This is a genomic window from Apilactobacillus intestinapis, assembly GCF_049166695.1.
Taxonomy (GTDB): Bacteria; Bacillota; Bacilli; order Lactobacillales; family Lactobacillaceae; genus Apilactobacillus; species Apilactobacillus kunkeei_C.
Map to the genome: position 1 here is coordinate 1 of NZ_JBMHFD010000008.1, position 57,671 is coordinate 57,671.

Sequence of the window (57,671 nt, forward strand, 5' to 3'; positions counted from 1 at the left end):
TAAAGGTTACTTGGTCATGACTCGCATCATGGACACTCTTGCCATTACCGTCCACATAATTAATAGTTTGATTTACACTCTTGCTCAAACTATCCTTATCGGTTCCGTTTGGCCACTTTGGTCCATCTGGGTTAGCTGGATTAATTGGTTGTCCGGGTTCGCCCGGTTGATCTGGTGTTACCGTATCTACTTTGTGTGAATAAGTCACTGTTATATCTTCATTATTATTATCATTGTATATTTTGGAATTTTTATAATTATTAGAATAGGAGAATCCATCTTTTCCACTATAAGAACTAGTAATATATTCAGTATCCGGATTAGAATATCCATATTTAGATAAGTCTTGAACATTATATGATTTTAAATCATTCGTTTGTTGAATCCAGCCCTGATTTGGATCACTAGTACTAATATCGGGGGTTTTTGAATTATCTAAATTTGAAGAATATCCTAATAATGTACTACCATCTGGTGAATATACTTCAGCTCTTTTATAGGTGACATTATCTATTGTTGGAGCAACAATTTCTTTTCCACTTTTATCCACATACTTAACTGTTCTTGTTAACGTTTTAGTATCTATCTTTACAACGTTGCTATCTCTACCATACACAACCTTTACATATTCATAAGTATTAGCTGGTACACCATTAATTACAACGTTTGGCTTCCCGTATTTATTATTAAACCCATCTCCAGGAGCGTATTCACTAGTAAAACTACTGTAGCTTGGATTGGTATATCCATCAACTGTTGGAGAATAAGCAGTTGGAATTTCATTTTGAGGAGAATCTTGTGCCAAATGCCATCCTTGAGATAAGTCGTCTAATGGTATATCAACATTATTACTTGAACCTGTAGATGAGTATCCAATAAGGTTTCCGTTTGTATCGTAAACTCTTGTCCTTATATATTTAACAGTATCTTTTCTAGATGGATAAATATGATATCCCGCCGGTATTGGATTCCCATCGTCAACAAAATCATTTCTGTTCACATAATCAATTTGTCTAGTCAAATTACTATAATCATTTTGACTGGTTCTCATATTCTTATACTTTACTGTAACTAATTCATAAGCATTTTTTTCAATTACATTGCCATTACTATCCTTGCCATCAAATATTGCAACATTTGACAAATTTGATGGATTAGAAAATCCTTGATCAGGACTATAAGTACTACTTACAACAGAAACATCAGGTCCAGAATATCCTTTTTCAGTTAATGTTGAATCGTTAGGGGAAGATGCGTCCGGAATAGAGCTAGGAGAATTATCTAATAGTCTCCAGCCATTATTTGAATCACTCTTAGAGATATTGATATTAGTGCTATTAGTTGTTGAATAGCCTAATACGTTGCCATCCTTATCCTGTACAATATTTCTTACCCATCCAATATGATCATAACGAGTTGGATAAATATGTGTTCCACTTGTAGCTTGATTGCTATCTTCAACATAGTCAATCTGTCTAGTGAGATTTGCATACTGTGTCTTTACACTATATTGGGATAATGGATTTGTATAAAACACTTTAACATGCTCAATCGCATTTCTTTGTCCTGTGTCGCCATCGCTAATTGTTACATCAGGATTGCCGCTATCTGTAAACCCTTGGCCGGGGATAAAAGAGCTTTTCACTTCACTAATGCTAGGATCTCCATACCCACTTATCGATGGTGAAGATATTTCAGGCAGAGTGGATGATGTATTACTCTTTGGTCTCCAACCATTTTGAGAATCATTCAAGCTTATATCAGCATTATTACTACCATCCGAAGAATATCCGATTAAATTATTAGAAGAATCAAACACTTTAGTTCTAACATAGTGTACTGAATCAATTCTTTGATCTGCAAGAGTTTTACCACTTGTACTTAGATTACTGTACGCTTCCTGATAATCTATGTATCTTGTGTAATCAGAATACTCTTGTTTAACACTAACTCCTTTTTCGTTAATCGTATTTATACTATTGCTTGGATTAGGTGATATTTTTTCATCATTTTCATTCAATTTCGCATCGCTAGTACTCTTAGATTGAACGTTCGATATTGAATCTGCACTGACTGTAGTTTGATTGTACTCAAAGTATAATCCTGTTCCTAAGAGTGTGAAAAATCCTAATGATACTACTATCCAATTCTTTTTTACTTTTTTCATTATTTTTTTATCATTAACTTTATTCAATTTTCGCTTGTTATATTTCATTAAATTCACCCCTTGAAAACTATATAGTCTAATTATCTCACCTTAAATGCTTTTTTCAATTATATGAAACTAGTATTAGTTTTTAATGATATACTTTTTGTCATCTAACTCAAAATTTGTGCAATATTTACATATTATTTTTTATCAAAGTGACGGAAAGTATAAATATTAAAAAAATATTAATTTTAAACATGTACATTATAATAGACAAAAAATACATTTCAAACAAAAAATATTGACAAAAAAAGGATGCCATTTCGGACAACCTTTTTTGTCAATATTTTATCTAAATGGATACATTTATTTGCGATGAAGTCGTTTGATATTAATCGCCATAAGTAATGGAACTAACATCAATAATGACATCAACAGTGTTTGGTAGTGATAAGCGGTAATTACATTTGCGATTCCGGCAGTTAGAGTAACTACCAGCGACAACAAAATGGAACTCCCTAATTGATGAAAAACGTTAACTGCACTGGAAGTTGCCCCGCCCAATTCCTTCGGCGTATTGGCAACACCTGATACTGTAAGTGGTCCAAAGGAAAATCCTTGACCGATTCCAATCACAATCATTGGTAGTGCTACTGAAATCGTGTAGCCGTATTTTAAATCTAGACCGAATAGCATCAATACCCCAACCAATGTCACGACAGTCCCAAGCAGCAATAAGTTTTCGTTTTTATACTTACTTGATAGCTTTGATTGAAGCATTCCAAATAAGAATTGTGGAATCGTTTCTGGCATAAAACCAAATGCGGAAAGTAGTGGCGTGAAGCCATAGTACTTTTGTAATACCTGTGGGACTAAAAAGAAGAACGAAAACATCGATCCAATGTAAAAGAATCTAGCAATATATGCGGAAACACGTTCTGGATCCTTGAAGATTGCCATCGGCATGATTGGATTATCAATCTTAACTTCGCGGAATAAGAAGATCACCAATAATACGACAAAAATGGCGATAAATAGTCCCTTGTGACCGGTACCGTTAATTGCATTAACCAGTGATAAGATGGCTAGCACGGACAAAATTGAGCCGATATAGTCCAAATGACTGTGCACTCGGGCGTTTGCATTTGGCACGAAGAAAATGGTTAATAAAATCAATAAAATGCCCAGTGGGACGTTGATTAGAAAACCTAATCGCCAGGAATAAAATGTCGTCACTAATCCCCCGATGATTAATCCGACACTGGCACCTAATCCGGCGGTCACTCCGTAAAATGAAATGGCTTTTTCTCGTTTCTTACCCTCGTAAGTATCAAGTAGTAAGGCCAATGAGGTTGGTGCTAGAATTGCGGAACCAATCCCCTGAAATGCGCGCATAATGATGATGAATAAGCCGTTTGGTGCTAATCCGACTAGTAGTGAGAATAACGTGAAGATGACCAGACCGGTTAAGAAGACTGGTTTTCTTCCATACAAATCACCTAGACGACCACCTAGTAACAACAGACTACCAAAGACCAATGCATAGATATTCGTAATCCATGCAACACTTTGACTAGTCATGTGCAAGCTGCTGGCGATTTGGACCGTACTAGTAAATACGACGGAATTATCCAATAGAATCAAAAAATAGCTAATTAAAATAATCGGCAGGATAATGCCAAATTTATACTTCATGCTTGTGTCCTCCTAAAAATATGATAAAGTAATCATATTACTTAAAGTTAACTTTAAGGCAAGACATTGAGGTGAAAAATTTTGAACATTAAAGAAGCCAGTCAAATTACTGATGTGCCAGCATCTACCATCCGTTATTACGAAAAGGAACACATCATCCCCGCCGTCGACAGAAACGAATCTGGCGTGCGTGACTTCGATGACCATGCGATTAGACGAATTAGTTTTGCGAAGAAAATGCGTGATGCCGGAATGGAAATCAGCACATTGAAACAATACATTAACCTGTTCGATAACGTTGAAGACAGTGAAGATGAACAACTAGCCCTACTAGTTGAACAAAAGCGTCTAATGGAAGAAAAACGCGACAAGATGAATGATGCCATCGACCACTTGGCTCACAAGATTGAGAACTTCGACACCCACATGTTAAGAATCGAAGACGAATTAAGAGCAATGAAGGCAAATAAAAAAGAACGACTATAACAGTCGTTCTTTTTAAACATAAGTACACTTACGCAGGGTTTTATTTACGCAATTTTAAAACATATTTATACCTTCTTTTTATATACTTAGTATAGAAAGGAGGTATAAGTATGGAACAAAAAAATAGATCAATGAGCTTATTAAAGGATTCAGTACCACCAATTATTTTAAACTTCACTGCTATTATTCTAATGTGTATTTTCAAAGCAGATGTTAAAGATATCCTACCAATATCAGCATTAATCGCCTGCTTCCTAGCCCCTGCATTAAAGGAATTTTTTTCTGATGAAAATAACATTAATTCAAAGCTATACATTGGTGGATATGTAATAGTTGGTCTTTATTTATTTATAGTTTTTACAATCAAGCCAAATGACATACTGCCACATTGTTTAGAAAAAACAACTCGAATTATACTTTCCAACATATGGTACAGCGCTTTAACTACTGGATTTTTCTATGGATTATCACTAGTAGTTTGTTCAAAACTTTATAAGAAACGAACACATAATAAAAAATAAAAAAGAGCGACTATAACAGTCGTTCTTTTTTTACGCTTGTTCTTCATTTGAAGCTACGAAATGGTAGATGATGTAGCTAACAGTCCAAACAAAGATGAACACTAGAAAGATTAGGAGTGCTTTTACATCTAATTCGATGTTGAAGTTCAAGAATCCCTTTAGCTTGATGATGTTAAAACCTAATAATGATCCCCAAGCACCTTTAGAGTGCACCAAAAGTTCTACAAAACTATCAAGTAAAATTAGAACCAGGTACAAGATGGTACCATATGAGAACCAATTAAATGTCTTTTTTAACATGGTCTTCCTCCTAAATATCGGTTACTGTTATTATACACAAAAAGCAATCCTTTGTCGGATTGCTTTTTGTTTTATCTTGGCTAATTCTATGAATGCGAGGCCTAACAGCACTGTAAGTAAAGGATGAGGTAAAGGATTAAATTCCTCATGGCGTGATGTTAATTATTAATAGTGATTACGGAAACTATAATCGATCAATTAATCTTTTCGGCTGGAGATAAACGACAATTACCTACCATAATCACCATGCATCCAGTCGACGAATTAGCCAAGTTACGGCCTTTCTTCATATTATTCGTTCAAAATACAAGTCATCTCAATTATTTTTCGTAATCAACCTTCATGCTAGCTGATTCCTTTACCTTGTGGCTTTGTAGATACTTAGCACCCTTTTGGGCGTAACTTAGATCACCAACCTTTCCAAATGTAGCCTTACCTGTCTTTACGTTGTAGTAGACTTTGGTAACACCTGAGTTAGGAATTAGTCCGTTAGTTAATAAGCTCTTGTCGGTCTTGCTTAGGTTATGGTCATATTTTGATAAATATGCCCCAATAATTTCACCTGAACTGACTACTAAAGCATTCTTACCGTGCTTTTTGTATGTTGCATCAGCAACTCGTTTGATACCCGCTGCTTCTCTAGCTAGTACCTGATTAGCACTTTCTGCACGGTCTTCAGCAGGTGTTGAGTCATTCTTTTTATCTAGTTCATAGATTGCTTGAATTCGTTTGGCAGTGGTATCTAGGCCAAACTTCTTGGACAATGCAGCATTGTCTTTTACTCCATAATAGTCATCAATTGCCTTACTGTGATCAGCTTCTTGGTATAATTCGTACTTTCCGCCACCAACTTCTCTCAACTGAGGAGTCTCTAGCACTGTTAGTTTACTATTACCTGAATAGTCCAACATGTCTTTGATTGTGTCTAAATGACGAACCAGTTTACCACACGCTGCTTCTGTGAAGTGAACTCCTCGAAGTCCTGCTCCCACCTGCTTGGCAACCAAGTCACCCTGCGGTGTCAATGGATAGTCATCCCATCCTTCCGCCAGTGTCATTACGTTCCCGGTGGTCTGCCCATGTCGAGCAAGGTAAACCGTCACAACATCATTACTCTTATTTGAACTTGGTGCTTTACTCTTGGCTGAAGCGGCCACCCCAGTACTTGAAAGTGTTAAAAATAGCAATAAGCCACTCATTAATTTGGCTTTGGAAATCATTAGCGTCATCTCCTGATGAATTATTTATGGAACATCTTTAATATATGCCTTCCATGTAAATTTGCTATAAAGATTATGTAAAAGTTATGTAAATATAAAAAAGAGAGGCGCAGGTAAAGCGCTTCTCTTTTTATTTATTAGTTTAAGTCGATATCTACGGTGTGGTTATCGAAGAAATTAGGTTGGTATTCCAACTTTAACTTAGCGTTTGGATTAGCTTGACCGATTAAGTAACCAGTAACTTTTGAACCTTCATCTAAGGTACCACTATCGATAGTATTATTATCATAAGTATCATTACCAGTAGTTTCATCTAGATCAGTACCATTACCATCAGCACTCAACTTAAAATCAAAAGGATTGTAGTCTTGCTTGTCACCAGTATCGTTTTGAATGGTAACATTAATTGCAACATACTTATTACCACTCTTAGGAGTGTCAATATCATCACCGTCATCATACTTAATATCATTTACAGTGACTTTGTATCCCTTGTAATTAATGGTTTCTCCAACCTTGTATTGTTTATTCAATACAGCTTCAGAATCTGATTTTGAAGATGAGTCTGTGTCTTGTGATGATTTTGTTTTACCTTGTGTAGTAGAAACATCACTGTCTGATGAACTTGAGCTTGAACCATGTGATGATGCAGTAGCAATAATTGCAATTGAAAGAAGTACTGAAACAGCAATAACTACCCAAATCCACCATACCTTATACCAAGGAGCAATTACATCATTTACTTGTGATGCTTTCTTGGCTGGTTTTTGTAGAAATTCAAAAACAACAGCGATTATAAGTAATACAATTGATGGGAAAGCAAAAATCATTGATAAACCAGATATCGCACTACCAATAATCCCCAATACTGGCCCTACGATTGAAATATTTAATTGCTTAGCATAATACAATGAAACAGTGTTTAAAATCACACCGATCCATGTAACTAAATAGAAAAATCCCCCGTTGGTATTTCCATTATTTGCAATTGCTTGCGCAATTACGACAAACCATGAAATAAACAACATTAAACAGTTAAAAATGTTAAACGCTGCAGTCCATATATTAATTTTAGACTTCATGTAAAAAGTTCCCCCTAAATTTTAATCCATATTTAATAATATCATAACGAAAAATCAATTCAAAGAAATCTTTTATTAAGATATTAGTGAATAATACTTCACAAAGGGTTATACTCTAATTAAAAATAGGAAGTGATAATTATGAATAATATCGCTGAATTTAAGCTGGATAGACAAAATTATGGTCTAGCGTTAGTCGAAGAATTTATGTCCACCGAAATTTACGACATCATTAACAAAGACCGCGAAGAATTAGCCAAGTGGCTACCATGGGCTAAGGACATGCAATCAATTGATGACGAAGCAAAATTTATTCGCTATGCTAAAGAACACAATATATTCGTTCTAGCAATTTTAAATGGTGCAAAACCCGTCGGTATGATTGATTTACACAATGTGGATCAAGTGAACCATACCGCTGAAATTGGCTACTGGTTATCCAGTGAATATCAAGGTAAAGGAATCATGTACAACAGTGTGCAATCACTTGTTAGTTATGCATTTAACTTCTTTGATATGGAAGAGCTAATTATTAAAGCTGAAGTTGACAATGAACCAAGCAGACGCGTTGCTGAACGCGCTGGATTCACATTCCAAAAAACAGAAGGACCATTTGCGATTTATGCAAAACAAAAGAACGGCTAGAATTAGCCGTTCTTTTTATTTTCCTTTAGCATGTAGTCCATGAATCCATATAAAGCCATCCAGATTAGCATGATGACAACGAAGTAAATCAATGTCTTCCATGTGATCAATAGACTAAAGTTGAATTCCCCGGGGTTAAAATTTTTAACGACTCTTACGCCCATTAGAGTGCGCCAAGTAGATGGTGATTGATAGTAAAAGCCTTCCAAAAATCCATCAATAATAGTTAAGATTACATATACCCCAACGCCAAGTGAAAACCATTTGCTCATCTTCATTTGCATAATGTAACCCGCCTTTATTATGTACTAACCACATAATAGCACAGCAATTCTCTTTGTTGCATCAAAAAAGGCTATAAAAAACATGTTATATCAACATTTTGACGAGTTAATACAAAATGATGACAATAGTTTGTCATTTTCATTAAGTTTATAAAGTGGTATATTCTTATTACTACAAAATTCAAAGGAGGTGCCATGATGAAGACAATCAGAAACATTATTATCCTAGTATTCCTCGCTGTGCTTATCTTCATTGCTTTGCCTGTTGGAAAAGACTTCTACATCCAAAGCTCATTAAGCAAACAAGCTACTTCAGCAATCAGCAACCAACAAGAATTAAAGAAAGTTGCTGCTAACGAATCAACATACGTGTACCTAACTCAACACAATAATGATCGTATCTACAATTCAGACTCAGATACTGGTAAAGGAGATACCTACCGTTACTCCGCCAAGTATGGTGATAAGAACATCACGCTTACTGGTACCCTATCAAATGCTGGATTTAAGGTAAAACTAGATAAAGTGGAAATCACACAATAATAAAAAGCTCTCCGGTTGGGAGAGCTTTTTTTGTTGTGCTTATCTTATATAAGTGATATCATCTCAACAAGAACATACGTTCTCATCAAAAAAAGAAGGAGATGATAGAGTAATGGAGAAAGAAGTTTTCGTAAGTCCAAAGGGAAATAACTGGCAAGTTAAAGTTGCAAAAAACTCTAGAGCATCCAGATTGTTCAAACTCAAAGCAGATGCTATGAAATTCGGGCGTAGTTTGGCAATGAAATATAAAGGAGAACTATTCGAACAAGATAAACATGGACACATCATAAATAGAAATAGTTATGGTAACGATCCAAGAAATCGAAAAGGATAGTTTTTTTAAATCTAAATACTGAACACTTCACATCTATGGTGCTACTATATAGTTGGATTCAGATATAAATTGAATTGATAGAGGCGATTAATATGACTGAATCAGAAATTATAGATGGAATTAAGCAAGTAAAGACAACACCAGGTATGATTGATTACCTAAGAACATTATTAAAGAAAGGTCGCAAGGAAGACCCTACTGATGTTCACACATTCCATGATTTTGAAAAGGCATTGTATGATTACAACAATCATCAATACCAAACTCATAACCAAGCAGATAATTCACTATAATCTTGTTAAGTCAAAGAAGGTCTTATGATGATGAAGAGATTTCGAATTCATGATTGCACTACTTTGTTACTTGATAGATTTTCAATATAATGTAGAGACATTTTAAGTAGAAAAGGCACCCATTTGTTGGGTGCCTTTTTTTACTTACTACGTTCGTATCCGTTTAACAATGTTTCCGGGAAAGCCTTATCTTCCTTTAAAGGAATCATTTCGTCACCAAATTCATCATCCCAATTAGATTGATATATTTCCACTTTATTAGGATTATATCTTTTAATATTCCTTAAATATCTAATTGTATCTTCAACCATATCAGATTTATCTTTACCAATAAGTTTGGCTTTAATTTTTCTACCATGTAGTAATTCACTATCATTCATCATTAATAGGTCAATATACATCATCAATTGGTATAAATCTTGTTCAGTTAAATCTTTTACCTTAAATTCATATATTTCAATTGAATCATCATATTCTTCATACAAATCACATAGGATTTTTGTACCTGAAGAACCTTGTAATAGATTTTTTTGAACATCATTTTCTGAAGAATAGTAATAATATTGTTCATCATTATTCTTCTTAGCTTTTTCAGCCATTTCTTGTCTATTTTCAAATAGCATTTTTACAAGTTGATTCTCTTTATATTCATTATCCATGGCTAAGGACTTATTAAATTTTCCTCTTATAAAACTTTTTAATCCTTCATACTTACTGTCACCCTCCAATATATTATTTTTATTAACTTTAGTTAAGGGTAATTTATTTATATCATCAGTAACAACATCAATTTGTATAATCATATGATTATATGAATTATGTGTTGCTACATTGAAAATAGACGTAAACAAGTTATCCACCATAAGCCTTCCATTAAATCTAATTTCCACTCCTGAAGTTTTTTCATTTCCTAGATAGTGCTTACGATAACTGTTATGGTCTCTGTCGACTTCATCAATCTTATAATAATTAAAATATATTTTAATTGTCGAATCGTCTGCGTTATCACTTAATCTAATGAAATCATTTTTATCCCACTTAGCATAAACAAATTTTCTGCCATTATAACTATGAATCTTATTTTTATCTATCTCTGATTCCAATAAGGTAGCATTAGGAACCTTTAGTGGACTATTAATTATGTTTGGCTTATTATCCCCATTATCCTTGTTTCTTTTCTTATAAAAATAAATACTTACTTTCTTTTGTTCAAGAATTGGACCATAAACATATTTAATATCTTCTATTAAATCTGAACAAACTCCATCAAAAGAATCCCCCATAGATTCATTATTGTCATTAGCTTCGCTACTATATTTATCAGCTGTATTTTTTGACATAGAAGACATTAACATTAATTTATCCACATTAACTTGTATCAAAGTGCCATGTTTAAACTCAACATCATTATCTACTATTTCTTCAGGAAGACTATTGCTTCTATAACAATTTAATTTTTCAGAATATGGATGTTTTACTATGATATATGTATCTTCTTTGCAAGCTTTAGTTATAAAAAACCAATTGTCATTTTCTTTATTCAAAGATGCTAATGCATGTTTCATTCCACATCCATGATCATTCATTGTGGTATCTTTCTTGGTTCTATCACCAACTCCATATCCGAATACATGTCCAAGATTTGAAATCTTTATACCGGTTCCACTATCCCTTATTTGAATAGTATATTTATCACCAATATCATAAATTTTTAAATCAATTCTTTTATCATCAAATTTAGAAGAAATAAGATTAGATATAGAATTATCCAAAAATTCGTTTATTGCCTCGTTAAAATTACCAACGACGTTAGCATATGCATTTTTCCATTTTTGGTCAAAGTTTTCTTCTACAACTACTGACAGATTATCTTGTAGATGTTCTTCATTTTGCAACATAATCATCCTTTTTTTAATTATTTACCTTTAATAGTAGGAAAAAGGAGTTAAAAGCTAGTGAACTTATATTAAATTTTTGGTGATTAATTAAAAAAGACCTCTAATGAGGTCTTTTTTTAATCATCATATTCATTTACGATTTCTTTAATTCCTTTACCGATACCTTCGATAATAGAAGTAACAAGTGCGTTACCCATGAAGAACATTCTCATTCTATCGCTAACTTCTTTAACTTCACCATCAACGATTTTATATTTAGTCCAATCATCTGGAAAATCTTGCATTCTCTCTGCTTCGATTGGTGTTAACACTCTATATCTATCATTAATCTTCAACCAATGAGTTGATCTGTTAACACTTCCTTCAGAGGTAAGCATGGTTCTACCTGGTAGTGATAAATCTTCATAAGGAGACATTCCACCTTCGCTGTAGGTATAAGTATGTCCATCAGCGGAAGTTCTTTCAATATGTTTTGGACCACGAAGATAAGCAAACTTATCAATTTTAGCTTGGTCATCTACATAATATTTTTCATCAATATCATCTTCTGGTTGAACAATATCTCTTAGTGGAGTTGGTTTTTTATCAGAATTTGGAACAGAGTCGATAGTAAAGTACTTGCCGTGTCTCATAATTCCAGTATTGAATACTTTGCCAGTGAAATTATCTGATGCAGCTACAATATCATCTGGTAGTTCATAATAAGCTCTTCTACCTTTATATAACTCTTCTTTAATTGGGAACTGCTTTGCAAATAGACCTTCTTTAAAGATATATTCGTCATAAGCATCATCTGGGATTAATTCTTCGTCAAAATCATATTTTTCGTCCAAATGTTTTGCATATGGTAGGTCATTACGGAATACGAAGAAATAAACACGACGACGGCGTTGAGCTCTTCCATAATCAGCCGCATTAATAACACGCCATTCTACAGAATATCCTAGGCTATTTAATGCAGTAAGCATAATTGAAAAATCTCTTCCTCTTTGCTTAGCAGGAGCTTTCAATAATCTATCAACATTTTCAAAAATCATATATTTAGGATGGATATCTTTAGCAGCTCTAATAATTTGCCAGAATAAAACACCCTTTTTACCTTGAATTCCCATTTCATTTTTCTTAGATCTCGCTACTGAGTAATCTTGGCATGGAAATCCACCAACTATCATATCTGCATCCATCGAACTGAACTTTTCATCAGAAATTTCAGCAACATCAATTCCAATATTCTCGGAATCTGGGAAGCGGTAGTTGTATACATCAAAAGCATCTTGGCTTTTTCTTGATGGTTCATATTGATTGGACCACTTTGTCTTAAACAATGATTTATCTGCATTATCTAATCCGATACGGAATCCACCGACTCCGGCAAATAATTCTAAGACTTTAAGTTCTTTTGCCATGCTAATCACTCCTTTTTTTGAATTATTAATATATATTATATAATATATGTAGAAAAGGATCAACACATATTATTCAAGAGGGGCCAAATATGGATTTTAAAACTAAGGAAGAAGTACATAATAGAGCTGTTCAGATTGAAAACATTAAACAAAAAGATCTTATAAAAATGCTTAATCTGCACATAAAAGGTAACAAAAATGCCATGGGTGACGTGTTCGAAGCTTGGTTTGGAAAGCCAAAGGACTCAGCAAGTCAACCTGATTTAGGTGTGTCCGAACTAAAAGCAACTCCTTTTAAACGTTTAAAAAATGGTGATATTAGTGCTAAGGAAAGATTAGTCCTCAACATTATTAATTACGAAGATTTAGATAAAGAAAATTTTGAAAATAGCCATCTTCTTGAAAAAAACAAAGTACTGGAACTTGGATACTATGAATACAACAAAGACATCCCCAAAGAAGATTGGTTTTTCGCAAAATGTGTTATGTACGAAATGCTCAACAATAAGAATGATTTAGAGATTATCAAAAAAGACTGGGAAATCATTCAATCATATGTAAAACAAGGTAAAGCTGAAGAAATAAATGAAGGAATCACCAACTATTTAGCCGCTTGTACAAAGGGTGTAAACAAGCATTCAATGAGAACACAACCAAATTCAAATGTTATGGCTAAGCAAAGAGCTTTTTCATTAAAAGGCAGCTTTATGACTACCCTTCTAAGAGATTATATTTTTGGCGATAAACATTCAGATGCAATTGTTAAAGATTCTACTGAACTGTCTACTCAATCTTTAGAAGATATTATCCATTCAAAATTTAAACCTTTTATCGGAAAATCAGTAAAAGAAATAGTTAACGACTTGAATATTCCGATTAAAGAGACTAAAACTATTGGTAAATACAATGTTGAAATTGTAAATAGAATTTTAGGTATTAAGAGTAGAAATGGAATTGAAGCTGATGAGTTTAAAAAAGCTTCTATTGTGCCTAAAACGGTTCAATTCAATCAAAGAAATACAAACAAAGAAAGTATGTCTTTACCACCTTTCAAATTCAAAGATTTAGTAGAAGAAAATTGGAATGACAAAGATGGTTCTCCAGAAGCATCCTTGAACGTTTATTTTTCAGAAACAAAATTCTTGTTTGTAGTTTTCAAAACAGATGATGATGGAATTAACTATCTAAAAGGAATTAAATTCTTTAGAGTTCCAGAAGACCAAAGAGAAGGTGTCATAAGGGAAGCTTGGCAACAAACTGTTGACACTATACTTTCTGGTGTAAAGCTAACTTTTGAAAACAATAGAGTCTCAAATAACCTTATCTCTTCAAAAGATAGAAAAATAATCCATGTCAGACCACATGCTGCAAGAAGTAGCTATATTGATAGTAAAGATTCTAATGAATTACCAGTCCCTGCAAATTGGACCAATAAGCCATCTGAATACTCTGATAACTTTATGACAACTCAGTCTTTCTGGCTAAATAGTAAGTATATAAAGTCAGCAGTAGAGGATTTATTATAAAAAGCAGTGAATTTTATTTCACTGCTTTTTTTATAACATAATAAATTTTGTCCTTACCCTTTATAAATCCTTTATTGCCAATGTAGTTATTATATTCGAAGCAACTTACATTGAATATTCTATATACAGATTTAAAAAATGAACATTTAAAAATTACATCTTCATTGTTATTTACATCAAACGTTTCATAATCCGTATCCGGTTGGTTCAAATTATGATAATCAGTCAATTCATTTAACATTGCATCATAAGCTACATAAGACATTTTCCAATCATAATTTGGATATGTAATAACGTAATCAGGATTATCATAACTTCTTAAATCTTCTTTGTAAGATTCGCATGCAATTTCAGTAATATCTTTCATTAAAAAACTCCTATAATTAGCATTTAACTAATTATAGATCGATTTATAAAATAAAAAAGCCTTTCTTACACGAGATGGGAAAGCTCGATAAAGAAAGACCTTATAAAAAATTAAATTGTTTTAAAGCGTTTCAAAAGGATTAATCATCCCGAACGCAACTACATAATAGTTTCAAAAAATACAATCATCAACAATTTTGTTTAGATTACCACTAATCTTCGAAAAACTATCCTTATCAATCGTATCAATTGTAGATTCGATAAATAGTAAAACTATTGAAAGCATAAAGGTAACAATTGCCGTTACTCTTCTTACTTTCGTATCTGAGCAGTTAAAAAAGCTATCCCAGATTAAGAAAGAAGAAGTCATTAAAGCCAACAGTACTGATTGCACCCTTATGAATGCACAAATCATTTGTTTATTAGATGTAGGTTCCATCTAATCTACTACGTTTCATATGTATTCCCCGCATACACGGGGTGTTGTTTACCACTTAAACAAGTTGAAAGTTGTCTTATGGTAGACCTTGTTATATAAAGCGTTATGTGGATTATTAATCCATCCCATACCCTTCTTACCGTAGTATGGGTTAATCGCACGTTTCATTGAACGTACCGCACGTCCTCTTGTTCGTGCTGATAATGACTTTTTCCAGCTTGGTTTTCTCATACCAAATTTCATGTCTATCATCTTCTTTTTTATAGGCTAATGTAATTATACAACTTATATAAGTTATTGAAAGGATATGAAAAAAGCACACATTATTGTGTGCTTTTTCTATTCAATAATTGCTTGTTTGATTTCGCTAGCATAATCCTTTAGACGCTTGGGGGCATCTTGTTGATCCTCTTCGACGATTCTGACAAACGAGCTTCCGATGATGACACCGTCGGAGATTTGATTCATTTCACTGGCTTGTTTGGCTGAATGAATTCCAAACCCAATGGCGACTGGTACATCGGTGTATTCCTTTATCTTTTGGACAATCCCAGATAGGTAATTGGAGAACTCATCCCTTTCACCCGTCACTCCCAATGATGATACTAGATAGATAAATCCTTTGGCGTGTTGCACTAATTTCTCAATTCGATCATCTGAATTCAAGGTCACTAGTGGGACTAATGCTAAATCGTACTTATCAATGAATGGTAGTAGCTCATCTTGTTCCTCGTAAGGTAGGTCTGGAATGATTAATCCGCTCACCCCATGTTTTAAACATTGATGACAAAATTCATCGTAGCCGTATTGCAAGACGACGTTTAGATAGGTCAAAAAGACAAGGGTGATATCGGTCTTTTGATGAATTTCATCGACCATCGCAAAGACCTTGTCCATTGGTAATTCACCGTCTGCCAAGGCACGTAAATCGGCACGTTGGATGACCGGTCCATCGGCGACTGGATCAGAGAATGGAATCCCAATTTCGACGACATCGGCACCACCTTCGGATAACGCCACCACGTTTTTAATCGTTGTATCAATATCAGGGTCGTTGGCAACAACGTATCCAACTAACTTATTACCACCTTGCATGGTTTCAACTAATTTATTCATTTACGTCAACTCCTCTGTATTTACCAATTGCGGCGACATCCTTATCACCACGGCCGGAAAGTGTACATATAATTGTTTGGTCCTTGCTCATTGTCGGTGCCAGCTTTCTTACATATGCGACCGCATGACAGCTTTCAATTGCGGCGACGATTCCTTCGGTTCTGGCGATGTATTCAAACGCATCGACTGCTTCATCATCGGTAATGCCGACATATTGAGCACGACCTGATTTGGCTAGTGCTGCATGTTCTGGACCTACTCCTGGATAATCTAAACCGGCTGAGATTGAGTATACCGGTTTGATTTGACCCGTTTTCGTTTGTAGGAAGATTGATTTCATCCCATGAAAGACCCCTTCACTACCACATTCAAGAGTGGCGGCGGTTAAATCGGTCTCAACACCCTTACCGGCTGCTTCGACACCAATTAGTTTTACTGATGGATCTTCGATGTAGTTGGCAAAACTACCGATGGCATTGCTTCCACCACCAACACAGGCGACAATCGCATCTGGTAGTTTATTGTTAATCTTTTTGAATTGTTCCTTGGATTCCTTACTAATGACACTTTGGAAGTCACGAACCATTAATGGATATGGATGGGGTCCGGTGGCTGAACCCATCACGTAGAATGTGTCGTCGGTACGAGCAGAGAATTCTTGTAGAGCGGCATTAATCGCATCCTTTAATACCATTGAACCAGAGGTCACTGAGTTCACCTTAGCCCCCAGTAGTTCCATTCGATAGACGTTTAACTTTTGGCGGTCGGTATCTTCTTTTCCCATGAAGATTTCACATTCCATGCCAAACAATGCCGCAATGGTGGCGGTGGCCACACCGTGTTGGCCGGCACCAGTCTCCGCAATCAATCTGGTCTTACCCATTCGTTTTGCCAATAACGCTTGGCCAATCACGTTATTAATCTTGTGGGCACCAGTGTGATTTAAGTCCTCACGTTTGAAATAGATTTGCGCGCCACCCAAGTCTTCCGTCATTCGTTTAGCGTATGACAAAAGAGATGGACGGTTAGCGTAGTTGTTCAATAGGTCCTGTAGTTCTGCTTGAAATTCTGGATCTTGTTTGGCCTTTTCGTATTCATCGGCCATTCGATTTAGTTCATTCATCAATGTTTCTGGAACGTATTGACCACCGTACTCGTCGAATCTTCCTGCTTTGTTAGTCATAATAATTCCTCCTTAATTGTTATGGGCAACTGCCACAATCGCTTTTACTGGTTCAATATTCTTCTTACCGTCGACCTCGACGCCACGACTCACGTCAATCGCAAACGGATTGGTCTCATCGATTATCTTTTGTGCGTTGTTTGGATTAATACCACCGGCAACAAACAGATTAGAATCTACGTCATTTAATTGATTTTTGGTTACCGTTGATGTTCGCGCATCGACCATCAAATAGTCTGCCTCACTATTTCTATGTAGCTTGTCTTCGTTGATTACGTCGATTACTGGAATGTTTAAATCTGTTTGAATTCGTTTGATATCTTCCGCATTCTCGCTGCCATGTAACTGGGCGACTTGAATAATTTTGGCATCAACTAGTCGTTTAATGAATGCAAACTCCGCATTCACGAATACACCAACAGATGGAATATCATCATCAACTGCTTGCCTAATTTGGCTGGCGGTATCGATATCAACTAGGTGACTACCACTGGCAAAGACTAGGCCGAAGTAGTCTGGTTTGGTCTGATTGATAATCTCAGCCTCTTTTAAATTGGTAATTCCGCAAATTTTGATTTTTACCATTATGCATCACCTTGTACTTTTTTAATGAATTCAATCGGATTAGCTGACTTCATCAATGTCTCGCCAATCAAAACGCCGTTAACGCCAATCTCCTTTAATTTTTCAGTATCTTCAATGCTTTTTACACCACTTTCGGCGATAAAAATGACATCCTCTGGCACCTTTTTACGTAGGTTAATACTGTTAGCAAACGACACCGAGAAGTCCTTTAGATTACGATTATTCACACCAATCATTTGAGCACCAATCGAAAGCGCGGTCGCTACTTCGTCTTCATCGTGGGCTTCGACTAATACAGCTAAACCTAATTTGTGAGCTAAATCGAAGTATTCTTTCAATTGGTCTTTGGATAGGATGGCCACAATCAACAAGATGATTTTGGCGCCAGCAGCTTTAGCCTGGTAGATCATGTATGGATTAATGATAAAGTCTTTGCGAAGTGTCACCGCATCGACGGTTTGATTGATTTCCTTAAGATAATAAATATGCCCCTTGAAGTATTTGGGTTCGGTTAAGACCGAAATGGCGGTAACATCTGCATCATGATATTGTTTGGCAATCCCGATGTAGTCGAGATTATCGACGATTTCTCCCTTGGATGGCGATGCCTTTTTGATTTCACCAATCACATGCATCCCCGGTCTTCTAAATTTTTCATACACGTCGTTTGGATTGGTTTGTGGTAAATCAATTACCGCGTGCTTTAGGTCGGCTAAGGAAACGATTGATTGTTCATATTCAGTTCTTTGTTGAGTCGCTGCGACTAAATCATCTAGTATCATCGGCTTACCTCCTAATACGCTAATAGTGCATCCAATAGTCTTTTGGTTTTCCCAGAATCGATGGCTTCTTGTGCCATTTGGATACCCTCTTGAATTGAAACATCTGGTTTGTAGGTGTTAATTGCCAGACCGGCGTTTAACAAAACAACATCTCGTTTGGCTCCTGGTTTACCATCAATAATTTCACGAGTGATTTCGGCATTATCTTCAGGAGTCCCTCCAACAATCTCTTCCTTGGCGTATCGTTTTAGACCAAATTGTTCTGGGGTAATCTCGTCTTCACTAATCACACCATCGATGATGTTTACAATCTTGGTTGGTGCTGAGATAGATGCTTCATCCAATCCGTCGGTGCCAAAGATTACCTTGCCGTTAGTGACACCTAATTGAATTAATGTCTTTGCCAGAGGTAATAGTAATGCTTCGTCATAGACACCTAAGACTTGTTTCTTCGCATGAGCTGGGTTAGCCAATGGTCCTAAGACATTGAAGATAGTGCGAATTCCTAGTGTCTTTCTTACCGGTGCCACGAAGCGCATTGCTTGGTGATACTTTTGAGCAAATAGGAAGCAGAAGTTTTTATCGGCTAGCATCTTTTCGCTTTCAGCTTGGGTTAGGTTGATGTTAAAACCAAGTGCTTGAAGCATGTCAGCTGCCCCACTCTTGGAAGAAGCAGCGCGGTTGCCGTGTTTTACGACTGGAATGCCCAGGCTAGCTAGGACTATCCCAGTGGTGGTTGAGATGTTAAATGAGTTGGAATGATCACCACCGGTTCCAACGATGTCGATGGCATCGATTTGGCTGTCGAATTCGGCTGCGTGGTCACGCATGGAAGCTGCTGCTCCAACAATCTCTTCGATGTTTTCACCCTTGATGCTTAGACTGGTTAGAAAGGATGAAATCTCGATGTCCCCGGTCCTACCATCCATTACTTCGTTCATCACATCGTTCATTTCGTTGTATGTTAAATCTTGTTGGTCAGTTAATTTTTTAATTGCGGTCTTAATCATGTTATCCATTCCTTTCTAGTTAGCTAATTTAAAGAAATTCAAAAATATTTGTTGTGCTGCTGATTGGTCGGTCATGATTGACTCTGGATGGAATTCGACACCGTAGACATGGTTTTGTTCGTCGGCCACGGCTTGGACGGTGCCATCACTACCTCTTCCAATCACGTTTAAATTGTCAGGAATACTTTCTTCGTCAATGACTAGTGAGTGATAGCGGCCAATTGTGAAGTGGCTCGGACAATTAGCGAAGATATCGTTGTCTGAAATTTGTTCCATCATGTCTGTCTTGCCATGCATAATTTCTGGCGCGTTGGTCACCTGAGCACCGTAGACTTCACCGATAGCTTGGTGACCTAGACAAACACCTAATACTGGGACCTTACCAACGGATTCCTTTAGGACCTCGTTCATGTTTCCGGCGTCTTCCGGACGACCCGGTCCTGGTGAAAGTACCAATGCTGTTAGGTCAGGTCGGTCTAAATCGTCGACTGTGACCTCGTCGTTTTTTAAAACTAGGATTTCTTGATCGACTAACTTGCCAATTTCTTGGACCAGGTTAAATGTAAAACTGTCGTAGTTATCAATTAATAAAATCATGTTGGGCCTCCACTTCTTTAATCGCGTCCATAATTACTCTGCTTTTATTTTCAAACTCATGAAATTCTTGGTGCGCGTCACTGCTAGTCACAATTCCGGCTCCAGCGTGAACGACTAAATTGTCATCTTGTTTGTATGCCAATCTAATGCCGATACATAAATCTAAGTCACCGGCAAAATCAATATAGCCAATCCCACCACCGTAGATTCCACGTTTGCGTTGTTCCAATTCTCGAATTATTTGCATTGCGGATAATTTCGGTGCGCCGGATAATGTTCCGGCAGGTAATGTCTTTGCGATGATATCGATTGGTGTGATGTCTTTTTTCGCAATTCCCTCTACCTTGGAGCCCAAATGCATCACGTTTGAGAACTTCAATAGCTCCATGTACTTAGTGACCTTAACCGTGCCAATCTCACTGATATTTCCAACATCGTTTCTGCCTAAATCAACTAGCATGTTGTGTTCGGATTGTTCCTTGGGACTGTGTCTAAGTTCGTCGGCGAAGAAGTCATCCTCTTCTTTGGTCTTGCCCCGTCTTCTGGTTCCAGCTAGCGGATAGCTGAATAACTTATCGTCGGTCTTTTGAATTAAAGTTTCAGGTGATGCCCCAACCGATTCGAAATGGTCATGGGCAAAATAGAAATGATACGGTGAGTAGATGTTTTCTTCTAGGTACTTTCCGACGTTGATTAATGATCCCTTCGCCTTTGTTTGATAGGGATTCGATAAAATCATTTGGAAGATGTCGCCGTCATAGATGTGTCTTTTGACTGCATCGACCTTTTCGCTGAATTCAGCTTGTTGGAATTGGTTATGAAACGATTCGGTGATGTCGACGTACTCGGTGGTTTCAACCTCTTCAGCTAAGATTTGCTTCAATCGAGTGGCGAAATGTTTTAACTCTTCTTTGGTTGTTTCAAAATTTTGATTGAAATCGTCACTTAGAATTAATTTGGTTAAAGTAACTTCATGCTTTTGATAGTTGATGGTGATATCTGGTTCGAACAATTCAACATCCTGTAATCCCAATTCATCGTGGGTCTTTGGTAAATGGTTATTGGCGTACTTAGAAAAGTCATAACCGAAATAGCCAATCAATCCTGTATGAAATCCATCCGCGGTTTTAACTGTGCGATGGTGTTGATAGTAATCGTTTAGAAAATCGATTGGATTCTGAGTAGTTTGATAAACATCATCTTTTTCCTTCACCACAATCTGATTATCCAAGACGGTAATAATCTTTTTGGGTTCCACAATCACCGTTGTGGATTTACCATCATCGTGGCTAAATACCATCGATTGTTGATGATTGGGGTCGATGCTTTCGACAATCTTGTATGGGTTAAAGCTATCGATGCTAAACTGATAGCTCACCGGTAAGTATTCATATCGACTAGTTAAATTCCGTAACTCTTCTTTGGTCAACAATGTGATCACCTCGCAAATTGATTGCATTAAAAAAATCCGCCCATAACAACGCAATTAATGCTTTGTTAAGGACGGATTTTCCCCGCGGTGCCACCTTAATTAGATTAGACTACTCCAAATAAATGTATAGATGTTTATATCAAAATAGACTAATCCCTCCTCAGCGAGGTGCGTGTTCACACCCCCGGCAACTGACGTATGCCCGACGTTTCTCCGTACTCAATTTCTTTTTCGGAAGAACCCTCCGTGGTCCATTTAACTGCCTGCGTTCGGTCGTATTCCCATCATCGACGACTCTCTGTGCGTGCACAACAATCTTGATCTCCACATCATTGGTTTTTTTATGGACGAATTATTTAATTGAGTTCAGTTTACTCCCTGAATTTTAAAAGTCAACAATAAAATTAGAAAACAATTAGATTTAACGATTGCAAATATTTGATAAACCCCTTTATATCAAGGCGTTTATATTAACGAAAAATATTTAATTAAATAAAAATTAGAGAAATGTTTGTATTTACCCAACACGTATGTTTAAATTAATACAAATAAACGGGGAGGAATCATCATGAATAAGCAAATCCAAAGTAAAAATTATTATCGCGACTATTATTACGTAGACACATCTAAGTAGTAATTGTCTTATTTGATTTTTACTGACTAGGTGTGAATTCACCTAGTCGGGGTAATTTGTTAATGATGATTTTTGACGAAATCAAAATTAAAACCAGCTAGGTGATTTGTATTCATCGAGCTGGTTTTTTATTTTGAATTTAGGAGATGGCACTATGACCACAATTTTTATTAACGGATTAGGATTAATCGGCAGCAGTATTGCGCGAATCGTCAGAAAGTCTGCCCCAGATGCACGAATTTTAGGTAACGATATCAATAAGAAAAACACCGATTTTTTGTTAGAACATAAAATTATCAACGAAGCTACTAACTTTGATGATGGCAGCAAACAAGCTGATGTCGTCATACTGGCTAGCCCCGTTAACAGCATCATCGAAGACATCAAGAAGTTGAGTGATTTACAATTAAAATCGTCGGTAATTGTCACCGATGTCGGCAGCAGCAAGGTTAATATCTTAGAAGCGGCCAACCAACTAGTCGATAATGGTATTACCTTCATTGGTGGTCATCCCATGGCTGGATCACATCTCACCGGAAGTAAAAATGGTTCGATTGAAATGCTTGCCAATCATACATACTTCTTGGTTAACCATAACGGCAACAACCAACAAGTAAATACAATTAAGGAATTGTTGAAATCTGGACACCTTCGTTTTAAAGAAGTCTCAGCTGATAAACACGATCAAATCGTTTCAACTATTAGCCACCTACCTCATTTTATTACCTATGCTTTAACTTTGACGGTCAACGACTCTCTAATAGACGTCTACGCCACCGATATCAGCATGGGAAACGGACTATTAGATTCCACTAGAATCGCCAAGAGCAATCCCGATGTCTGGGCGGATATTTTGACCAGCAATTCCGATAATCTTTTAGACCAAATCGATGCGTTTGAAAAACAATTAGCAGTATTAAAGAAAACAATTATCGACAATAAGCCAAATGAACTACGCCAATCCATCGTCGATGCCAACGATGCTAGAAATGGCTGGGAAAATAATGCCAAATAAAAAAAGCACACAGAAATGTGTGCTTTTATTTTTTCGATGGTGGATCTTGTGGGGCAAACCATGTTGGATGTTTTTTATGAATTTTTTCGGAAATAAAGCTATAGATTAGGTATAAACCGAATAATAATACCCCGCAAGTTGCTGAAATAATTGCTAATTTAAGAAAATCGTTCCAATTATTAACAATAAAAATATTGGATATTAAGTCATAAATCGTGCCTAAAACGGCGCTACCAAGTATAATAATGAAAATCAAAATTATCCATGATTTAACAGAATTATTCTTGGTTTTCTTTTGTTTCATGTTGGTGCCCCCCCTTTTTAAAATTGTCTAAAATCAGTTTTATTTTTTTAGAAAAAATTATCCAGCGCAATAAAATTATAGAATTATAATTGATTAATAACTGAACATCTATCGAATAGTAAAAAAACAGTAATCAAGGAGTGAATACGATGAAAAAAACATCATTTATATTTATCTTGATATTCCTTTCACCGTTAATGGAGCTTGTCCGATATCCAATCTTTTATTCAACAGATGAACCTTTTTTCTATGCCGTTATTGAGATATTAGTTGCATTTATTATCCTAATGGCGATTATTATTTATCTATACCATAAAATAATCATCAATAAAGTGACTGATGTTTTCCGCAATAATCATTTTAATTTCAGGTTGGTAGTAATTGGAATCGAACTACTTCTCCTAGAGGTTTCATTCGTTCTTTTGACTGCCAAACCTCACGAAAGTTTTCAGACCAATCTATCAAATTTAATTAGATATACTGATCCAAAATTACAATTACTGTGTATTATTGCTAGTCTAACACTATCACCAATCATTGTGGAACTATTTTTCAGAGGTTTAATTCAGTCGTTTTTAAAGGATAATTTTAGCGAAAAATACGCTATTCTATTTTCATCAGTTATTTATGGGATATCCCATTCTTTATTTAGTATCATTTCACTAATGTAATACATATTAGCCGGAATCTTATTAGGTAAATCCAGAGAGGAATCAAACGGAATAATAGCACCAATCATATTTCACTGTTCATGGGACATTTTAATAATGTTAATGCTATGGATATATTAAAAAGCATACGCCAAAGTATGCTTTTTTATTTGATATTGATCCAAATGATTGCGGCTAATAACAATACATCGACGATTGTCATTACCACGTTGAACCATTTAGTTCGATTATGGAAATCAACAATCAGCATGTTTCTTAATCCGACTGGGATAGAAAGCATTGCCAATCCAGCAATAAAGATTACTAAACTGTGGACGCTAAATAATAAAATTAAAACGTATAGCAAAAAAATCGTCCAAACAGTATTACTGTATTTTTTCATTATCATCACTCCGGTAAAACGTAAAACTTATGTATAGTAATTTATGATAAAAAATTAATTTTAAGTTAAAAACTACTTATTAAGTTTATATATCTATTAATGATTTAAGTCAATAAAAATAAAAAAAGAACTGCCAAAACTTGGCAGCTCTTTTTAATGATCATAATTCGAACCATTATACTTATAATTATAGTATTTTCCTTCATTTTCTTTTTGTATAAATATATCAAATCGATGTAGCTTAACAGACTCTTCATACTTAAACTGGATTGTCTTCATTTCATGAATTCCTGCAAACAATCCGAAAATAATTACTAAAAGCCATCCAATTACATGGTTAATAGCTTTTGATGGTTTCTTGTTACCATACTTTCTTTGTCCTTCTTCTTGTGATTGCTGACATAGCAACACAAAGATTACTATCCATCCAAAAATTGGAACTAGCAATAACAATAAGAACCATCCAGATATATTAGCATCGTGTAGTCTTCTGCACGTACTAAATATTAGACTAATTGAAACGAAATACTTACAGAAATAAAAAATAAACCCGAAGCATTTTAAAAGTCTTACTCCAGATGCAGAATCATGTAAAGAACCGTAACTCAATGTCCAAATCAAATTGAATACCACAACAAAAATCATCATCCATGCGAAACCCAACCAGTATTCTTTTCTAGAAGAACATCCAGCAATAGTATATAAATGTTTAAAGTAGCCTTTTAGAACATCCGTTGAACTGGTCTTATTTTTATCAATAATTATTTGATTATCACCTTGGTTAGATCCACAGAAACTGCAAAAAATATCACTATATGCCATTTGGTTTCCACAGTTTGAACAATATTTTACACTCATTTAAAATCCCTTTCCAGCTTTGTTACAAACGATAAAGCATAAAATGCATCTCGTTGATATATATTACGATGTATATCAACGCTGCTAACATTGAATAAATTACATACAGCACAATTATCCAAATCTTTTTGGACTTATCCATACTAACGTTTCTATACTTATTGCCGTTTACAACGGATTTTTGACAAAAAATGACAAGTAACGCTATTAGACCAAAAAGAGGAATGAAGCCAAGAAAAATAAAACGTCCAGATAGGTTAGTATCATGTAATCTTCTAACGGCTACAGATAAAGATGCAATCGCTATTACACTGGATACAAGTCCTAATATAACTGAAATTGAAAACAGAACAGCTGGATGAATTTCAGAAAATACAATCGCTGATCTGTAGTTAATACCAACGTATGCATTTATATAAAGGACCCCAAACAATGCTATCCGATTGAATAAGTAGAACCACCAATATTCAGCTCTGGTGGCAACACCACTTAAGTTAAATGCATTTTTCAAGCACTTGGTTACGGCATCCGTAAAGCGAATCCTTTTAGTGCTATCTTTCTCTAAATTATTTGTAGAGTTATTTTCTATGTACGATTGTCTTGTTCCACAATTTGCACAAAAAGAATCCTTTACGGATAGTTCAGCACCGCAGTTTGAACAATATTTTATTTTCATTCATTAATCAATCCTTTATATGTATTATATTTCAAAGATACTATGAGTAAGATGTCTTTTCTATAAAGGTTAAAGCATTCTTATCATGAATAAAAAATACAAATCAACATTTAACTAAACATTACTTTGCTTTTAATAAAAAAAGAACTGCCAAAACTTGGCAGCTCTTTTTGATAGATATTATAGGTCGTAACCAATCATGATATTCTTGAAGGCATTTAAGCAGCCTTTATCAATGCGTTGGTTTAAGAATCTTTCGTTAGTAATATTAGCGTTATCGAAGTATGAAGAAGACATGTTAACTTCTGGGCATAGTTCGATGAACTTCTTAATCATGTTATCGTCAAATGAATGTGGTTGAACATCAATGCTTAAACCAAATTCTTGGTGGTAGAAGCACATTACCATTTGTTTTAGTAATACCGTCATAGCACGATTTGGAACGGTTGTGATGTCAGCTTCAACCTTTAGGACATCATAGTAACGATCAAACAATTGGTATTGGGCGTTGTAACCTTGAACCACGTTGATTCTGGCAACTTTGATGTTTTCCATTGAGTAACCTGAATCTAACATGTCTTGTTCACGTTTTGATAATTCATCGCTCTTAATGTATTTGATTGGGTCAGTTCTTAGGATCATTTCCATGTTAGGAATGTCATCCTTAGAAGATGTGACTGGCTTGTAAACCATACTATTGAATTGGAATGATGTTTCTTTTGACATTGAGGCGTCAATGTTTTGAGCATTGTTATAACGCGCTTGTTCTACCTCTCCGTGGTTCTTAATTACTACGTATATAATTACCGCTAAAGCAATGATGATACCGATAGTAATCGCTAATATTGGATTAGCTACCACACATAAAAGTAAAAATATTAGAACTAACGCTCCTGAACAACCTAATCTCATCTACTAACACTCCAATCATCCTTAAAAAATCATTACAATTCCATTATAATATTTTTTCACTTTATATTACAGAAAAAAATACACAAAAAAAGAGCCATAACGGCTCTTTTTTGAATTAGTTAATAGAAATTGAGTGCTTTGATTCCTTTTCAGCTGATTTAGGTACCATGATATCCAAGATACCACCGTCATACTTAGCACCAATCTTATCAGTGTCCGCATCAGGTAAGTAGAATGAACGACTGACATCGCTAGATGTTCTTTCGCTTCTAATCAACTTACCGTCTTCATCTTTTTGTTCCTTATTCAAATCGTGAATAGCATGGATTGTTAAGGTATCGTTTTCGTAATTAATGTTGATATCTTCCTTCTTAAATCCAGGTAGTTCAGCTTTCACTTCGAATTCATCATCATTTTCGATAACATCTGTCTTCATCTTTGAAGAGTTAGCCATGTTTCTGCCTAATCCATCAAAGAAGTTGCTCATTGGATCCATAAAGTCGTTGAATACATTGTTTCTTAGTTCGTTTGCCATAAGATATCCCTCCTATTATTTGAGTTAATTAGTTAATGCTGATTTTGTGTGCTTCTTCATCCTTAACTTCTTGCTTTGGTAATGTAATCTTTAAAATACCGCCATCGTAGTCGGCAGCTACATTATCAATATCGATATCAGGTAGGTAGAATGCACGAGCGATGTTGCTTGAAGTGCGTTCCTTTCTTAATACCTTACCTTCCTTGTTGGTGTCTTCCTTGCTCAAGTCATGTGTAGCATGAATACTTAGAGTATCGTTGTTGTAATCTAGATGAATTTCATCCTTCTTGAAACCAGGTAATTCAGAGCTTACTACGTAATTATCTTCGTTTTCAATAACGTCAGTCTTCATTTGATTACCAGCAACTGAATTGAAGAAATTCTTACCAAAGTCACCGAAGAAATCGTTCATTGGATCAAATACATTGAAGTCTCTGTTTCTTAATTCGTTAGCCATAATCAAAGCCCCTTTTCATTATTTTATTTTCAATATTTAGTTGGTAGTTATTTATTTCCTATCAACAATTCTTATATTAGTCAGTATTGGTCAAATAGTCAAGAGAAAACTAGCACTTAATTGCATCGAGTGCTAAAAATACGTTATAAACGTTGATATATCAATGTTTATTTTTAATAAAAAATTTAAAAAAGATACAAAAAAAGACGATTCAATCGAAGAATCGTCTTTTTGATCAAAGTTTTTTTATTTAAACATTGCACCGTAAGCCCAACCAATAAATTTACCTTGGTAGTAAGCCTTGTAGTAGTACTTCTTCCAGCCGTCTTTCTTAGCACGTTGGGTGATTTGTACTGGGGTGTATGCGTATCCGGTACCGTAGTTAGTAACGTGAATATCAGCGAATCCACTGTTACCAACGTGATTGTAGAAGTTTACCTTTGGGTGCATTCTAACAATCTTAGTTGCGCGGTACTTAGAATAAGTAACGTTGGTTACCAAACCGTTGGTATTGATCCAACCTAATACCTTACCGTTTTGTAGAACACGGTAGTAAGTACGACCATTTGAAGTATTCTTAGCTATTGAGTTAATAGTAACTCGCTTGGTTGCGTAAGAATTACTCTTATGAACGGCCTTAGTGTTCTTCTTGTAATGGTTATCACCAGGGACGTGGTTGTAAATCTTCAAACCAGTACCACCTGCAATAGTCATTGATTTATTAACGGCAGTGTAATTAACATTCTTAACTACTGCTTTTTTCTTTGGCTTAGTAGTTGTTGTTGATGCTGAGTTATCACTATTGTTATTTGAATCATTGCTATTGTTAGTGTTGTTATCACCATTGGTGTTATTGCTGGTGTTATTGTTGCTGTTAGCATTGTTGTCGCTGTTGGCATTATTGTCACCATTGGTATTGTTTGAATCATTACTATTGTTATTTGTGTTGGCAGCTTGTTGGTTAGCTTGGCTAGCCGCATTCTGTTGCGCAGCACTTTGTTTATTGTTTACCTTATTAGAAGATTGGTCACTCTTTGGCGCTTTAATCTTTGGTATTGGAGCAGGATTATTGGCATCGGCAATATCACCAATGAACCAGTTAGCATCCTTTGAGGTAAACATACTTGCATCTAGGTTTTTACCTAATGCATTTGAATGGAATTTATCAGTAAATTGCCATAGAACATGTTCTCTTGCGGGTTCATTGTTTTGGTATGCGGCTAACCAGTAACCGTCATAGTTAGCAACTGAGCTAGCTGCGTTTTGCACCATGAAATTAGCGTATGAGTAGAACAGAATCTTACGTTGACCAACTAATGGTCTCAATGCCTTCAACCATGCATCGGTTGATTCATTGGTTCCACCAGAAGTAACGGTTTGTGATTCATAATCATTTACGTAAAATCTTGCACGTGGTGCACGGCTGTATAGCACCTTAGCTTCATATGCGGCATCACTAGGATTTTCGTATTGACTAAATGAGTATACACCGTATGGGATACCGTACTTGTCCATTAGATCACGATTGTGTTCAAATGTCTTGTCGGCATAGGCACTACCGTATTGCACTCTCAAAATAACAAATGGTACTTCATTTTTTAATTGTTGGGCTTGGGTATCGGTAAGACTGCCTTGCCATTCTGACATGTCATAAACGGTATTTGATGTGTTAGCGTTGCTTGCATCAGCCATCGCTGGTACAGAGGTGCTAGCAAGCATCAAACCGATTACGGCAACAATCGAAAACCATAATCCTTTTTTTCTCATATAAAGATATAAAGAAATTAAAAAATTAATTTATATCTTATACACCTCCTCTTATCGTTTTATCATTATTGCATATTGTAACAGAGCCGGAGGGGTAAAAGAAAGCCAATTCCATATTAAATTTTAGAAAAACTTTGTAATATTTAATATTTTATAAATTAATATTTACTGTAAAAATTGATCCAGTTGGGTGATTATCACGGACATGAATTCGACCATGGTGTTGATCGACTATCCATTTAGCGATTGATAATCCCAGACCAGTTCCCCCAGTCTTTGAATTTCTAGACTTATCTGTACGGTAGAAACGTTCAAAGATACGCGCCTTGTCTTCGTCAGGAACACCGTTTCCAGTATCTGAAACCACAATCTTTAGATTACTGTGGTTCTTTACAATTTTAACAGCAACGGTGCCACCCTTTGGTGTGTATTTCATCGCGTTATCAATTAGGATAACCACCAATTGTTTAATCAAGTCGGCATCAATATGGCCAGTTCCATCGACATCGATAGTGTCGACAAATGACTTGTTTTGACTTGTGGCAATCTCATTGAATGGTGACAAGACACCTTCAAAGAATGGTTTCAATTCGACATCGGAGAGTTGCGCTTGGACGATGTTGGAATCAGAACGCGCTAGCGTCAATAGTCGTTGGGTTAAGACCTTTAGATGCTTAACCTCTTCTAATGTCGTCGATACCGGTTGAATCTGATCGACGACTTTATCGTTTGGTTTGGTTAGCAAGAATTCCATTTGGTTTTGAATAACCGTCAATGGCGTTCTCAATTCATGGGCGGCGTTGGAACTAAATTCCTTTTGTCTGTGCCATGAATTAATGATTGGTTTCATACTCGACTTAGATAGGTAGTAAGCAATTAAAATCGCGATTGCCCAGAAGAATATCAAGGTCACAATCAATGCTTCGACGAAACTGTGTAAGGCAAGTAAATCAGCATCGATATTTTGCAAAATCAATACATAATTACCCGCATATTCGGGATTGGTGTTGTCGTCGGACACCTTTAATAGAATCCCTCTAAACGTGGTCACATAATTGTGAGACCACAAAGTAATTTCTTCAACTTGATTTAATTTTCTATTCTTAACGGTCAACTTACTCAATAGCTTGTAGTTTCTTTGACCAAGCATCCCTCTATTGGAAATAATTCCCTTTTTATTGAAGACAATCACGTTAGTCTGAAAATCACTATTGTTGTAGTTGTTAAACGGATTAAAACCACCGGGACGTTGATTAACACTCAATGGACCTTCATTGGCGTAAGTATTTCTTTCAATTCGTTCCTTTTGGCGGTTCAATCCAGCGTCGATGTTGGAGTAAATCGACTTTTGGAAGAAGAAGTAAACAATTAATCCTAAAATCGCAAATAAAATCGCAAAACCAATTAGTTCCTTAATGAATAACTTAATTTGTTGTTTGTGCTCTAAGATGCGATCTCTCATTGATTAGATCCTTCTAGCATGTACCCTACGTTTCTTAGGGTCTTGATTGGGTTTTCTCCAGAAATTTGTTTAATCTTCTTTCTTAAGTTACTCATGTATACCTCAACTACTGATAATGAAGTTTCAGAATCAAATCCCCATAAACGATCGAATATTTGGTCCTTGGTAATAATAGTAGAAGGATTTTGCATGAAGTAGACCAATAGGTCGTATTCTTTTCCGTTTAGTTTCAATTCTTGATGTTGGTATTCAACGTAGTGGCGACCTAAATCAACATTAAATTCGCCCACTGACAATGTGTTGTTGTTACCAAGACGACCTGTTCTCTTTAACAAGGCCTTTACACGAAGGATTAGTTCTTCACGATGGAATGGCTTAGTTAAGTAATCGTCGGCGCCTAATTCGAACCCATGCACCTTATCGGCCATGGTGTCCTTGGCAGTCAAAATTAAAACGGGCATGTCGATTTCGTCGTCTACTCGCCAATGTTTTAAGATATCGTATCCACTGACTTCCGGTAGCATTAAATCTAAAATTGCGATGTCATAGATGTTATCTTGGCCCATCATTTGGCCTTCAAAACCATCATTTACCACCGTTGTGTTTCCGATTGGTGATAAGAATTGAGCCACACTGGCTGCTAAGTTTTCGTCGTCTTCGACGATTAAGATATTTAAACCATCCATGTTAATCATTCCTTTCGATTTCAATTAATTTTGTTATTTAAGTTATGTTTATGATTGCTTTAAGATTAGTTTAATTTTCTTAAACTAGACTTAAATCATTCCAAAAAAGGAAGTACCCAACCATGATAAATATTTTGCGGCAGTTTTTTAAATTCGGAATTGTTGGTCTTATCAATACTATTCTAACTTATCTTATCTATTCAATGTTGTATAAAGCAACTTCTCCTACTTTTGCAATGGCGATTGGATACGGTATTACATCGATTATTGGTCTAACCATTAATCAAAAGTGGGTATTTAAAGCCAACCATGACTGGATGATCGTCGTTAAATACTACCTTACTTACCTTTTAACATGGACATTGAGTATCTTAGTGACCGAGGTGGCAAGTAACTATTTCCACGTTATTGCCAGCATTATCCCCCTAATCACACTTCTAGTCACTACGCCTACTAACTTCCTATTAAGTAAGTATTGGGTATTTAGAAAAACTGAATTAAAGGAGGCATCTGCCAATGAATGAACCGACAGACAAGAAGCCTAACTTCTTCCAACGACATAAAGTCGATTGGGTGTTAGCCATTATTCTCCTAATTGCATTAGGCTTGTACGGTTACGGAACATGGAAGACTGGTTCTGCCAACGACTTCTATACTTCCGCCATCACTAGTATGACCCAGAGTTTTAAAAACTTCTGGTATGCCAGTTTTGATCCAGCCGGATACATCACTGTCGATAAACCACCTGTTGCCCTATGGTTCATGGCTATCTCAGCTAAAATCCTTGGTGTTTCAAACTTCAGTGTGGTCCTACCATCAGTATTATTCGGTGTCGGATCCGTCTACCTAATGTATCGACTAGTAACTCCTTACTTTGGTCGATTCGCGGGTAGAATCGCAGCGTTAGTAATGACAATTACCCCCATTGTTGTTGCTGACTCTCGTACCAACAATATGGATGCTACTCTAATCTACTTCCTATTGTTAGCAATCTGGATGCTACAAAAATCCATTAACAAGCACAACATGTACTGGTTAATCGGAAGTTTTGCTACCATCGGATTCGCGTTTAACATTAAAATGCTACAAGCTTTCATGATTATTCCAGCAATGCTTATCTTCTACTGGTTAGCATCAAACGATTCATGGAAGAAAAAGATTGGTAAGTTATCACTTGCCACAATCGCTTTAGTCGTATTCACCCTATCATGGCCACTATCAGTTGACATGACATCAGCTAATAACCGTCCATATGAAGGTGGATCACAACACAACTCAGTATTAGAACTAGCCTTTGGATACAACGGTACTCAAAGATTACTAGGTCAAACTACTGGTACCGGTGGTGCCTTCAAGGGTATGGGTAGCAGCTCTTCTAAGAGTTCTAACCAACCTGGTGGTAACACCAAATCAAACAGCAACAACAAGATGACGCCACCAAGTGGCAAGATGGGTAAGTTTAACCCATCTAAGAATATGAAATCTCGTGGTAACTTCCCTGGTGGAAACAACCGCGGTGGTATGAAGATGAACGGTAAAGGCGGCATGGGTGGTGCCGGTGGTGCATTTAACATCGGAACTGCTGGTCCACTTCGTCTATTCCAATCAGCTTTAGGACCACAAATTAGTTGGTTATTACCATTCTCAATTATCGGTATGATTGCCGCATTCATCGGCTTCGCTGATCCTAAGCGTAAATGGTACCAACTTACTACTCGTCAAAAACACACTGTTTTATGGACAGGTTGGTTAGTTCCGGTTTACGGATTCTTCTCCGTAGCTAGTTTCTTCCATCCTTACTACACCATCATGTTAGCTCCTGCCATTGCAGCACTTGCTGGACTTGGGTTAGCAGCTATGCTGGACTTGTTTAAACGTTTCGGTCTAAACAATTACAAGGCATACTTCCTACCACTAGCAATCGTTGTTACTGCCGGACTACAAGCATGGTATGTATCAAGCTACTACGCATGGTTAAGTGTCTTAATCCTAGTCGTAGCAGTTCTAGCAAGTATCTTATTACTTGTCTTCAAAGCTAAACCTGCCGGAAAGGCTATCGTTATCGTAGGGCTACTATCAATTGCAGTAGCACCAAGTTTCTGGTCATTAACCCCTACCCTTGCTAAAGAATCTGCAGCTATTCCAACCGCTGGTCCCGATCTCTTAACCAGTGGTGGTAATAACTCAGGTGGAATTGGTAACGGAACAGTTAATACCAAATTGTTGAACTATTTAACTAAGCACCAAGGCAATGCCAAGTACCTATTTGCAACCGCAGATTCTGGCACTGCTGCTCCATATATTATTAAAACCAAGAAAGCCGTCATGGCAATGGGTGGTTTCAACGGAACTGACCCTGCAATGACATTAAGCAAATTCAAGCAATTAGTAAAATCTGGACAAGTTAAATACTACCTAGATGAAGGTAAATCAGGTTCTACTAACAGCACTATTGTTAACTGGATCAAGAAACATGCTAAGAAGGTCAGTGCAAGCGAATATGGTGGTTCAACCAGCACTACTTCTTCATCCAACTCAATGAGCTTCACCATGAAGAAAGGCGCATCTGCTAAGATGGCCAAACCTAGTGGTAAGCAATCAATGAACATGGGTGGTGGACCATCTAACATGAGCAACGGTACCTTATATGACCTTTCCAGCATTTATTAATCTGGAGGTGTCTCATGCCAAATAAAACTAACAAAATCTCCATTGTTCTCCCCGTTTACAATGAAGAAGCTGGCATCAAAAACACCATCGAAGTACTAGAAAACTTCGTGGAATGCCAAATTGAAACTTACGAAATTATCTTTGTGGATGACGGCTCTGTCGATTCAAGCGTAGATATTATCCGTCACGCACAATCACAATACGAAAACATTAGATTGGTCGAATTTTCAAGAAACTTCGGTCACCAACTAGCAATTACCGCCGGTATTAGATATGCCAAAGGTGATGCGGTTGTCGTCATGGATGCGGATTTACAAGATCCCCCATCTGTTATCCCAAACATGATTGAAAAGTGGCAAGAAGGCTTTGACGTTGTCTATGGAAAACGCCTTATCCGTGAAGGCGAATCCTTCTTCAAACGTTTCTCTGCGAAAGCCTTCTACCGTGTAATGCGTAAAGTCGCCAACGTTGATATCCCCCTTGATACCGGTGACTTTCGCCTAATGGATCGTAAAGTGGTTGATGCACTTTCCAAATTAAACGAACCGGAGCCATTCGTTCGTGGCCTTGTTTCGTGGGTTGGTTTTAAACAAACCGCCGTAACTTATGAACGACAAGAACGAAATGCGGGAGTCACAAAATACCCCCTAACTAAAATGATTAGACTAGCATCTGATGGAATCACCTCATTCTCCGAAATCCCCCTCAAGATAGTAAATTATACCGGTTTCATCAGTATTATCGCTGGAATCATTTATGGATTAATCACCATCTTCACTGGTATCTCGACACTTACATTCGCAATCTCCCTAATGTGTGTCCTATCAGGAATGATCATGCTTGCGCTGGGCATAATTGGTGATTATCTATACCGCACTTTTGATGCTTCCAAACATCGTCCTCAATATGTCGTTTCTAACTCTTACGGATTCAATAACCATCCCGGAAACATCGCCACGATAAAGAAACATCATGGCTAAGAAAATCCCTCGGTATTATACCGGGGGATTTTTTTGCGTTTATTGTTTTTGCGTTTATTGATAGTTGCAATATTTAAAATGTTGATCTTAATATTGCTAATAAGCAAGTTGATACATCTATAGTATTCATGTACAACACCCCACCATTGTCTTATTCGCAGTGATGGGGTGTTGTTTTTATTTATGCGAGTGTTAAGTTTATTGCATAATTTATTATCTCTTTTTATTGTTATCATTCATTTTTAAACGCATTATATGGGTTATCATTGATATTATAATTACTACAACAATAGTAGCTATAATGTTTTGACTTGAAGAAAAATTAAATTTACCTGATAAATATCCGGCAGAAGCAGCAATTAAGAATGTAAGAACAAGGTCTGCTACGATAAATATTTTTCTACTTCTTTTTTTAGATTTGTTTAAATTCAAAATGACATCCTCCAAAAAATAATTATGTAACTAACACAAAGTATCATCATTTGGGAATCTTGTCCAACAAGCTTTTACATAGGCTCATTATAGAATTATTTGCTGATTAAATTAGCTTACTGAGCTATTAATTTTTTTGCGTTTATATAGAACAAACGTTCTCAAAAGCATAGAGAAACCGCGTCAAATCTGATAAAATAGGGTTATTATCAAATCTTAAAAAGGAAGTTTAGACGTGAAAATCAGTCACTTCATTCGTCGATTTATATATATCCTAATTACATTAAAAATTATCGACATCGTGGTAGCCGTCGTTTCCATGCAAACCATAAACAATCAGCTAAACGCACTATGTATTGCTTTTACAATGATGGTCATCGGTTACTACATCCTACCAAAATCAGATAAACACTTTATTCATACTATTAAAAACAATCTCAGTCGTCATCAGACATACACGTTTAAAAAGACACCCGTCATGTCCAAACAGATGGCGTATCAAACCCAGGTCGTCGACATCTCTAAGCAGCAATATCAGGCGCAATCAACGCCATATCTAAATCAATTAGCGATGTTAAAACGTCAATTAGACGATATGAGTGAACGAATCGAATCGCAAAAAGCTTACCGTAATCAGTTAAGCAAGCAAATCAATGAGCTAAACATCAAATACCAACAGCTAAATGAGTTAACCACCCAACACGATAGTCTAGTAGAAGACATCAAGCGTCTTCAAGCACAAAAGGATCAACTAGCGGATGCCCACGTGACCGACGAGTATCAATCATTCATGGATTATCAATCCAAACAAAAGCTGGCAACGATTGATAACTTTGACGGTTATCAGTTTGAGACCTTTACCTGTGACTTGCTCAAGGCACTTGGTTTCTCAGATATCAAACGCACTCAGGGCAGCAGCGACTTCGGAGTCGATGTCTACGCCAAAAATGGTGACACGAGTTATGTATTCCAATGCAAACTATACGCCAGTCCTGTCGGCATTAAGGCTGTTCAAGAGGCCAACTCAGGTCGTAGTTACTACAATTGTAAGAAGGCCGTGGTCATTACTAACAGCTACTTCACCCCTCACGCCATCTCAGCGAGCGAGAAGTTGGATATCGACCTATGGAACCGCGATAAGCTAGCTAGTTTAATTGCTGAGGCAAATGTGTAACACTATATATGTAGAATAAATGTTAAATTTTTGACTAAAGTTTCACTTTTTTAAATCTTTTTTAGTGAAAATACGTTATTATATTCATTAAATTACTTAAAAAAAATAAACATAAAAGGTATAATGTAGACATTATATAAATTTTATTAAGAAACGGGGAATGTTCTGTTGGATAGTGGTGCGATATTCTTTCAAATCGTTATTGTATTGATTGCATTCTTCTTTGCCGCATACTTTGTTGCCTGTGAGTTTGCCTTAGTACAAACCAGATACAGTATGTTGGAAGAAGAAGAAGAAAATAAGGGTAAGTCAAAGAAGCTTGCTCGTGAAATGCACATGATCACTAACCTAAATGACTATTTATCAACCACCCAAGTGGGTGTATCCGTCTGTGGTATCATCATGGGTTGGGTTGGTGAAAGTCTTATCGTTGACGCCATCTTTGATTTACTTGAATTAAAGCCTGGAGTTGTCGCTGCTGGTACCGCTCACGCCATTGGTGGTGTAATTGGTATCTTGATTCTTACCTATTTAGAAGTGGTATTTACTGAAGTTGTTCCTAAGAACATCAGTATCGCCATGCCTAGAAGAATTCTAGGTTACGTGGCTACCCCACTTCATTACTTCCACACAATTTTCTATCCTGGTGTTTGGGCTATCAACGTCAGTGCCGCTGGTGTTGTTAAGTTAATGGGTCTTAAGATGACAGACGAAAGTGACGAATCAATGTCACAAGCTGAAATCCTAAGCATCTCAAAAGAAGCCGTTGAAAATGGTGATCTTGAAAAATACGATTACCTATACATGCAACGTGCCTTTGACTTTAACGATAAGGTTGCCAAGGACATCATGATTGATAGAACTCAATTGACTGTTATGGACATCAACACCTTAGTGGATGATGCCATCACAGTATACCTACAATCAAAATTCAGTCGTATTCCAGTTGTTATCGACAACAACAAAGATAACATTCTAGGTTACGTTTACTGTTACGACCTTGTTCGTCAATCAAGAGTGAACTCAAACATCCCAGTTGAACGTTTAATTCGTGATATTGGAACTGTTCCTGAAACAATGAAAATTACTGAAGTGCTTCAAAAGATGATTACTATGAGAACTCCTATTGTTGTCGTAGTTGATGAATACGGTGGTACTTCAGGTATTATTACTGATAAAGATATTTATGAAGAACTATTCGGTACTGTTCGAGACGAAATCGATCCAGCAACCAACGAATACGTCTTCAAGCAACCTAAGGGTACTTACCAAGTAAGTGGTAAGATGACTACTTATGATTTTGAACGTTACTTCAAGACTGAAATCAAAGACTTCAGCAAATCTGATAGCGTTACCCTTTCCGGTTACTTTATCGACAATAACCCAGGTATTCAAATCAAACCTGGTACTGAATTCAAGGTAGATACTTTCACATTTAAGGTATTACACTTTGAAAACTCATTCATCGATTTATTCGAAGTAGACGATTTACGTGATAACCACGAGGCTATGGCTGAAAAATCATCTGAAGAACAAAAAGATGAAGAAAGTAAAGACTAATATATAATTTTTAAATCTGTTAGAATATATTTCTAACAGATTTTTTATTTTGCCTTGAAAGGAAGCTAAACATTGAAACCAATTAGAATCCTATATATTTCAGTGGCTGGTAACACGCGTAACTTTGTGACCAACTTACAAGAATATGCTAAAAACGTACATAATGACGACGAAAATAACCCATTAATTGAGTTAGAGGAAATCACCGATCAATCAGACTTTGCTGATGAAACCGGCAATTTCTTCGCATTCGTGCCAACATATTTAGATGGCGGCAACGGCATTGATAACGGCGTCAAAGAAATGATGACCAACACTTTAGGCGAATACATCGACTACAACGACAACGCTAAATACTGTATTGGGGTTATCGGTTCAGGTAACAAGAACTTCAACGAACAATACTGTTTAACTGCCAAACGTTACGCTAAACAATTTGATGCACCATTTGTGACCGACTTCGAACTTCGTGGAACTGATCGAGACGTGGTCAGAGTCTATGATGAATTAAAAAAATACGATAAATAAAAAGGATTCGTTTCATATCGAAACGAACCCTTTTTTGTTTTTATTATTCTGTTTTACGACTGATAATCATAACCGCGAATAATGCGACTAACATTAAAACGGTAACGAAGATGAACAATGGATTGTAGCCAAAGCCTTCAACAAATAATCCTGCGAATAGTGGACTAATTGCACGTCCGGCTGACATCAACGCATTGAACATCCCTTGGTACTTACCCTTTTCCGACTTGGTCGATAGTTGATCAATCCAAGCTGGTACATCAGGTAGGCCCAGCATTTCACCAAATGTTAGGAAAATCATGATGGCTAAAAAGACTGGGAATGTCTTTGCGTAAACTAGGAAGTAAAACGAAATTGCGAAGATAAATACTCCCAAGAAAACTTGGTGATTTAAATGAATTTTTAGTCGTTTACTTACGTAATTTAATATAGGTTGTCCAAATACAATCATCAGACCATTAACAGTCCAAAGCATTGAGTATGCTTCAAACGGAATCCCCATTTTAACCATGTGGACCGACATAACACTTTCCCACAATGTATAACTCAAGTAGACGGTAAATACCATGATACAAATTGGGTAGATTAGTCGAACGTTGGACTTTAAAATACCCTCTTTTTCTTCCTTGATTTCTTCTTTTGGAATGCTGTTATCGTAGTCTGAAAAGTCGATGTTAAAGTATACAAAAGTAAGTAACCATAGCAAGATGTAAAATACCGCTGCGGTCATAAAGACAATGGCGACACCATATTTTAGTAGGTATCCAACCATCGCAGTTCCGATTACCACCCCGATGTTTAATCCGACATATAGGATGTTGAATACCGTTCTGGTGTCCTTACTCTTAACGTTGGTAGCATATGAGTTTAGAAGTGTAAGGTTAATCCCGTCTCCAAACCCTAAAACTACCATTAGAATCGCAAAGGTAGGCCATCCATGAAAGAAAATTAGTGCTAAAATGGCGGCCGTCGAGACGGTAATACCAATCAAGGCCGCTTTATATGCTGACCAATGATCAAATAGATAACCCCCGATGTAATTACCAATAATGGTAAAACCGGAAATAAATAGCAGAGATACCCCCGACACTAGTAGTGACTTATGTAAATAGTCATCAATGTACATCGTTACTAGTGGCCACATGAATGCGGCACCGGAATTTAACAATAGTGAATAGAAAAATACTAAACGAAGTCCTAATTCTGTTCTTTTCTTCATGAATCCTCCCCCTTATTCAAATGTTCTAACAACAATTATAATTCATTTGAGAGCATAATATCCATTAAGAGATGTTTAAATTATTAAATTTTAGTAAAGCGTTTACATTTCTTTTGTGCTATGGATTAAAAACACTTTTTTAATTTAGCATGGTGTTATATAATAACCTTGTATTATTAACCGAAAATGAAAGATATTTCATTTGATTCGTTAAAATTTTTCTATAAGGAGTGACGGTAATTGGCAACAGCAACTCGTGCCTTGTTCATGCTTTTTGGTGCAACAGGTGACCTAGCTAAACGTAAATTATATCCATCTATTTTTAACCTATACAAAAAAGGTTACGTAGATAACGATCACTTTGCATTAATCGGTACTGGTCGTCGTGAATGGAGCGACGAAAAGTTCCGCGAAGTAATCTTGGACTCTGTAAGTGCCAACGCTGACAGCGAAGAACAAGCAAAAGCTTTCGCTAGTCATTTTTACTACATGTCACACGACGTAACTAATCCAGAACATTACGACGCATTAAGTGACTATGCAAACAAGTTAGACCAACAATATGATATTGAAGGAAATCGTATCTTCTACATTTCCATGGCTCCTAACTTCTTTGGAACTGTAGCTAAAAACTTAAAAGCCCACAACTGTTTATCAGACAATGGCGGTTTCAACCGTTTAATTATCGAAAAACCATTCGGACGTGACTACGACACAGCTGAAGAATTGAACAATGCTTTGGCTAAATCATTTAACGAAAACCAAGTTTACAGAATTGATCATTACTTGGGTAAAGAAATGGTTCAAAACATTATTGCATTACGTTTTGGTAACCCATTAATCGAAGGTATTTGGAACAACAAGTACATTGACAACATTCAAGTAACCCTTGCTGAAAAGCTAGGTGTTGAAGAACGTGCCGGATACTATGATGGTTCAGGTGCCCTACGTGATATGGTACAAAACCACACTATGCAAATGCTTACTATCCTTGCAATGGAAGACCCTATTTCATTCAAGGACGTAGACATCCGCAGAGAAAAGATTCGTGCACTAAGAAGCATGCATGTTTACACTGAAGACGAAGCTCGTCAAAACTTCGTTCGTGGACAATATGGTGCAAACGGTGACCAAAGAGATTACCGTCACGAAGACAACGTTCCTAACGATTCAATTACCGAAACTTACGTTGCCGGTAAAGTATTGTTCGAAAACAAACGTTGGAAGAACGTTCCTTTCTACATCAGAACTGGTAAGATGCTAACCGACAAGTTTACTAGAATCGATGTTGTATTCAAGAAACCTCTAGTAGACATCTTTGCTTCTGCTAAGGGAACTGAAAGCGAATTAAACAACAACGTGCTTACTTTATTCGTAGACCCTGTTAACAAGATCATCCTACGTCTAAACGGAAAGCAAGCTGGTCAAGGTATGGAAATGCAACCACTAGACTTAACTCACACTCAAAGTGACGAAGAAAAGGCTGCTACTCCAGAACCATACGAACGTTTAATTCACGATGCTATCTTGGGTAACGCTACTAACTTTGCCAGTTGGGACGAAGTAAGTCGTGCTTGGGAATTCGCCGATGTTATCAGACATGTTTGGGATACTGACAAACCAGACTTCCCTAACTACACACCAGGTTCAATGGGACCTGATGCTGCCGACGAATTACTAGCTCGTGATGGCAGAGCTTGGGTTTTTAACTCAAAAAAATAATTTATATGACATTTAATCATTAAAATGTTAAAATCTAAGTGTATATTTATACACAATTTTCTTTAAAAAGGAAGGTTTATAATGGCTGACTCAAAAGCAAACATTGGTGTTGTTGGAATGGCTGTTATGGGTAAGAACTTAGCCCTTAACATTGAAAGCCGCGGCTTCACTGTAGGTATTTTTAACCGTTCAGCTTCAAAGACTGAAGCGGTAATGAAGGATCACGCAGACAAGAACTTGGTACCAAGTTACTCTGTTGAAGATTTTGTTAACTCACTAGAAACTCCACGTCGTATCGTTATGATGGTTAAGGCTGGTAAGCCAACTGACGCAACTATCGACTCACTATTACCTTTATTAGACAAGGGTGATATCTTAATCGATGGTGGTAACACTAACTTCCATAACACAATCGAAAGAAACGCTAGACTAGATGCATCTGGTATCAACTTTATTGGTATGGGTGTTTCTGGTGGTGAACTAGGTGCTTTACACGGTCCATCACTAATGCCTGGTGGTCAAGAAGAAGCATACAAGCTAGTTGAACCTGTTTTAACTCAAATCGCTGCTAAGGCTAGCGATGGTAAGCCATGTGTTGCTTACATCGGACCTAACGGTGCAGGTCACTACGTAAAGATGGTTCACAACGGTATTGAATACGGTGATGAACAATTAATCGACGAAAGTTACGACATTCTTCGTAACGGTGCCGGTATCGACATTGACGAATTAGCTGATATCTTCAAGGAATGGAACAAGGGTGAACTAAACAGTTACCTAATCGAAATTACTGCTGATATCTTAACTAGAAAAGACGATTTAGGTGCTGACAAGAGCAAGCCTATCGTTGACATGATCTTAGACCGTGGTGCTAACAAGGGTACTGGTAAGTGGTCATCAGAAGATGCCATGGAAGTTGGTACTGACCAATCAGTTATCACTGAATCAGTTTACGCTCGTTTCATCTCAATGCTAAAAGACGAACGTCTTGCAGCAGCTAAGGTATTAAACGGTCCTAAGGCTTCAGACATCATCAACGATGACGAAAAGAAGGACTTAGTAGAACGTGTACGTAAGGCTCTATACTTCGGTAAGATTATGAGTTACGCTCAAGGTTTCGAACAACTACGTTTCGCTTCAGAACAATATGACTGGAACTTGAAGTTCGGTGAACTAGCTCAAATCTGGCGTGAAGGATGCATTATTCGTGCCCAATTCCTACAAAACATTACTGACGCTTTCGAAAAGGATGAAAACCTAACTAACCTATTGTTAGATCCATACTTCTCAGAAATCGCTAACAAGTACCAACAAGATGCTCGTGATGTTGTTGCTCTTGCAACTAAGGCTGGTATTCCAGTTCCATCACTTTCAGCAGCTGTTAACTACTACGATTCATACCGTGCTGAAGTATTACCTGCTAACTTACTACAAGCACAACGTGACTACTTCGGTGCTCACACTTATGAACGTACTGACCGTGAAGGTAACTTCCATTACCCATGGTACACTGAACAATAATATAATTATTGATCACAATAAAAAGAGACGATTAAATCGTCTCTTTTTTAATACATACTAGTTTATAATGGTTATTAATTGCAAATGGATATAAACTAGAATATACTATAACCAATCTTGAAAAAAGAGAGGTTATTTTTTTATGTCTACCGAAAAAGTCTACAAGGATTATTTCTTTTATGAACCCGCTTTTAACACCCACGATGGTGGTTACATTCCTTTGGAAGAACCTAACGTGGAACAACAAAAGTTAAAGGTTCCAGAATTACTTACCCCTGACAAAGAGACCGATACCGACATGTACTACACAGTTACCTCACAAGCTGGTGAAGCACAAATCATGCCCGGTCAAGCCACTAAGACATGGGGATACAATCAATCATTACTAGGTAAGACCATTTTATTCAAACGTGGTAAGAACATTCACGTCACTGTTAAGAACGAATTACCTGAATTAACTACCTATCACTGGCACGGTTTAAATGTTCCCGGTGATATCGATGGTGGTTGTCACACCCCTGTCTACCCAGGTGAAAGTAAGGTTTTAAACTTCAAGTGTGATCAACCCGCAGCCACCCTTTGGTTGCATGCTCATCCATGCCCATCAACCGCCGAACAAGTTTGGCACGGCCTAGCTACCGCTGTTGTCGTCAAGGATGAACATGAAGCAACCCTACCAATTCCACGTAATTACGGTGTCGACGATATTCCCGTTATCTTACAAGATCGTCGTTTCCATGAAGACAATCAATGGGATTACAAGGCTGATTATGACCCAGATGGCGTTCAAGGTCCTACCGCAATGATTAACGGAACTGTTAACCCATACTTTGACGTCACCACCCAAAAGGTTCGTCTTCGTCTATTAGATGGTGCCAACCGTCGCGAATGGCGTTTACACTTCTCAGACGACCTTGAATTCACCCAAATCGCAGGTGACGGTAGCCTCTTAACCCACCCTGTTAAGTTTACCCACCTAATGATTACCTGTGCCGAAAGACAAGAAATTGTCGTTGATTTCGGTCAATACAAACCGGGAGATGAAGTTGTCCTATATTCTGACGATGTCCCCATCATGCATTTTAGAATCCATGAATTCGCAGAAGATAACAGAGTTATTCCCGACACCCTATTTGAAATGAACACACCCAAAGTTACTGAGAACACACCCGTCCGAAAAGTCGTTATGTCCGGTATGGATGAAGAAGTTGCCCTAGATGGCAAGAAGTTTGATATGGAAAGAATCGATGCCAAACAAACCATGGGTAACTGCGAAATCTGGGAAGTTACCAACACCAACGACTGTGAAAACGGAATGGTTCATCCATTCCACATGCATGGTTGCCAATTTGAAGTATTGGACAGAGATGGCCATGCTCCATACCCTAATGAAACCGGTCTAAAGGACACCATCGGCGTTAACCCTGACGAAACAGTTCGCTTCAAAGCATGGTTTGACCACCCCGGCGTCTTCATGTATCACTGCCACATCATCGAACACGAAGATGGCGGTATGATGGCCCAAATCCAAGTCGATGACCCAAGCCACCCACAAGAATTCCACCTAACCAAGATGGATGACTTGATGAAGGCGTTTGCTGAAGAACGCGGCGTTGCCGTCGAAGACCTCGACTTGAGTGGTATGTCTTGTTACGACCACATGGAAAATATGGATCACTGTAATATGTAAAAAAAGAACCTAATCATTGATATGATTAGGTTCTTTTGGCATTTTGATTAGATGATGAAAAATATTTATATCAATTTATAAGTGAAATGTTGTCAAAATATAAGAATTGGTGTAAAATAAACATTGTAATAAAACTAGTAAAAAGGAGTGAACAACATATGACTGAATTAACTTTTGATCCAGGAGCGTCGAAAGATCATTCTATCAAGGGAAAATTGATGTCAGAAGTTGTTTCAATTCTAAACAAATAGAATTGAGATGACCTTTGACAGTTAATTTTCCCGAATCAACATAATCAATATAGATTATTTAGATGGAGAATTAACTGTTGTTGGTTATCTCAGTATCCTTTAGCTGCATGCTTAACGGTGAAACGTTAATTAACAGTGAAATGTTAGCAGCTAATAACAGTAATTTAAAATTAAATATTAATAATTGCTTGATGATGCTTCACCTTCTAGGGAACTAGTTGGGGAGGTATGGACAACAGTTTATACTACTACTAAATTTTACTAACAGATAAACTGAGTAATTATGAGATTACACAAAAATCTTCGTTGAGTCCGCGGGGACGTGGGTTTACGCCAAAGTAATTGCTACTTATCTGTTATCAATATTAATTATAAAAGAGACAACTTTGTAGGTTGTCTCTTTTCTTGTGTTAAACACGAGTAAAAAAGACCGGATCAAATTGATCCGGTCTTTTTATTTTGTTCAACAATCATAAATAACCGTTGTTTTTATATTATCATTAGTATATATTAATAATTGATTACATAATGATTAGGGGGATTATAATGAAAATTAATTATAGATCAAAATTTTTAGCTATTATTTTTGCAATTACATTATTTGTTTGCGCTGGATTTGCTGCCAGTCATGAACATACAGCCTTTGCTAAGTCTCACAAACAATCAACAAAGACTTACAAATGGCACGTTGGTGTTCCAAAGAATCTTCAAGGTAAATCATATTACACTACTTCTAAACCATACACATTTTATAATAGGATGTGGTTTGTATATTTTGGAAAGAAAAACATTTACTTTGGCGAACTATCCCACGGAAAAATTAACTTTAAAAAAAATATAGCAAGCTATTTAACTGGTAATGACTTTTATGATGAGGTAGAGTATCGCCAATCTGGAAAAAATTATTACTTAAGAGCTCATAAAAAAGGCTTTACATTAACAAATGGAACCACTATGAAGAACTATAAAACCATCGGTGAAAAGAAAGTTATCATTAATAATAAAATCGTTCTAACTGAAAATAAAGCTAATGCTAACAAATTTCTAAAGAGTATCGATTGGTTCCAACATGATTTGAAATCATATAAATAACAAAAAAAGACCGGATCATATTGATTCGGTCTTTTTATTTATGCTTTTGGAATAAACAAGTTACCTAAGGTTACAGCGACAATTGCTTTAATCGAATGCATACGATTTTCGGCCTCTGTGAACTGCCAAGCATATTTACTATTAAATACCTCATCACTAACCTCTAATGCGGTTAAGCCGTATTTTTCTTCAATATACTGTCCTTTTGTGGTCTTGTTGTCATGAAAAGATGGTAGACAATGCATAAAGATGATTTCGTCATCTTTCATCCCTGTCTTTTCGATCATTTCCATATTAACTTGATATGGTTTTAATAATTGAATTCTTTCATCCCAATTATCTTCACCCATGGATACCCAAACATCCGTATATAATACATTGGAATCTTTAACCCCGGAATCGACATCGTCGGTGATTAGGACTTCAGCGCCAGATTGTTGAGCGTATTTTTGCGCTAGTTCTTGGTTTTCCTTGGATGGGAATAATGATTTTGGTGCAACGATGTGTACATTTACGCCAAGCAAAGCTGCGGTGATTAATAGTGAGTTGGCCATGTTGTTTCTACCATCACCAACATAGGTTAATGTAAGGCCTTCTAGCTTGCCAAACTTTTCCTTCATGGTCATGAAGTCGGCCAACATTTGGGTTGGATGACTGTCATCGGTTAGCCCGTTCCAAACCGGAACACCACTGTATTTTGATAGTGTTTCAACGTCTTGTTGTTTGAATCCACGAAATTCGATTCCGTCATACATTGATCCTAAGACCTTGGCGGTGTCTGAAACTGATTCTTCGTCACCGAAGTGAATGTCGTTTGTACCAAGGTATTCGGAATGTCCACCCAAGTCGTTGATGGCAATCACAAATGATGAACGAGTTCTGGTTGATGGTTTTTCAAATAATAAGGCAATGTTCTTACCGGCTAAAAATTCGTGTTTAATGTTATTTTTCTTTAAGTATTTTAAATGAATTGCGAAATCGATTAGGTAGTTAATTTCATCGGCGGAAAAATCGTCGATATTTAGTAAACTTCTACCGTAAAAAATATTATTTAACATGCTGCCACTTCCTTTTCTAAAACGTTTTTGATTTGTTGAACTCCCCATTCTAGAGCCTTTTTATCCATGATTAATGGTGGTAGTAAACGCAATGTGTTGGCACGAGCTGAGATTGTTAGCATCCCAATTTCTTGTAATTGTTTAATCACATCTGCGACGTCGATTGAATTGGCTAAGTGAATGCCGACCATGAATCCACGACCGGAAACTTTTTCGACATTTTTAAGTGGTAGTAATTGCGTATTTAGTTCTTGGAATAAATATTCACCCTTTAGTTTGACTTCATTCAAAAATTCGGGTGTCATTTGATTTAAAACGGCATTGGCAGCGGCCATAACGACCTTATTGCCACCAAATGTATTGCCGTGAGTGCCTGGGCCAAATGCTGATGCTAATCCCTTTTTCGCTAGCATTGCACCAACCGGTAAACCATTGCCTAAGCCTTTTGCACAGGTGATGATATCTGGGTTCAATCCAGCGTATTCAAAGGCAAACTTGTATCCGGTACGGCCCATCCCCGCTTGGACCTCGTCGACAATTAATAAGGTGTTAGTTTCATGACACTTAACTTCGACCTTCTTTAGCCATTCGGTGTTTCCGACGTTAACACCACCTTCTCCTTGAATCGCTTCTAGGATGACTGCGGCACAATCATCATCGATGAAATCTAGTGCCTTATCGTCGTTGTATTCGGCAAATTCACTGCCGGGAACTAAAGGCGTAAAACCACTTTGGATGGCTTCGTATCCGGTCAATGATAGTGATCCATAGGTACGACCGTGGAAGCCATAGTTAAATGCGAGTACCTTTTTCTTGTGAGTGTACTTACGTGCAATCTTAAACGCTGCTTCATTGGCTTCGGTACCTGAATTACATAAGAATGCTAGGTAGCCTTCTGGACAAAGCTTGCCAGCGACTTGGTCTTGCATCGAATTAATGTATAGGTTGGAAGTGTGCCAAATGTGGTTTAGTTGTTCACCCACAGCAGTTTTAACCTGTTCATTACTGTATCCTAAGTTGCAGACACCAATTCCACTGGTGAAGTCGACATACTCCTTGCCGTTGGCATCGATGATATGCCAGTCGTGTCCGTCAATTGGTTCGATATCAAAATATTTATAAGTTGGTAATACGTTTTCCATTCCTGTCATCCCCTAATCAATAATTGTTGTTCCGTGTTCTTCTAAGTTATTAGTAATTGTGACGTTTTCGACACCGTGATCAATCGCATCTAAGGCTGCTTTTACCTTTGGAATCATCCCACTGACAATGTAGTGTTCCTTGATTAATTCGATTGCTTGTTTGTGGGTCAACTCTTCTAGCATTTCGTCTTCGACCTTCACTCCGCAGACGTCGGTTAATAGGACTAGTTCATCAGCATGCAATAATGAGGCCATTTCACTGGCTGCAATGTCTGCGTTGACGTTTAGTTTGTCAGTATCATTTTTATAAACGATTGAAGACATCAAACCAACCGAGTTGTCAGTCATCTTGTTAATCCAATTGGTATCGACCTGACTAATGGTGCCAACCTCACCGTACTTTTCGTGGTCTAGGTAATCGCCTTTGACAAACGAGTATCCGTAGCTATTGAGGTTATGGGTTTCAATGCCATGATCCATTAGTTTCTTGCCAAGTTGTTCTTGAATGACATCGTTTAACAACAAGTCCGAAATCTTCATCATTTCAAGATTTGTGACTCTGATACCATCGATTTTTTTGACCGGTTCACCGACAAACTCACCACATTTTGAGATGATGTTGCCACCACCATGGACGATGATGATGTGCTCACCATCATCTTGTTTTTCGGCAACGTATTCGAAGAAAGCTTCTGGTAAGTGATTAATCATATTTCCGCCAATTTTTAAAATAATCATATTAATCACCCCTCGTAAGCCGCATTAATCTCAACGTACTTGTAGGTCAAGTCGCAGCCCCAAGCAGTTCCACTGGCATTACCAACATTTAAGTCGACATCGATGATGATGTTTTCATCGGTAAATAGTGACTTTAGTTCTTCATCAGTGAACGAGACCGGAACACTGTTAGTGACAATTTCGGTGCCGTTTAAAGTAATTGCGACATGGTTTGGATCGACGTGGGCATGAGTTTGACCGATGGCTTGAACGATTCTGCCCCAGTTGGCTTCCTTACCAAAAATCATGGATTTTACCAAGTTAGAACCAACGATTGCCTTTGATACTAGGTTGGCTTCTTGTTTGTCGAATGCATTATTAACGTTAACTTCCACGAAGTTATTAGCACCTTCACCATCTTGGGCGACCTTTTTCGCAAGTGTGGTTAGTACATATTTGAAACCTTTAGCAAACTCGATATATTCATCGCTATCCGGAACTAGTTGGTCGTTTTGAGCAGCACCGTTGGCCATCGCTAAGACCATATCGTTAGTGGACATGCAGCCATCAACAGTGATTTGGTTAAAGGTTGAAACGATGTCTTCGCTCAATAGTTTTTGTAAATTATCCCCCGCAATGTTGGCATCGGTAACGATGAAACTAAGTGTGGTCCCCATGTTTGGATGAATCATCCCTGATCCCTTTGAAAAACCGGTAATGGTAACTGGTTTGTCATTTAGGGTCAATTCAACACATACCTTCTTAGAACAGGTATCAGTAGTGATAATTGCTTCCGGTGCGTCGATATCATCGGTGCTTAGTTCTAGATGATCGACACCGTTTTGGTATGTATTCATATCTAGTTGTTTACCGATAATTCCGGTTGAAGCAACACCAATTAAGGTATCGTCTAGGTGTAATTTATCGGCAACTAATTGTTTGGAATTGTAGACATTTTGAATGCCTTCATCGCCAGTAAATGAGTTGGCGTTACCAGAGTTAACAATGATTGCTTGTAGTTGATGGTTTAATTCAATAGTTTTCTTGGTGACTTGAACGGGTGCTGCCTTGAATTGGTTGGTAGTGTAAACCCCTGCGGCAGCAGCGGGTGTGTCTGATACTACCCAGCACATGTCTAGTTGTTCATCTGGTTTGAATCCCGCATGAGTTGATCCTGATTTAATATTTAGTGGCCATTTAAAATCGATTGTTTTCATAATTAGTTCCTCCTAAGGTAATACGTGCATTAGTTCTAATCCGTCAGTTTCTTCAAAATCAAATAGGTGGTTGAAGTTTTGAATTGCTTGTCCAGCCGCGCCCTTAATCATGTTGTCGATGACGCTGACAATCATTAAAGAGTTATTGCTGGAATTAAAAGAAAGCCCAACATGACAATCGTTTGTACCGACTACGCTCTTGATAGTTGGTAGCTCATCCATTGATACGTGAACAAATTTACTGTTCGCATATAATGAATCGAATGCATGTTGGACTTTATCCATTTCAATATTTGATTTTAGTTTCATAAACATAGTGCACATAATTCCCTTGTTCAAAGGAACCAAGGTGGTCATGAATTCAATGTTTTGAACGTTTTTATTCCAAACTTGTAACTTTTGGACGATTTCTGGAATATGTTTGTGTTCGTGGGGTTTATATACTTGTAGGTTTTCATTAGCCATGACAAAATGACTGGAATCACTAAGTGACTTTCCAGCTCCTGATAAACCTGACTTCGCATCAATCACAATGCTATCTAAATCGATCAAATCTTCTTTGACTACCGGTGCCAACCCTAATAGCACAGCGGTAGCATAACATCCTGGGTTTGCGATGTACTTTGCACCCTCGCTGTCATCAATATCTGCTAAGCAGTATTGTGCCTTTTGTAAGTCTGAGAGTTCAGCGGGATCTTTTTGATACCACTTCACGTATTCATCAGGGTCTTTTAATCTGTAATCTCCTGATAAGTCAATGACCGGAAAACCGGCTTTGATAAAGGGTTTAGCCATCTTTGATGTCACACCAGCTGGAGTGGCAAAAAAGACCGCATCATTGTCTTTGATAATGGCATTTTCGTCATAAGGAAAGACTAAGTGTTGATCGTATGAAATTTCTTCATTAATTTGGTTTAACTGAGTTGGTTTGGACAAATTATGTCCGTATAAATTAATTTGATTTACTTGAGAATGTTTTTTTAATAATTCATATAAAGTTGATCCGGCGTATCCGGTAATTCCAATAATTGCGACTTGCATAATAGCGACAGTCCTTTCGATAAGTTCAATTTTTTAGACACTGCTCCTGTTGAAAAAACGTTGCTACGTCGCCTTTGGTTTAAGTTTTGTTTTGTCATGTTAATCACCCTTTTGTATTTTTTTGATGTCTCGGTAACATCTTGCAAATTACAATAGCACAACTTTTTATTTTTGCAAACTTATTTTTTAATTTTAATTTAATCTTGTTTTAATTTTTTAGTTATGTTAAATTGAGTTCAACGAAAACAAATAATTTTAAAAAGTGGTGAGTGTTATGAACAACAAATCAAATAATACACTAACTGAATACACTGCATTGAGGAGGACACGTATTGTGCCGTCCCCAACTTTTAGGCGCACTTTTTAATCAAACAATAAATTAGTCGAGGGACGGCAGAAATAAATTTTAAGTTATGCTGAAATTTATCTGCGGGTCCCTTTTTTAATCCGAATATGAATAACTGGATACTTTTCGCATAATTTAAAATAAGTTGCATTCTACTGTCGATCGACTTATTTATGGATATGGGCAAATGTATTCAGGACGTAAGGTTGATCACATAGTTGGTCAGCCTTTTTTATTTACCAAAATTTGGAGGTAATTATTATGAAAACGTATTTAGTATTAAGTAACGGCTCAATTTATCAGGGATATTCAAAATTAAAACCTACAACTACTGCCGGTGAGGTAGTATTTAGCACCGGTATGACTGGTTATCAAGAAACCATCACGGATCCAAGCTACTATGGACAAATCATGGTCTTTACATACCCGCTTATCGGAAACTACGGCATCAACTTTGAGGATAACGAAAAGGATACACCTTGTGTTTCCGGCATCATCGCATATGACATTGCGGAACACCCTAGCAACTACCGTAGCAAGATGTCGCTTTATCAATATGCCGAAAAGTTCAACATCCCCATGATTGAAGGCATCGATACACGTGAATTAACCAAGGAACTTCGTCACGACGGCTGCATCAAAGGCGTTATCACCGACAACCCAAACGATGAAGCGGTCCAAAATCTTTTGAACAAACCGGTATCGTTTGCCAACCATGCAACAAAAGAAACAACACATATTAAGGGTGATGGCCTAAAGGTAGCCGTTATCGATTATGGAATTAAGAACTCCATCGTTTCTGAATTGGTTAACTTTAATGCCGACGTTCATATCTTTCCCGCCGATGTGTCAGCTCAAGAAATTGAAGACATCAATCCAGACGGCATCGTCTTATCAAACGGTCCCGGCGATCCAGCTAACATGATTGATAAGATTGGTGTCATCCAAGAACTTCAAGAAGAATATCCAATCATGGGAATCTGTTTAGGTAATCAACTACTAGGATTAGCCAATGGCGCCAAGACATTCAAGATGAAGTTTGGCCACCGTGGTTTCAACCATGCCGTTAAGGACCTACAAACAAACAAGTGCTACTTCACATCTCAAAACCACGGATATGCACTCCTACCCGAATCAATTCCGGGTTCAAACGTCGACGTTCTATTCGAAGAAGTTAACGATCACACCGTCGAAGGAATCAAGGTCAAGGGTCATAACGCCTTTTCAGTTCAATTCCATCCGGATGCATCCCCTGGTCCACACGACGCACTATTTATATTCAATAAATTCTTCAACATGATTACCAAGAAGGAGGTTTTAACAAATGAGTAAAGACACCGACATCCATAAAATTTTAGTCATCGGTTCCGGACCGATTGTCATTGGTCAAGCGGCCGAATTTGACTACTCGGGTTCCCAAGCCTGTCTGTCATTAAAGGAAGAAGACTACGAAGTTGTCTTGGTGAACTCCAATCCGGCCACTATTATGACCGACAAGGATATCGCTGATGAAGTCTACATCGAACCCATTACCATCGATGCAATTGAAAAAATCATCGAAAAGGAATTACCGGAAGCCATCCTCCCTACTTTAGGTGGCCAAACTGGTTTGAACATGGCCAAAGACTTAGCCGACGCCGGCATCTTGAAAAAGTACGGCATCAAATTACTAGGTACCAAGCTACAATCCATCGAGGAAGCCGAAGACCGTGACCTCTTCAAACAATTGATGAATGATTTAGACGAACCGGTACCCGAATCAACAATCGCAAACAATCTAGAAGATGCCAAAAAGTTAGCCACAAAGATTGGCTATCCATTGGTGATTCGTCCCGCTTACACGCTAGGTGGGACCGGTGGTGGTTTCGTTCATAACGATGACGAACTAGAAACCATCGTCACCAACGGTTTAGAAATGTCACCAGTTACTCAAGTCTTGGTAGAAAAATCAATTGCCGGATACAAGGAAATCGAATTCGAAGTGATGCGCGACGCCAAGGACAATGCGTTAATCGTTTGTTCAATGGAAAACGTCGATCCAGTCGGTGTCCATACTGGTGATTCAATCGTTGTCTCACCTACGCAAACCCTATCCGATAAGGACTACCAAATGCTAAGAGATGCCGCATTAAAGATTATTCGTGCGCTAGATATCGAAGGTGGCGTGAACATTCAAATGGCCATCGACCAACACAGTGGTGACTACTTCATCATCGAAGTTAACCCCCGTGTCTCTCGTTCATCAGCATTAGCCTCCAAAGCAACCGGATATCCAATTGCTAAAATATCCGCCAAGATTGCGGTGGGTATGACGCTAGACGAAATCATCAATCCACTGACTGGGAAGTCACTTGCTGAATTCGAACCAGCACTGGATTACATCGTCACCAAGATTCCACGTTTGCCATTCGATAAGTTTACCGACATCGATAATTCACTTGGTACTCAAATGAAGGCAACTGGAGAAGTCATGGCTATCGGTAGAAACTTCGAAGCATCCCTATTAAAGGCGATTCGTTCTCTCGAAGATGGCAACCGTCATGACTTTACCAATAGTTCAAAAGACGAATTATTGGAAAGCATTAAAACTCCAACCAATCAACGTTTATTCCAAATCTTGGAACTACTTAGTCGTCATATCAGCGTTGAAGATATTCATGACCACACCCAAATCAATCAATTCTTCCTATATAAGATGCAACATATTATTGAAATTAAGGAAGAACTTAAAGATGATCAATCAGTCGATTCATTGAAAATAGCCAAACAACACGGCTTTTCAGATCAACAAATCGCATCCATCTGGAATTGCAACGAAGCAGATGTCTACAACACCAGAATGCAAAACAATATCGTTGCTGGTTTTAAAATGGTCGATACTTCTGCTGGTGAATTCGATTCAACCACCCCTTATTACTACAGCACATTCGGTCAATCCAACGAATCTAAGGTCAGCGATAAAAAATCAATTTTGATTGTGGGTTCAGGACCCATTAGAATTGGCCAAGGTGTGGAATTCGACTACGCCACCGTTCATTCCATCTTTGCTGTTAAGAAGGCTGGATACGAAGCTATCGTGATTAACTCCAATCCAGAAACCGTCTCGACCGACTTCTCAATCTCGGACAAGCTATACTTTGAACCACTAACCATCGAGGATGTCATGAATGTGATTAACCTGGAAAAACCAGCTGGTGTCATTCTCCAATTCGGTGGGCAAACCGCCATCAACTTATCAGAAGGATTATCCAAGCTAGGTGTCAATGTTTTAGGAACCACCGTTGAAGATATTAATATCAGTGAGGATCGTGAATTATTTAGCCACGCCATCACTAGTCTAAATATCAAACAACCGTACGGGACATCCGTCGAAAGTATCGAAGGAGCCCTTCAGGCCACCAAGGAAATGAACTACCCAGTGTTATTACGTCCTTCATACGTCATTGGTGGTAAGGCGATGAGAATCGTTCATAATGAAGAAGAATTACTGAACTACATGCAAACCGCGGTCAATGTATCGCATCAACACCCCGTTTTAATTGATTCCTACCTATATGGAACGGAAGCCGAGGTCGATATCATCTCAGATGGTGAAACGGTCATCATTCCTGGAATCATCGAACACGTTGAAAGTTCGGGTGTCCATTCCGGTGATTCAATGGCGATCTACCCACCCCAACACATCTCGTTTAACATTCAAAAACAAATTACCGACATCGCCATTAACTTAGCGAAGAAGTTGAAGACCATCGGTTTGATGAATATTCAATTCATCATTTCAGACAATCAGGTATATGTAATCGAGGTAAACCAAAGAGCTTCTAGAACGGTTCCATTCCTATCAAAGGTAACTGACGTGCCAATCGTTGATTTAGCTACCAATGCTATCATAGGGACTCCCTTAACATCATTTGGTTATGAAACTGGACTAATTACCTCATCCAGTTTTGTATCCGTTAAATCCCCGGTATTTAGTTTTAATAAACTCCCTGGTGCCGATGCTAACCTCAGTCCAGAAATGAAGTCGACTGGTGAAGTAATGGGTACCGCGATTGATTACGATTCAGCTTTAGCGAAGTCATTATCCGCAGCCGGAATCAATATCAAGGAGCACGGTAACATCTTGTTAAACCTCAGTCATCATGATGACGAACAAAACAAGCAGTTAATTGAAGGCTTATCTGCTTTTAGTTTTAACATTGTTGATATGAAAGCAAAAGATATTACCGAAGAAAACGTTGATTTAATCATCAACACAGCTGAAGATGATCATCTCAACAATATCGCAACCGCCTTTTCAATTCCGTTATTCACTTACATTGATACGGCCAAAGCATTTATCCAATCACTCAATTGTGACGATATAATGGTAGAAAAGATATAAAAAAAAGACCTAATCCAAATGGATTAGGTCTTTTAATTTTGTTTATTTATGAATTCCGATTGATTTTAGATATTTAGCTTCTTTTTCAGGATCGAATTCTTTTTCAGACTTACCAATAATCACAGTTGCCAGTGAGTTACCGATAACGTTAACTGCGGTTCTGGCCATATCAATGAAACGGTCAATTCCGGCAATAAATGTTAAACCAGAAACTGGGATACCAACAGTTGAAACGGTTGCTAATAGAACAACGAATGAAGCACCAGGAACACCGGCCATACCTTTTGAAGTAATCATTAGGGCAACTAGTAAAGTAAGTTGTTGACCAATGCTTAAGTGAATTCCGTAAGCTTGAGCTAGGAATAATGCAGCAAGTGATTGGTAAATTGCTGAACCATCAAGGTTAAATGTGTAACCAGTTGGGATTACGAATGAAACGATTGATGGGCTAACACCAAACTTAGTCATCTTGTCGATACTTCTAGGTAGCGCAGCTTCTGAACTTGCAGTTGAGAATGCTAATACAGCTTCTTCCTTAACAACCTTTAGAAGGTCAGTAATCTTGAAACCAAAGATTCTAGCAGCTAGTCCCATAACAACAAGTACGAATACCATCATTGTTAGGTAAGTTAATAAAACGAAGTAACTTAGTGGAGCTAAAGCAGAAACACCAAGT

At 37.2% G+C, this 57,671-nt stretch carries 56 protein-coding genes (1 of these 56 running past the window's edge); 21 read left to right on the top strand and 35 right to left on the bottom strand.

The genetic code is table 11. The features are described 5' to 3' along the window. Together ACOMA7_RS05580 and ACOMA7_RS05585 are read right to left on the bottom strand one after the other, a co-directional pair. Positions 1-2,215, bottom strand: a 2,215-nt coding sequence (locus ACOMA7_RS05580) for a mucin-binding protein (RefSeq protein WP_421392509.1), incomplete at its 3' end; no start/stop codon positions are given. Positions 2,216-2,515: 300 nt separating this feature from the next. Further along, on the bottom strand, positions 2,516-3,844 hold the full coding sequence (locus tag ACOMA7_RS05585; protein ID WP_421392512.1) for an MFS transporter: 1,329 nt from the start codon (positions 3,842-3,844) through the stop codon (positions 2,516-2,518). 81 nt (positions 3,845-3,925) lie between these two features. Between ACOMA7_RS05585 and ACOMA7_RS05590 the strand changes: the two genes are divergently transcribed. Both ACOMA7_RS05590 and ACOMA7_RS05595 read left to right on the top strand, forming a co-directional pair. Then, positions 3,926-4,330: a MerR family transcriptional regulator gene (locus ACOMA7_RS05590; RefSeq protein WP_421392515.1), complete on the top strand. Its 405-nt coding sequence runs from the start codon at positions 3,926-3,928 to the stop codon at positions 4,328-4,330. A gap of 110 nt (positions 4,331-4,440) precedes the next feature. Continuing rightward, positions 4,441-4,851 carry a hypothetical protein gene (locus tag ACOMA7_RS05595; protein ID WP_421392517.1) on the top strand — a complete coding sequence of 137 codons (411 nt, stop codon included), beginning with the start codon at positions 4,441-4,443 and terminating at the stop codon, positions 4,849-4,851. A 30-nt stretch (positions 4,852-4,881) separates the two neighbouring features. On the opposite strand, the gene ACOMA7_RS05600 is transcribed toward ACOMA7_RS05595, so the two are convergent. The 3 genes from ACOMA7_RS05600 to ACOMA7_RS05610 form a co-directional block, all read right to left on the bottom strand. Beyond that, on the bottom strand, positions 4,882-5,151 hold the full coding sequence (locus ACOMA7_RS05600) for a hypothetical protein (RefSeq protein WP_421392520.1): 270 nt from the start codon (positions 5,149-5,151) through the stop codon (positions 4,882-4,884). Between the two features lie 320 nt (positions 5,152-5,471). Next, positions 5,472-6,371 carry a histidine phosphatase family protein gene (locus ACOMA7_RS05605; RefSeq protein ID WP_301945969.1) on the bottom strand — a complete coding sequence of 300 codons (900 nt, stop codon included), beginning with the start codon at positions 6,369-6,371 and terminating at the stop codon, positions 5,472-5,474. A 137-nt stretch (positions 6,372-6,508) separates the two neighbouring features. Further along, complete coding sequence (locus tag ACOMA7_RS05610) at positions 6,509-7,453, bottom strand: DUF4352 domain-containing protein (protein ID WP_421392523.1); 945 nt, start codon at positions 7,451-7,453, stop codon at positions 6,509-6,511. Positions 7,454-7,594: 141 nt separating this feature from the next. On the opposite strand from ACOMA7_RS05610, the gene ACOMA7_RS05615 reads away from it, so the two are divergent. Next, positions 7,595-8,098, top strand: coding sequence for a GNAT family N-acetyltransferase (locus ACOMA7_RS05615; RefSeq protein WP_414827232.1), 504 nt, complete (start codon positions 7,595-7,597; stop codon positions 8,096-8,098). Positions 8,099-8,100: 2 nt separating this feature from the next. Here the strand turns inward: ACOMA7_RS05615 and ACOMA7_RS05620 are convergent, their stop codons facing one another. After that, the gene (locus ACOMA7_RS05620; RefSeq protein WP_054607762.1) at positions 8,101-8,382 is read right to left on the bottom strand and encodes a hypothetical protein; all 282 of its coding nucleotides are present in this window, start codon (positions 8,380-8,382) and stop codon (positions 8,101-8,103) included. Between the two features lie 198 nt (positions 8,383-8,580). Here ACOMA7_RS05620 and ACOMA7_RS05625 point away from each other — a divergent pair, with 198 nt between their 5' ends. The 3 genes from ACOMA7_RS05625 (at position 8,581) to ACOMA7_RS05635 (ending at position 9,552) form a co-directional block, all read left to right on the top strand. Then, a complete protein-coding gene (locus tag ACOMA7_RS05625) occupies positions 8,581-8,925 on the top strand; it encodes a hypothetical protein (protein ID WP_414827230.1) in 345 nt (114 codons plus the stop codon). Between the two features lie 112 nt (positions 8,926-9,037). Continuing rightward, on the top strand, positions 9,038-9,259 hold the full coding sequence (locus ACOMA7_RS05630) for a DUF2188 domain-containing protein (RefSeq protein ID WP_421392527.1): 222 nt from the start codon (positions 9,038-9,040) through the stop codon (positions 9,257-9,259). 92 nt (positions 9,260-9,351) lie between these two features. After that, the gene (locus ACOMA7_RS05635) at positions 9,352-9,552 is read left to right on the top strand and encodes a hypothetical protein (protein WP_041152626.1); all 201 of its coding nucleotides are present in this window, start codon (positions 9,352-9,354) and stop codon (positions 9,550-9,552) included. Positions 9,553-9,692: 140 nt separating this feature from the next. On the opposite strand, the gene ACOMA7_RS05640 is transcribed toward ACOMA7_RS05635, so the two are convergent. Both ACOMA7_RS05640 and dcm read right to left on the bottom strand, forming a co-directional pair. Then, positions 9,693-11,447, bottom strand: a complete 1,755-nt coding sequence (locus tag ACOMA7_RS05640) for an ATP-binding protein (RefSeq protein WP_421392530.1) — start codon at positions 11,445-11,447, stop codon at positions 9,693-9,695. Positions 11,448-11,566: 119 nt separating this feature from the next. Then, the gene (gene dcm, locus ACOMA7_RS05645; RefSeq protein WP_203619634.1) at positions 11,567-12,856 is read right to left on the bottom strand and encodes a DNA (cytosine-5-)-methyltransferase; all 1,290 of its coding nucleotides are present in this window, start codon (positions 12,854-12,856) and stop codon (positions 11,567-11,569) included. Positions 12,857-12,945: 89 nt separating this feature from the next. Between dcm and ACOMA7_RS05650 the strand changes: the two genes are divergently transcribed. Continuing rightward, positions 12,946-14,382, top strand: a complete 1,437-nt coding sequence (locus tag ACOMA7_RS05650) for a Sau3AI family type II restriction endonuclease (protein ID WP_421392532.1) — start codon at positions 12,946-12,948, stop codon at positions 14,380-14,382. A gap of 13 nt (positions 14,383-14,395) precedes the next feature. On the opposite strand, the gene ACOMA7_RS05655 is transcribed toward ACOMA7_RS05650, so the two are convergent. The 9 genes from ACOMA7_RS05655 to ACOMA7_RS05695 all read right to left on the bottom strand — a co-directional run bounded on the left by ACOMA7_RS05655 (position 14,396) and on the right by ACOMA7_RS05695 (position 21,919). Continuing rightward, positions 14,396-14,749 (bottom strand): hypothetical protein, encoded by a 354-nt coding sequence (locus tag ACOMA7_RS05655; protein ID WP_421392534.1) that lies wholly within the window; start codon positions 14,747-14,749, stop codon positions 14,396-14,398. A gap of 486 nt (positions 14,750-15,235) precedes the next feature. Further along, on the bottom strand, positions 15,236-15,430 hold the full coding sequence (locus ACOMA7_RS05660) for a hypothetical protein (protein ID WP_301945655.1): 195 nt from the start codon (positions 15,428-15,430) through the stop codon (positions 15,236-15,238). Between the two features lie 96 nt (positions 15,431-15,526). Beyond that, a complete protein-coding gene (gene trpA / locus ACOMA7_RS05665; RefSeq protein ID WP_421392537.1) occupies positions 15,527-16,303 on the bottom strand; it encodes a tryptophan synthase subunit alpha in 777 nt (258 codons plus the stop codon). After that, the gene (gene trpB, locus ACOMA7_RS05670) at positions 16,296-17,486 is read right to left on the bottom strand and encodes a tryptophan synthase subunit beta (protein ID WP_421392539.1); all 1,191 of its coding nucleotides are present in this window, start codon (positions 17,484-17,486) and stop codon (positions 16,296-16,298) included. Before trpB ends, trpA begins: the two co-directional genes overlap by 8 nt. A gap of 12 nt (positions 17,487-17,498) precedes the next feature. Further along, positions 17,499-18,071, bottom strand: coding sequence for a phosphoribosylanthranilate isomerase (locus ACOMA7_RS05675; RefSeq protein ID WP_421392541.1), 573 nt, complete (start codon positions 18,069-18,071; stop codon positions 17,499-17,501). Continuing rightward, complete coding sequence (gene trpC, locus ACOMA7_RS05680) at positions 18,071-18,853, bottom strand: indole-3-glycerol phosphate synthase TrpC (RefSeq protein ID WP_421392544.1); 783 nt, start codon at positions 18,851-18,853, stop codon at positions 18,071-18,073. The genes ACOMA7_RS05675 and trpC overlap by 1 nt, the downstream gene beginning before the upstream one ends. 11 nt (positions 18,854-18,864) lie before the next feature. Then, entirely contained in the window at positions 18,865-19,863 is a 999-nt protein-coding gene (gene trpD, locus ACOMA7_RS05685) for an anthranilate phosphoribosyltransferase (RefSeq protein ID WP_421392546.1), read from the bottom strand. 15 nt (positions 19,864-19,878) lie between these two features. Beyond that, positions 19,879-20,460: an anthranilate synthase component II gene (locus tag ACOMA7_RS05690; protein ID WP_421392548.1), complete on the bottom strand. Its 582-nt coding sequence runs from the start codon at positions 20,458-20,460 to the stop codon at positions 19,879-19,881. Then, a complete protein-coding gene (locus tag ACOMA7_RS05695) occupies positions 20,444-21,919 on the bottom strand; it encodes an anthranilate synthase component I family protein (protein ID WP_421392551.1) in 1,476 nt (491 codons plus the stop codon). The genes ACOMA7_RS05690 and ACOMA7_RS05695 overlap by 17 nt, the downstream gene beginning before the upstream one ends. Before the next feature lie 761 nt (positions 21,920-22,680). Between ACOMA7_RS05695 and ACOMA7_RS05700 the strand changes: the two genes are divergently transcribed. Further along, positions 22,681-23,541 (top strand): prephenate dehydrogenase, encoded by an 861-nt coding sequence (locus ACOMA7_RS05700; protein WP_421392554.1) that lies wholly within the window; start codon positions 22,681-22,683, stop codon positions 23,539-23,541. A 25-nt stretch (positions 23,542-23,566) separates the two neighbouring features. Here the strand turns inward: ACOMA7_RS05700 and ACOMA7_RS05705 are convergent, their stop codons facing one another. After that, the gene (locus tag ACOMA7_RS05705; protein ID WP_421392557.1) at positions 23,567-23,845 is read right to left on the bottom strand and encodes a hypothetical protein; all 279 of its coding nucleotides are present in this window, start codon (positions 23,843-23,845) and stop codon (positions 23,567-23,569) included. 149 nt (positions 23,846-23,994) lie between these two features. Here ACOMA7_RS05705 and ACOMA7_RS05710 point away from each other — a divergent pair, with 149 nt between their 5' ends. Then, a complete protein-coding gene (locus tag ACOMA7_RS05710; protein WP_421392559.1) occupies positions 23,995-24,516 on the top strand; it encodes a CPBP family glutamic-type intramembrane protease in 522 nt (173 codons plus the stop codon). A gap of 145 nt (positions 24,517-24,661) precedes the next feature. Here the strand turns inward: ACOMA7_RS05710 and ACOMA7_RS05715 are convergent, their stop codons facing one another. The 9 genes from ACOMA7_RS05715 to ACOMA7_RS05755 form a co-directional block, all read right to left on the bottom strand. Further along, entirely contained in the window at positions 24,662-24,898 is a 237-nt protein-coding gene (locus ACOMA7_RS05715) for a hypothetical protein (protein WP_034531036.1), read from the bottom strand. 153 nt (positions 24,899-25,051) lie between these two features. Then, positions 25,052-25,720 (bottom strand): DUF805 domain-containing protein, encoded by a 669-nt coding sequence (locus ACOMA7_RS05720; RefSeq protein ID WP_301945684.1) that lies wholly within the window; start codon positions 25,718-25,720, stop codon positions 25,052-25,054. Positions 25,721-25,778: 58 nt separating this feature from the next. Then, entirely contained in the window at positions 25,779-26,432 is a 654-nt protein-coding gene (locus tag ACOMA7_RS05725; protein ID WP_421392563.1) for a DUF805 domain-containing protein, read from the bottom strand. Between the two features lie 180 nt (positions 26,433-26,612). Further along, positions 26,613-27,344, bottom strand: coding sequence for a hypothetical protein (locus ACOMA7_RS05730; protein WP_301945682.1), 732 nt, complete (start codon positions 27,342-27,344; stop codon positions 26,613-26,615). A 115-nt stretch (positions 27,345-27,459) separates the two neighbouring features. Next, positions 27,460-27,879, bottom strand: coding sequence for an Hsp20/alpha crystallin family protein (locus ACOMA7_RS05735; protein ID WP_301945681.1), 420 nt, complete (start codon positions 27,877-27,879; stop codon positions 27,460-27,462). A 28-nt stretch (positions 27,880-27,907) separates the two neighbouring features. After that, positions 27,908-28,336 carry an Hsp20/alpha crystallin family protein gene (locus ACOMA7_RS05740; RefSeq protein ID WP_054607749.1) on the bottom strand — a complete coding sequence of 143 codons (429 nt, stop codon included), beginning with the start codon at positions 28,334-28,336 and terminating at the stop codon, positions 27,908-27,910. Positions 28,337-28,582: 246 nt separating this feature from the next. Then, on the bottom strand, positions 28,583-30,103 hold the full coding sequence (locus ACOMA7_RS05745; RefSeq protein ID WP_421392567.1) for a GH25 family lysozyme: 1,521 nt from the start codon (positions 30,101-30,103) through the stop codon (positions 28,583-28,585). A 151-nt stretch (positions 30,104-30,254) separates the two neighbouring features. Further along, complete coding sequence (locus ACOMA7_RS05750) at positions 30,255-31,565, bottom strand: sensor histidine kinase (protein ID WP_054607747.1); 1,311 nt, start codon at positions 31,563-31,565, stop codon at positions 30,255-30,257. Next, positions 31,562-32,251 (bottom strand): response regulator transcription factor, encoded by a 690-nt coding sequence (locus ACOMA7_RS05755; protein ID WP_034531031.1) that lies wholly within the window; start codon positions 32,249-32,251, stop codon positions 31,562-31,564. The genes ACOMA7_RS05750 and ACOMA7_RS05755 overlap by 4 nt, the downstream gene beginning before the upstream one ends. Positions 32,252-32,373: 122 nt before the next feature. Here ACOMA7_RS05755 and ACOMA7_RS05760 point away from each other — a divergent pair, with 122 nt between their 5' ends. From ACOMA7_RS05760 to ACOMA7_RS05770, 3 genes are read left to right on the top strand one after another with little or no spacing between them, the layout of a single operon-like run. After that, positions 32,374-32,775: a GtrA family protein gene (locus tag ACOMA7_RS05760; RefSeq protein ID WP_054605232.1), complete on the top strand. Its 402-nt coding sequence runs from the start codon at positions 32,374-32,376 to the stop codon at positions 32,773-32,775. Beyond that, a complete protein-coding gene (locus ACOMA7_RS05765; RefSeq protein ID WP_421392572.1) occupies positions 32,768-34,921 on the top strand; it encodes an ArnT family glycosyltransferase in 2,154 nt (717 codons plus the stop codon). The genes ACOMA7_RS05760 and ACOMA7_RS05765 overlap by 8 nt, the downstream gene beginning before the upstream one ends. Positions 34,922-34,935: 14 nt before the next feature. Beyond that, positions 34,936-35,901, top strand: coding sequence for a glycosyltransferase family 2 protein (locus ACOMA7_RS05770; protein ID WP_220382336.1), 966 nt, complete (start codon positions 34,936-34,938; stop codon positions 35,899-35,901). Between the two features lie 213 nt (positions 35,902-36,114). Here ACOMA7_RS05770 and ACOMA7_RS05775 read toward each other — a convergent pair whose 3' ends face one another. Next, entirely contained in the window at positions 36,115-36,333 is a 219-nt protein-coding gene (locus ACOMA7_RS05775) for a hypothetical protein (RefSeq protein ID WP_301945676.1), read from the bottom strand. 235 nt (positions 36,334-36,568) lie between these two features. Here ACOMA7_RS05775 and ACOMA7_RS05780 point away from each other — a divergent pair, with 235 nt between their 5' ends. The 3 genes from ACOMA7_RS05780 (at position 36,569) to nrdI (ending at position 39,595) form a co-directional block, all read left to right on the top strand. Then, entirely contained in the window at positions 36,569-37,507 is a 939-nt protein-coding gene (locus ACOMA7_RS05780; RefSeq protein ID WP_301945675.1) for a restriction endonuclease, read from the top strand. A gap of 168 nt (positions 37,508-37,675) precedes the next feature. Next, positions 37,676-39,067: a hemolysin family protein gene (locus ACOMA7_RS05785; RefSeq protein ID WP_054604469.1), complete on the top strand. Its 1,392-nt coding sequence runs from the start codon at positions 37,676-37,678 to the stop codon at positions 39,065-39,067. A 72-nt stretch (positions 39,068-39,139) separates the two neighbouring features. Further along, positions 39,140-39,595 carry a class Ib ribonucleoside-diphosphate reductase assembly flavoprotein NrdI gene (gene nrdI, locus ACOMA7_RS05790; protein WP_301945674.1) on the top strand — a complete coding sequence of 152 codons (456 nt, stop codon included), beginning with the start codon at positions 39,140-39,142 and terminating at the stop codon, positions 39,593-39,595. 43 nt (positions 39,596-39,638) lie between these two features. On the opposite strand, the gene ACOMA7_RS05795 is transcribed toward nrdI, so the two are convergent. Beyond that, positions 39,639-40,814 carry an MFS transporter gene (locus ACOMA7_RS05795; RefSeq protein ID WP_054607744.1) on the bottom strand — a complete coding sequence of 392 codons (1,176 nt, stop codon included), beginning with the start codon at positions 40,812-40,814 and terminating at the stop codon, positions 39,639-39,641. A 240-nt stretch (positions 40,815-41,054) separates the two neighbouring features. Between ACOMA7_RS05795 and zwf the strand changes: the two genes are divergently transcribed. The 4 genes from zwf to ACOMA7_RS05815 all read left to right on the top strand — a co-directional run bounded on the left by zwf (position 41,055) and on the right by ACOMA7_RS05815 (position 47,090). After that, positions 41,055-42,536: a glucose-6-phosphate dehydrogenase gene (zwf, locus tag ACOMA7_RS05800; RefSeq protein ID WP_053791307.1), complete on the top strand. Its 1,482-nt coding sequence runs from the start codon at positions 41,055-41,057 to the stop codon at positions 42,534-42,536. A gap of 81 nt (positions 42,537-42,617) precedes the next feature. Beyond that, entirely contained in the window at positions 42,618-44,057 is a 1,440-nt protein-coding gene (gene gndA / locus ACOMA7_RS05805) for an NADP-dependent phosphogluconate dehydrogenase (protein WP_053791306.1), read from the top strand. A gap of 142 nt (positions 44,058-44,199) precedes the next feature. Then, positions 44,200-45,747, top strand: coding sequence for a multicopper oxidase family protein (locus ACOMA7_RS05810; protein WP_421392579.1), 1,548 nt, complete (start codon positions 44,200-44,202; stop codon positions 45,745-45,747). Between the two features lie 797 nt (positions 45,748-46,544). After that, entirely contained in the window at positions 46,545-47,090 is a 546-nt protein-coding gene (locus tag ACOMA7_RS05815; RefSeq protein WP_301945672.1) for a hypothetical protein, read from the top strand. 38 nt (positions 47,091-47,128) lie between these two features. Here the strand turns inward: ACOMA7_RS05815 and argF are convergent, their stop codons facing one another. From argF to argC, 5 genes are read right to left on the bottom strand one after another with little or no spacing between them, the layout of a single operon-like run. Further along, positions 47,129-48,148 carry an ornithine carbamoyltransferase gene (gene argF, locus ACOMA7_RS05820; RefSeq protein WP_421392583.1) on the bottom strand — a complete coding sequence of 340 codons (1,020 nt, stop codon included), beginning with the start codon at positions 48,146-48,148 and terminating at the stop codon, positions 47,129-47,131. Beyond that, on the bottom strand, positions 48,142-49,290 hold the full coding sequence (locus ACOMA7_RS05825; RefSeq protein WP_301945670.1) for an acetylornithine transaminase: 1,149 nt from the start codon (positions 49,288-49,290) through the stop codon (positions 48,142-48,144). Before ACOMA7_RS05825 ends, argF begins: the two co-directional genes overlap by 7 nt. A gap of 12 nt (positions 49,291-49,302) precedes the next feature. After that, positions 49,303-50,028, bottom strand: a complete 726-nt coding sequence (gene argB, locus ACOMA7_RS05830; protein WP_301945669.1) for an acetylglutamate kinase — start codon at positions 50,026-50,028, stop codon at positions 49,303-49,305. 5 nt (positions 50,029-50,033) lie between these two features. Then, on the bottom strand, positions 50,034-51,224 hold the full coding sequence (gene argJ / locus ACOMA7_RS05835; RefSeq protein ID WP_301945668.1) for a bifunctional glutamate N-acetyltransferase/amino-acid acetyltransferase ArgJ: 1,191 nt from the start codon (positions 51,222-51,224) through the stop codon (positions 50,034-50,036). A 12-nt stretch (positions 51,225-51,236) separates the two neighbouring features. After that, entirely contained in the window at positions 51,237-52,265 is a 1,029-nt protein-coding gene (gene argC, locus ACOMA7_RS05840) for an N-acetyl-gamma-glutamyl-phosphate reductase (RefSeq protein WP_421392587.1), read from the bottom strand. Positions 52,266-52,869: 604 nt separating this feature from the next. Between argC and ACOMA7_RS05845 the strand changes: the two genes are divergently transcribed. Together ACOMA7_RS05845 and carB are read left to right on the top strand one after the other, a co-directional pair. After that, positions 52,870-53,943, top strand: a complete 1,074-nt coding sequence (locus tag ACOMA7_RS05845) for a carbamoyl phosphate synthase small subunit (protein ID WP_054608421.1) — start codon at positions 52,870-52,872, stop codon at positions 53,941-53,943. Next, complete coding sequence (gene carB / locus ACOMA7_RS05850) at positions 53,936-56,995, top strand: carbamoyl-phosphate synthase large subunit (protein ID WP_421392589.1); 3,060 nt, start codon at positions 53,936-53,938, stop codon at positions 56,993-56,995. Before ACOMA7_RS05845 ends, carB begins: the two co-directional genes overlap by 8 nt. Before the next feature lie 42 nt (positions 56,996-57,037). Here the strand turns inward: carB and ACOMA7_RS05855 are convergent, their stop codons facing one another. Beyond that, a protein-coding gene (locus ACOMA7_RS05855) for a cation:dicarboxylate symporter family transporter (protein ID WP_054608420.1) crosses the window boundary here: on the bottom strand, positions 57,038-57,671 show its 3' portion. The gene runs 638 nt beyond the window's last position; the window shows 634 of its 1,272 coding nt (coding positions 639-1,272); the start codon falls outside the window, past its right edge; its stop codon occupies positions 57,038-57,040.

Excerpts from the sequence above, each read along its gene's own strand:
- ACOMA7_RS05695 (WP_421392551.1), bottom strand. The coding sequence starts at position 21,919 with ATGCAATCAATTTGCGAGGTGATCACATTGTTGACCAAAGAAGAGTTA.
- ACOMA7_RS05825 (WP_301945670.1), bottom strand. The coding sequence starts at position 49,290 with ATGGAAAACGTATTACCAACTTATAAATATTTTGATATCGAACCAATT.
- ACOMA7_RS05585 (WP_421392512.1), bottom strand. The coding sequence starts at position 3,844 with ATGAAGTATAAATTTGGCATTATCCTGCCGATTATTTTAATTAGCTAT.
- ACOMA7_RS05745 (WP_421392567.1), bottom strand. The coding sequence starts at position 30,103 with ATGAGAAAAAAAGGATTATGGTTTTCGATTGTTGCCGTAATCGGTTTG.
- ACOMA7_RS05655 (WP_421392534.1), bottom strand. The coding sequence starts at position 14,749 with ATGAAAGATATTACTGAAATTGCATGCGAATCTTACAAAGAAGATTTA.
- ACOMA7_RS05610 (WP_421392523.1), bottom strand. The coding sequence starts at position 7,453 with ATGAAGTCTAAAATTAATATATGGACTGCAGCGTTTAACATTTTTAAC.
- ACOMA7_RS05725 (WP_421392563.1), bottom strand. The coding sequence starts at position 26,432 with ATGAAAATAAAATATTGTTCAAACTGCGGTGCTGAACTATCCGTAAAG.
- trpC (WP_421392544.1), bottom strand. The coding sequence starts at position 18,853 with ATGATACTAGATGATTTAGTCGCAGCGACTCAACAAAGAACTGAATAT.
- argJ (WP_301945668.1), bottom strand. The coding sequence starts at position 51,224 with ATGAAAACAATCGATTTTAAATGGCCACTAAATATTAAATCAGGATCA.
- ACOMA7_RS05720 (WP_301945684.1), bottom strand. The coding sequence starts at position 25,720 with ATGGCATATAGTGATATTTTTTGCAGTTTCTGTGGATCTAACCAAGGT.
- ACOMA7_RS05740 (WP_054607749.1), bottom strand. The coding sequence starts at position 28,336 with ATGGCTAACGAATTAAGAAACAGAGACTTCAATGTATTTGATCCAATG.
- ACOMA7_RS05615 (WP_414827232.1), top strand. The coding sequence starts at position 7,595 with ATGAATAATATCGCTGAATTTAAGCTGGATAGACAAAATTATGGTCTA.
- dcm (WP_203619634.1), bottom strand. The coding sequence starts at position 12,856 with ATGGCAAAAGAACTTAAAGTCTTAGAATTATTTGCCGGAGTCGGTGGA.
- ACOMA7_RS05660 (WP_301945655.1), bottom strand. The coding sequence starts at position 15,430 with ATGAAATTTGGTATGAGAAAACCAAGCTGGAAAAAGTCATTATCAGCA.
- ACOMA7_RS05750 (WP_054607747.1), bottom strand. The coding sequence starts at position 31,565 with ATGAGAGATCGCATCTTAGAGCACAAACAACAAATTAAGTTATTCATT.
- ACOMA7_RS05710 (WP_421392559.1), top strand. The coding sequence starts at position 23,995 with ATGAAAAAAACATCATTTATATTTATCTTGATATTCCTTTCACCGTTA.
- ACOMA7_RS05765 (WP_421392572.1), top strand. The coding sequence starts at position 32,768 with ATGAATGAACCGACAGACAAGAAGCCTAACTTCTTCCAACGACATAAA.
- ACOMA7_RS05600 (WP_421392520.1), bottom strand. The coding sequence starts at position 5,151 with ATGTTAAAAAAGACATTTAATTGGTTCTCATATGGTACCATCTTGTAC.
- ACOMA7_RS05635 (WP_041152626.1), top strand. The coding sequence starts at position 9,352 with ATGACTGAATCAGAAATTATAGATGGAATTAAGCAAGTAAAGACAACA.
- ACOMA7_RS05810 (WP_421392579.1), top strand. The coding sequence starts at position 44,200 with ATGTCTACCGAAAAAGTCTACAAGGATTATTTCTTTTATGAACCCGCT.
- ACOMA7_RS05650 (WP_421392532.1), top strand. The coding sequence starts at position 12,946 with ATGGATTTTAAAACTAAGGAAGAAGTACATAATAGAGCTGTTCAGATT.
- ACOMA7_RS05675 (WP_421392541.1), bottom strand. The coding sequence starts at position 18,071 with ATGGTAAAAATCAAAATTTGCGGAATTACCAATTTAAAAGAGGCTGAG.
- ACOMA7_RS05715 (WP_034531036.1), bottom strand. The coding sequence starts at position 24,898 with ATGAAAAAATACAGTAATACTGTTTGGACGATTTTTTTGCTATACGTT.
- ACOMA7_RS05700 (WP_421392554.1), top strand. The coding sequence starts at position 22,681 with ATGACCACAATTTTTATTAACGGATTAGGATTAATCGGCAGCAGTATT.
- ACOMA7_RS05605 (WP_301945969.1), bottom strand. The coding sequence starts at position 6,371 with ATGATTTCCAAAGCCAAATTAATGAGTGGCTTATTGCTATTTTTAACA.
- ACOMA7_RS05770 (WP_220382336.1), top strand. The coding sequence starts at position 34,936 with ATGCCAAATAAAACTAACAAAATCTCCATTGTTCTCCCCGTTTACAAT.
- ACOMA7_RS05620 (WP_054607762.1), bottom strand. The coding sequence starts at position 8,382 with ATGCAAATGAAGATGAGCAAATGGTTTTCACTTGGCGTTGGGGTATAT.
- gndA (WP_053791306.1), top strand. The coding sequence starts at position 42,618 with ATGGCTGACTCAAAAGCAAACATTGGTGTTGTTGGAATGGCTGTTATG.
- trpA (WP_421392537.1), bottom strand. The coding sequence starts at position 16,303 with ATGAATAAATTAGTTGAAACCATGCAAGGTGGTAATAAGTTAGTTGGA.
- ACOMA7_RS05735 (WP_301945681.1), bottom strand. The coding sequence starts at position 27,879 with ATGGCAAACGAACTAAGAAACAATGTATTCAACGACTTTATGGATCCA.
- argB (WP_301945669.1), bottom strand. The coding sequence starts at position 50,028 with ATGATTATTTTAAAAATTGGCGGAAATATGATTAATCACTTACCAGAA.
- trpB (WP_421392539.1), bottom strand. The coding sequence starts at position 17,486 with ATGACTAACAAAGCAGGAAGATTCGACGAGTACGGTGGTCAATACGTT.
- ACOMA7_RS05755 (WP_034531031.1), bottom strand. The coding sequence starts at position 32,251 with ATGGATGGTTTAAATATCTTAATCGTCGAAGACGACGAAAACTTAGCA.
- argC (WP_421392587.1), bottom strand. The coding sequence starts at position 52,265 with ATGCAAGTCGCAATTATTGGAATTACCGGATACGCCGGATCAACTTTA.
- ACOMA7_RS05760 (WP_054605232.1), top strand. The coding sequence starts at position 32,374 with ATGATAAATATTTTGCGGCAGTTTTTTAAATTCGGAATTGTTGGTCTT.
- ACOMA7_RS05625 (WP_414827230.1), top strand. The coding sequence starts at position 8,581 with ATGAAGACAATCAGAAACATTATTATCCTAGTATTCCTCGCTGTGCTT.
- trpD (WP_421392546.1), bottom strand. The coding sequence starts at position 19,863 with ATGATTAAGACCGCAATTAAAAAATTAACTGACCAACAAGATTTAACA.
- ACOMA7_RS05690 (WP_421392548.1), bottom strand. The coding sequence starts at position 20,460 with ATGATTTTATTAATTGATAACTACGACAGTTTTACATTTAACCTGGTC.
- ACOMA7_RS05730 (WP_301945682.1), bottom strand. The coding sequence starts at position 27,344 with ATGAGATTAGGTTGTTCAGGAGCGTTAGTTCTAATATTTTTACTTTTA.
- argF (WP_421392583.1), bottom strand. The coding sequence starts at position 48,148 with ATGTTAAATAATATTTTTTACGGTAGAAGTTTACTAAATATCGACGAT.
- ACOMA7_RS05795 (WP_054607744.1), bottom strand. The coding sequence starts at position 40,814 with ATGAAGAAAAGAACAGAATTAGGACTTCGTTTAGTATTTTTCTATTCA.
- ACOMA7_RS05630 (WP_421392527.1), top strand. The coding sequence starts at position 9,038 with ATGGAGAAAGAAGTTTTCGTAAGTCCAAAGGGAAATAACTGGCAAGTT.
- carB (WP_421392589.1), top strand. The coding sequence starts at position 53,936 with ATGAGTAAAGACACCGACATCCATAAAATTTTAGTCATCGGTTCCGGA.
- ACOMA7_RS05705 (WP_421392557.1), bottom strand. The coding sequence starts at position 23,845 with ATGAAACAAAAGAAAACCAAGAATAATTCTGTTAAATCATGGATAATT.
- ACOMA7_RS05815 (WP_301945672.1), top strand. The coding sequence starts at position 46,545 with ATGAAAATTAATTATAGATCAAAATTTTTAGCTATTATTTTTGCAATT.
- ACOMA7_RS05595 (WP_421392517.1), top strand. The coding sequence starts at position 4,441 with ATGGAACAAAAAAATAGATCAATGAGCTTATTAAAGGATTCAGTACCA.